Source organism: Enterovibrio coralii (genome assembly GCF_001559595.1).
Taxonomy (GTDB): Bacteria; Pseudomonadota; Gammaproteobacteria; order Enterobacterales; family Vibrionaceae; genus Enterovibrio; species Enterovibrio coralii.
Map to the genome: position 1 here is coordinate 115,343 of NZ_LNTY01000058.1, position 57,671 is coordinate 173,013.

41 protein-coding genes, 2 tRNA genes and 10 pseudogenes (2 of these 53 running past the window's edge) are annotated in these 57,671 nt (G+C 49.7%); 29 read left to right on the forward strand and 24 right to left on the reverse strand.

The features are described 5' to 3' along the window. Positions 1 to 416, forward strand: the 3' portion of a protein-coding gene (gene lpxC, locus ATN88_RS22155) for a UDP-3-O-acyl-N-acetylglucosamine deacetylase (protein ID WP_067419723.1). 502 nt of this gene lie to the left of the window's left edge; 416 of the gene's 918 nt are visible here — the last part of the coding sequence; its start codon lies beyond the left edge, outside the window; it ends in the stop codon at positions 414 to 416. 55 nt (positions 417 to 471) lie between these two features. Here the strand turns inward: lpxC and ATN88_RS22160 are convergent, their stop codons facing one another. Further along, positions 472 to 966 carry a DUF721 domain-containing protein gene (locus ATN88_RS22160; RefSeq protein WP_232313480.1) on the reverse strand — a complete coding sequence of 165 codons (495 nt, stop codon included), beginning with the start codon at positions 964 to 966 and terminating at the stop codon, positions 472 to 474. Between the two features lie 436 nt (positions 967 to 1,402). Here ATN88_RS22160 and secA point away from each other — a divergent pair, with 436 nt between their 5' ends. Both secA and mutT read left to right on the forward strand, forming a co-directional pair. Continuing rightward, a complete protein-coding gene (gene secA / locus ATN88_RS22165; RefSeq protein ID WP_067419724.1) occupies positions 1,403 to 4,123 on the forward strand; it encodes a preprotein translocase subunit SecA in 2,721 nt (906 codons plus the stop codon). 60 nt (positions 4,124 to 4,183) lie between these two features. Then, positions 4,184 to 4,591, forward strand: coding sequence for an 8-oxo-dGTP diphosphatase MutT (gene mutT / locus ATN88_RS22170; RefSeq protein WP_067419725.1), 408 nt, complete (start codon positions 4,184 to 4,186; stop codon positions 4,589 to 4,591). A gap of 52 nt (positions 4,592 to 4,643) precedes the next feature. On the opposite strand, the gene yacG is transcribed toward mutT, so the two are convergent. The 8 genes and pseudogenes from yacG to nadC all read right to left on the reverse strand — a co-directional run bounded on the left by yacG (position 4,644) and on the right by nadC (position 11,908). After that, positions 4,644 to 4,841: a DNA gyrase inhibitor YacG gene (gene yacG, locus ATN88_RS22175; RefSeq protein WP_067419726.1), complete on the reverse strand. Its 198-nt coding sequence runs from the start codon at positions 4,839 to 4,841 to the stop codon at positions 4,644 to 4,646. Positions 4,842 to 4,864: 23 nt separating this feature from the next. Continuing rightward, positions 4,865 to 5,604: pseudogene (gene zapD / locus ATN88_RS22180) on the reverse strand (cell division protein ZapD). 12 nt (positions 5,605 to 5,616) lie between these two features. Next, entirely contained in the window at positions 5,617 to 6,216 is a 600-nt protein-coding gene (gene coaE / locus ATN88_RS22185) for a dephospho-CoA kinase (RefSeq protein ID WP_067419727.1), read from the reverse strand. Further along, complete coding sequence (locus ATN88_RS22190) at positions 6,217 to 7,086, reverse strand: prepilin peptidase (RefSeq protein ID WP_067419728.1); 870 nt, start codon at positions 7,084 to 7,086, stop codon at positions 6,217 to 6,219. A 102-nt stretch (positions 7,087 to 7,188) separates the two neighbouring features. Further along, positions 7,189 to 8,411, reverse strand: a pseudogene (locus tag ATN88_RS22195) (type II secretion system F family protein). 10 nt (positions 8,412 to 8,421) lie between these two features. Beyond that, positions 8,422 to 10,131 carry a type IV-A pilus assembly ATPase PilB gene (gene pilB / locus ATN88_RS22200; protein WP_232313481.1) on the reverse strand — a complete coding sequence of 570 codons (1,710 nt, stop codon included), beginning with the start codon at positions 10,129 to 10,131 and terminating at the stop codon, positions 8,422 to 8,424. A 207-nt stretch (positions 10,132 to 10,338) separates the two neighbouring features. Beyond that, positions 10,339 to 10,791, reverse strand: coding sequence for a pilin (locus ATN88_RS28450; protein ID WP_067419730.1), 453 nt, complete (start codon positions 10,789 to 10,791; stop codon positions 10,339 to 10,341). A 211-nt stretch (positions 10,792 to 11,002) separates the two neighbouring features. Beyond that, positions 11,003 to 11,908, reverse strand: coding sequence for a carboxylating nicotinate-nucleotide diphosphorylase (gene nadC, locus ATN88_RS22210; protein WP_067419731.1), 906 nt, complete (start codon positions 11,906 to 11,908; stop codon positions 11,003 to 11,005). Between the two features lie 175 nt (positions 11,909 to 12,083). Here nadC and ampD point away from each other — a divergent pair, with 175 nt between their 5' ends. From ampD to ATN88_RS22250, 8 genes and pseudogenes are all read left to right on the forward strand, one after another. Then, complete coding sequence (gene ampD / locus ATN88_RS22215; protein WP_067419732.1) at positions 12,084 to 12,641, forward strand: 1,6-anhydro-N-acetylmuramyl-L-alanine amidase AmpD; 558 nt, start codon at positions 12,084 to 12,086, stop codon at positions 12,639 to 12,641. Positions 12,642 to 12,951: 310 nt separating this feature from the next. Continuing rightward, complete coding sequence (pdhR, locus tag ATN88_RS22220; RefSeq protein ID WP_067419733.1) at positions 12,952 to 13,725, forward strand: pyruvate dehydrogenase complex transcriptional repressor PdhR; 774 nt, start codon at positions 12,952 to 12,954, stop codon at positions 13,723 to 13,725. 96 nt (positions 13,726 to 13,821) lie between these two features. Continuing rightward, a pseudogene (aceE, locus tag ATN88_RS22225) lies at positions 13,822 to 16,487 on the forward strand (pyruvate dehydrogenase (acetyl-transferring), homodimeric type). A gap of 13 nt (positions 16,488 to 16,500) precedes the next feature. Then, positions 16,501 to 18,410: pseudogene (aceF, locus tag ATN88_RS22230) on the forward strand (pyruvate dehydrogenase complex dihydrolipoyllysine-residue acetyltransferase). Between the two features lie 219 nt (positions 18,411 to 18,629). After that, complete coding sequence (gene lpdA / locus ATN88_RS22235; RefSeq protein WP_067419734.1) at positions 18,630 to 20,060, forward strand: dihydrolipoyl dehydrogenase; 1,431 nt, start codon at positions 18,630 to 18,632, stop codon at positions 20,058 to 20,060. 242 nt (positions 20,061 to 20,302) lie between these two features. Then, a pseudogene (locus ATN88_RS22240) lies at positions 20,303 to 22,572 on the forward strand (patatin-like phospholipase family protein). A gap of 226 nt (positions 22,573 to 22,798) precedes the next feature. After that, positions 22,799 to 25,396 carry a bifunctional aconitate hydratase 2/2-methylisocitrate dehydratase gene (acnB, locus tag ATN88_RS22245; protein WP_067419735.1) on the forward strand — a complete coding sequence of 866 codons (2,598 nt, stop codon included), beginning with the start codon at positions 22,799 to 22,801 and terminating at the stop codon, positions 25,394 to 25,396. Between the two features lie 142 nt (positions 25,397 to 25,538). Next, positions 25,539 to 26,246 (forward strand): glutathione S-transferase family protein, encoded by a 708-nt coding sequence (locus ATN88_RS22250; protein WP_067419736.1) that lies wholly within the window; start codon positions 25,539 to 25,541, stop codon positions 26,244 to 26,246. Between the two features lie 58 nt (positions 26,247 to 26,304). On the opposite strand, the gene ATN88_RS22255 is transcribed toward ATN88_RS22250, so the two are convergent. From ATN88_RS22255 to ATN88_RS22265, 3 genes and pseudogenes are all read right to left on the reverse strand, one after another. After that, the gene (locus ATN88_RS22255) at positions 26,305 to 27,438 is read right to left on the reverse strand and encodes a glycerate kinase (RefSeq protein WP_067419737.1); all 1,134 of its coding nucleotides are present in this window, start codon (positions 27,436 to 27,438) and stop codon (positions 26,305 to 26,307) included. Between the two features lie 12 nt (positions 27,439 to 27,450). Further along, positions 27,451 to 28,715, reverse strand: a pseudogene (locus ATN88_RS22260) (GntP family permease). A 124-nt stretch (positions 28,716 to 28,839) separates the two neighbouring features. Next, a complete protein-coding gene (locus tag ATN88_RS22265) occupies positions 28,840 to 29,991 on the reverse strand; it encodes a sugar diacid recognition domain-containing protein (protein ID WP_067419738.1) in 1,152 nt (383 codons plus the stop codon). 20 nt (positions 29,992 to 30,011) lie between these two features. Between ATN88_RS22265 and ATN88_RS22270 the strand changes: the two genes are divergently transcribed. The 6 genes from ATN88_RS22270 to ATN88_RS22295 all read left to right on the forward strand — a co-directional run bounded on the left by ATN88_RS22270 (position 30,012) and on the right by ATN88_RS22295 (position 36,215). Next, the gene (locus tag ATN88_RS22270; protein ID WP_232313482.1) at positions 30,012 to 30,449 is read left to right on the forward strand and encodes a YacL family protein; all 438 of its coding nucleotides are present in this window, start codon (positions 30,012 to 30,014) and stop codon (positions 30,447 to 30,449) included. Between the two features lie 278 nt (positions 30,450 to 30,727). Further along, positions 30,728 to 31,066, forward strand: coding sequence for a P-II family nitrogen regulator (glnK, locus tag ATN88_RS22275; RefSeq protein WP_002537421.1), 339 nt, complete (start codon positions 30,728 to 30,730; stop codon positions 31,064 to 31,066). A gap of 20 nt (positions 31,067 to 31,086) precedes the next feature. Beyond that, positions 31,087 to 32,316, forward strand: a complete 1,230-nt coding sequence (locus ATN88_RS22280) for an ammonium transporter (protein WP_067419739.1) — start codon at positions 31,087 to 31,089, stop codon at positions 32,314 to 32,316. 159 nt (positions 32,317 to 32,475) lie between these two features. Continuing rightward, positions 32,476 to 33,492 carry a Fe(3+) ABC transporter substrate-binding protein gene (locus tag ATN88_RS22285; protein ID WP_067419740.1) on the forward strand — a complete coding sequence of 339 codons (1,017 nt, stop codon included), beginning with the start codon at positions 32,476 to 32,478 and terminating at the stop codon, positions 33,490 to 33,492. 66 nt (positions 33,493 to 33,558) lie between these two features. Then, on the forward strand, positions 33,559 to 35,190 hold the full coding sequence (locus ATN88_RS22290; RefSeq protein WP_067419741.1) for an ABC transporter permease: 1,632 nt from the start codon (positions 33,559 to 33,561) through the stop codon (positions 35,188 to 35,190). After that, the gene (locus tag ATN88_RS22295; RefSeq protein WP_067419742.1) at positions 35,187 to 36,215 is read left to right on the forward strand and encodes an ABC transporter ATP-binding protein; all 1,029 of its coding nucleotides are present in this window, start codon (positions 35,187 to 35,189) and stop codon (positions 36,213 to 36,215) included. The genes ATN88_RS22290 and ATN88_RS22295 overlap by 4 nt, the downstream gene beginning before the upstream one ends. Positions 36,216 to 36,267: 52 nt before the next feature. On the opposite strand, the gene ATN88_RS22300 is transcribed toward ATN88_RS22295, so the two are convergent. Next, positions 36,268 to 36,861, reverse strand: coding sequence for a TetR/AcrR family transcriptional regulator (locus tag ATN88_RS22300; RefSeq protein ID WP_067419743.1), 594 nt, complete (start codon positions 36,859 to 36,861; stop codon positions 36,268 to 36,270). A 250-nt stretch (positions 36,862 to 37,111) separates the two neighbouring features. Between ATN88_RS22300 and hpt the strand changes: the two genes are divergently transcribed. Further along, positions 37,112 to 37,645 (forward strand): hypoxanthine phosphoribosyltransferase, encoded by a 534-nt coding sequence (gene hpt, locus ATN88_RS22305; protein ID WP_067419744.1) that lies wholly within the window; start codon positions 37,112 to 37,114, stop codon positions 37,643 to 37,645. A 57-nt stretch (positions 37,646 to 37,702) separates the two neighbouring features. Here the strand turns inward: hpt and can are convergent, their stop codons facing one another. Continuing rightward, complete coding sequence (gene can / locus ATN88_RS22310) at positions 37,703 to 38,353, reverse strand: carbonate dehydratase (protein ID WP_067419745.1); 651 nt, start codon at positions 38,351 to 38,353, stop codon at positions 37,703 to 37,705. Between the two features lie 205 nt (positions 38,354 to 38,558). On the opposite strand from can, the gene ATN88_RS22315 reads away from it, so the two are divergent. From ATN88_RS22315 to ATN88_RS22325, 4 genes and pseudogenes are all read left to right on the forward strand, one after another. Next, positions 38,559 to 40,211, forward strand: coding sequence for a SulP family inorganic anion transporter (locus ATN88_RS22315; RefSeq protein WP_067419746.1), 1,653 nt, complete (start codon positions 38,559 to 38,561; stop codon positions 40,209 to 40,211). A 16-nt stretch (positions 40,212 to 40,227) separates the two neighbouring features. Beyond that, a pseudogene (locus ATN88_RS28675) lies at positions 40,228 to 40,658 on the forward strand (ATP-binding cassette domain-containing protein); the annotation flags it as partial. Further along, complete coding sequence (locus ATN88_RS28680; RefSeq protein WP_332308958.1) at positions 40,659 to 41,150, forward strand: ATP-binding cassette domain-containing protein; 492 nt, start codon at positions 40,659 to 40,661, stop codon at positions 41,148 to 41,150. After that, positions 41,147 to 41,916 (forward strand): annotated as a pseudogene (locus ATN88_RS22325) (ABC transporter permease). The gene ATN88_RS28680 and the pseudogene ATN88_RS22325 overlap by 4 nt, the downstream one beginning before the upstream one ends. Positions 41,917 to 41,967: 51 nt before the next feature. Here the strand turns inward: ATN88_RS22325 and panC are convergent. The 8 genes and pseudogenes from panC to thpR all read right to left on the reverse strand — a co-directional run bounded on the left by panC (position 41,968) and on the right by thpR (position 48,469). After that, positions 41,968 to 42,864, reverse strand: a complete 897-nt coding sequence (panC, locus tag ATN88_RS22330) for a pantoate--beta-alanine ligase (protein WP_067419747.1) — start codon at positions 42,862 to 42,864, stop codon at positions 41,968 to 41,970. 14 nt (positions 42,865 to 42,878) lie between these two features. Then, on the reverse strand, positions 42,879 to 43,673 hold the full coding sequence (panB, locus tag ATN88_RS22335; protein ID WP_067419748.1) for a 3-methyl-2-oxobutanoate hydroxymethyltransferase: 795 nt from the start codon (positions 43,671 to 43,673) through the stop codon (positions 42,879 to 42,881). Between the two features lie 50 nt (positions 43,674 to 43,723). Continuing rightward, positions 43,724 to 44,206 (reverse strand): 2-amino-4-hydroxy-6-hydroxymethyldihydropteridine diphosphokinase, encoded by a 483-nt coding sequence (gene folK / locus ATN88_RS22340; RefSeq protein WP_067419749.1) that lies wholly within the window; start codon positions 44,204 to 44,206, stop codon positions 43,724 to 43,726. Continuing rightward, on the reverse strand, positions 44,203 to 45,597 hold the full coding sequence (gene pcnB, locus ATN88_RS22345; RefSeq protein ID WP_083539559.1) for a polynucleotide adenylyltransferase PcnB: 1,395 nt from the start codon (positions 45,595 to 45,597) through the stop codon (positions 44,203 to 44,205). Before pcnB ends, folK begins: the two co-directional genes overlap by 4 nt. A gap of 68 nt (positions 45,598 to 45,665) precedes the next feature. Continuing rightward, positions 45,666 to 46,537, reverse strand: a pseudogene (gluQRS, locus tag ATN88_RS22350) (tRNA glutamyl-Q(34) synthetase GluQRS). A gap of 77 nt (positions 46,538 to 46,614) precedes the next feature. Then, positions 46,615 to 47,064: an RNA polymerase-binding protein DksA gene (gene dksA, locus ATN88_RS22355; RefSeq protein WP_067419751.1), complete on the reverse strand. Its 450-nt coding sequence runs from the start codon at positions 47,062 to 47,064 to the stop codon at positions 46,615 to 46,617. 131 nt (positions 47,065 to 47,195) lie between these two features. Continuing rightward, positions 47,196 to 47,906, reverse strand: coding sequence for a DNA/RNA nuclease SfsA (gene sfsA / locus ATN88_RS22360; protein ID WP_067419752.1), 711 nt, complete (start codon positions 47,904 to 47,906; stop codon positions 47,196 to 47,198). Between the two features lie 8 nt (positions 47,907 to 47,914). Continuing rightward, positions 47,915 to 48,469: an RNA 2',3'-cyclic phosphodiesterase gene (gene thpR / locus ATN88_RS22365; RefSeq protein ID WP_067419753.1), complete on the reverse strand. Its 555-nt coding sequence runs from the start codon at positions 48,467 to 48,469 to the stop codon at positions 47,915 to 47,917. Positions 48,470 to 48,560: 91 nt separating this feature from the next. Between thpR and hrpB the strand changes: the two genes are divergently transcribed. Both hrpB and mrcB read left to right on the forward strand, forming a co-directional pair. Next, positions 48,561 to 51,020 (forward strand): ATP-dependent helicase HrpB, encoded by a 2,460-nt coding sequence (hrpB, locus tag ATN88_RS22370; RefSeq protein WP_067419786.1) that lies wholly within the window; start codon positions 48,561 to 48,563, stop codon positions 51,018 to 51,020. A gap of 11 nt (positions 51,021 to 51,031) precedes the next feature. Then, positions 51,032 to 53,359, forward strand: coding sequence for a penicillin-binding protein 1B (gene mrcB / locus ATN88_RS22375; protein WP_067419754.1), 2,328 nt, complete (start codon positions 51,032 to 51,034; stop codon positions 53,357 to 53,359). Positions 53,360 to 53,490: 131 nt separating this feature from the next. Here mrcB and ATN88_RS22380 read toward each other — a convergent pair. Continuing rightward, positions 53,491 to 53,566: transfer RNA gene (locus tag ATN88_RS22380), tRNA-Thr, on the reverse strand. Between the two features lie 51 nt (positions 53,567 to 53,617). Then, positions 53,618 to 53,693, reverse strand: a tRNA-Phe gene (locus ATN88_RS22385). A gap of 368 nt (positions 53,694 to 54,061) precedes the next feature. Here ATN88_RS22385 and ATN88_RS22390 point away from each other — a divergent pair. The 5 genes and pseudogenes from ATN88_RS22390 to ATN88_RS22410 all read left to right on the forward strand — a co-directional run. After that, positions 54,062 to 54,340 carry an STAS domain-containing protein gene (locus ATN88_RS22390; RefSeq protein ID WP_067419755.1) on the forward strand — a complete coding sequence of 93 codons (279 nt, stop codon included), beginning with the start codon at positions 54,062 to 54,064 and terminating at the stop codon, positions 54,338 to 54,340. Between the two features lie 30 nt (positions 54,341 to 54,370). Next, the gene (locus ATN88_RS22395) at positions 54,371 to 54,730 is read left to right on the forward strand and encodes a response regulator (protein WP_028023039.1); all 360 of its coding nucleotides are present in this window, start codon (positions 54,371 to 54,373) and stop codon (positions 54,728 to 54,730) included. Between the two features lie 21 nt (positions 54,731 to 54,751). Beyond that, positions 54,752 to 56,826, forward strand: a pseudogene (locus ATN88_RS22400) (chemotaxis protein CheA). 8 nt (positions 56,827 to 56,834) lie between these two features. Continuing rightward, the gene (locus ATN88_RS22405; protein WP_067419756.1) at positions 56,835 to 57,341 is read left to right on the forward strand and encodes a chemotaxis protein CheW; all 507 of its coding nucleotides are present in this window, start codon (positions 56,835 to 56,837) and stop codon (positions 57,339 to 57,341) included. Positions 57,342 to 57,353: 12 nt separating this feature from the next. Further along, a protein-coding gene (locus ATN88_RS22410; protein ID WP_067419787.1) for a chemotaxis protein CheW crosses the window boundary here: on the forward strand, positions 57,354 to 57,671 show its 5' portion. The gene runs 156 nt beyond the window's last position; the window shows 318 of its 474 coding nt (coding positions 1–318); it begins with the start codon at positions 57,354 to 57,356; the stop codon falls past the right edge of the window.

Sequence of the window (57,671 nt, forward strand, 5' to 3'; positions counted from 1 at the left end):
CAGAGCAACAGAATCTGGTGCTAGATTTCTCTTCGAAATCGTTTATCAAAGATATCAGCCGCGCACGTACATTTGGCTTTATGCGTGATATTGAATACCTTCAATCACGCAATCTGTGCCTTGGCGGCAGCTTTGACTGTGCAATTGTTTTGGACGACTACCGTATCCTGAACGAAGAAGGCCTGCGTTACGACAATGAGCTAGTGAAACACAAAGTACTGGACGCGATTGGCGACCTTTACATGTGTGGTCACAACATCATTGGTGAAATGCGCGCATACAAGTCAGGTCACGCGTTGAACAACCAGCTTCTACGAGCAGTGCTTGCTGACCAAGAAGCGTGGGAATGGGCAACATTCGAAAACGAACAAACATTGCCAGTGACGTTTGCACAACCAGGCATGGTTCTCGCCTAAGAGCCTAAAAAGCCTTAGAAAAAACCGGAGTGAAGACTCCGGTTTTTTTATATCTCTATGTTGACCAGCAAGCCCTGTCGGGCTCATTCTTCTTTTTTATCTGCCAGTGCGGCAATGGCCTCAAGCTTTTTACGCACCTTGTCTGGCGCGCCTGCGCAATCGCTTTTAGGTATTCCGCAGCCATTGGGCTGACAGGCGGCTTGTCACTTTTAGGCTCGCTTGCTTTGACGTATTCCATGTCTCGCTTTGCCAGCTCTGGGTTCACTTTGATTTCAATGGTCATTAATGACGGCAGTGTGCCCTGACGAAGAGAGGACATCAGGACATGACGATCGAAGTTCAGGCGGTTTGCCCAAGAAGATGATCCACATTCGAGGATAAGGATCCCGTCTCGAAAGTTGGCCACGCGGCAATGTTTCGCCGATTGTGGCGGCAAAAGGGCTTTAACTTGTTCATTGAGTTGGGACAATGCATAGGCGCGCTGTCTTACCTGACCGGCTAAGCCTTTTTCGAGTAAATCCAATGCTGCTTGGGGACGATGATCTCTCACAATCAAATCTCTTGATGTTTACTCCCTAAAGAGTACCAGCAGGTCGGGTAGGTCTCTAGCTTTCATTGATAAAAGCCCAATGCGTTGATGGGGATAGGCGGTACTTTTTGCACAAAAATGAACATAAAGTGCACTATTTTGGGTCTGGTCAATGAACGGGTTCTAATTTTTCTTAACAAACCAAGCAGAACACGTATTACGAGTGGGATGCATAGGAGATATGGCTTATGATAATCAGCCAAAGCGCAAAATAAGCGTGAAGAATTGATTTTCGAGCCTTGAAATCCATCTCATCAGGCACAAGATCTTCATCCAGAATGAATCGCTAATTCTTCCGAAAAATTTTGGCAGAGGGATATGCTGAATTTCTCTGCCGCGCAGTATCCAGCTTTAGCCCTTTTGCTGAAGCTAAAATTATGAGAGAAACGGCAAAGCCATGTTATCGAAGCTAATTACCAAAGTAATCGGAAGTCGCAACGACCGCACCCTGCGTCGTCTTCGCAAAGTCGTCAACGAAATTAATAATCTTGAACCACAGTTTGAAGCATATTCTGACGACGAACTGAAAGCTAAAACCGCTGAGTACCGCCAGCGTATCGAGCAAGGCGAGTCTTTGGACGTTATCCTGCCGGAAGCGTTTGCAACCGTGCGTGAAGCGTCTAAGCGTGTTTATGGCATGCGCCACTTTGACGTACAGCTGATTGGCGGCATGGTGCTGAACAACGGCCAAATCGCAGAAATGCGTACTGGTGAAGGTAAAACCCTGACCGCGACCCTGCCTGCTTACCTGCATGCACTGACGGGCAAAGGTGTTCACGTTGTTACTGTGAACGACTACTTGGCAAAGCGTGACGCCGAAACCAACCGTCCACTGTTTGAATTCCTTGATATGACTGTTGGCATCAACGTGCCAAACATGCACCCTCAAGACAAAAAAGCCGCTTACCAAGCAGACATTCTTTACGGAACCAATAACGAATTTGGTTTCGACTACCTGCGTGACAACATGGCATTCCGTGCGGAAGACCGTGTTCAACGTGAACGTTATTTCGCGGTGGTGGATGAGGTTGACTCCATCCTTATCGATGAAGCGCGTACCCCTCTGATCATCTCCGGTCCTGCTGAAGACAGCTCTGACATGTACACCCGTATCAATGCGCTGATCCCGCAACTGGTGCGTCAGGACAAAGAAGACAGCGAAGAGTACCGTGGTGACGGTCACTTCACCGTTGATGAGAAATCTAAGCAAGCGCACCTGACAGAAACGGGTCAGGAGTTTGTGGAAGACCTGCTGAAGAAAAACGGCCTGATGGAAGAGCACGATACCTTGTACTCGCCAGCAAACATCACGCTGCTTCACCACATCAATGCGGCACTGCGCGCTCACGTACTGTTTGAGAAAGACGTCGACTACATCGTCAAAGACGGTGAGGTGGTTATCGTTGATGAACACACTGGCCGTACTATGCCAGGTCGTCGTTGGTCTGAAGGCTTGCACCAAGCGGTGGAAGCGAAAGAAGGCGTCAAGATCCAAAACGAAAACCAAACGTTGGCATCGATCACCTTCCAGAACTACTTCCGTCTGTACGATCTGCTGTCAGGCATGACAGGTACCGCAGATACCGAAGCATTTGAATTCCAGTCAATTTACGGTCTTGAAACCGTGGTTATCCCAACCAACAAACCAATGGTTCGTGATGACATGGCGGATCAGGTTTACATGACTGAGCGTGAGAAGTTTGAGGCGATCATCGCTGACATCAAAGCGCGCAGTGAGAAAGGCCAGCCTTCTCTGGTGGGTACCGTGTCTATCGAGAAATCTGAGCTTCTGTCTAACGCACTGAAAAAAGCGGGCGTTAAACACTCAGTACTGAACGCAAAATTCCACGCATCAGAAGCGGACATCGTTGCTGAAGCGGGCGCGCCAGGTGCGGTCACTATCGCAACCAACATGGCAGGTCGTGGTACGGATATCGTGTTGGGTGGTAGCTGGCAAACTGACGTTGCGAAGCTGGAAAACCCAACCGAGCAACAAATTGCGGATATCAAAGCGACATGGCGTGAGCGTCACGACGCGGTAAAAGCCGCGGGTGGTCTTCACATCATCGGTACCGAGCGTCACGAATCACGCCGTATCGATAACCAGCTACGAGGTCGTTCTGGTCGTCAGGGTGACCCAGGTTCAAGCCGTTTCTACCTGTCTATGGAAGACTCACTGATGCGTATCTTCGCGTCTGAACGTGTGTCTAACATGATGAAGAAACTGGGTATGGAAGAAGGCGAAGCGATTGAGCACCCATGGGTGAACAAAGCTATCGAAAACGCACAACGTAAAGTTGAAGGCCGTAACTTCGATATCCGTAAACAGCTTCTTGAATTCGATGACGTGGCAAACGATCAGCGTAAAGTGGTTTACGAACTGCGTGATGAGCTGATGGATACCATAGACATCAGCGAGATGATCGAGCACAACCGCGAAGACGTGGTGAACGCAGTTATCGACCAGTACATTCCGCCTCAATCTCTGGAAGAGATGTGGGATATTGAAGGTCTGGAAGTGCGTCTGAAAGCTGACTTCGATGTTGAGCTGCCGCTGCAAGCGTGGCTGGATGCAGACGACAAGCTGTACGAAGAGCAACTGCGCGAGAAAATCTTGAACCACATCATTGATGTGTACAAGTCGAAAGAAGCGGCGGTAGGTCCAGAAACCCTGCGTAACTTCGAAAAAGCAGTGATGCTGCAAACGCTGGACACGCTGTGGAAAGAACATCTGGCGGCGATGGATCACCTGCGTCAAGGTATCCATCTGCGTGGTTATGCGCAGAAGAACCCGAAACAGGAATACAAGCGTGAGTCTTTCGAACTGTTCGAGGACATGTTGGAAGCACTGAAATCAGACGTTGTGATGACGCTGAGCAAGGTTCGTGTTCAACAGCCTGAAGAAGTGGATCGTATGGAAGAGCAACGTCGTGCGCACGCTGAAGCGGCAGCGCGTCGTCAGCAAACCAACCATGCAGAAGCGGAAAACCAGCTGGATGACAGCCACGAGCACGCATCTGATACGGTTGTTCGTGAAGGTCGTAAAGTGGGCCGTAACGAGCCATGTCCTTGTGGTTCAGGCAAGAAATTCAAGCAATGTCACGGTAAGATCGACTAACCGTAGGCAAGGATACTAAGAGGCCGCACATCGCGGCCTTTTTTATGGATAGTAAGAAAGATGACTGACGTGAAACGCATTCATATTGCGGCTGGGATTATTTTGAATCCCACGAAAGACGAGATTTATATCACGCAGCGTGCTGCGAAGGCGCACAAAGGTGGTTTCTGGGAGTTTGCTGGCGGACAAGTAGAAGCGGGTGAGACTGCAGAAGCTGCCGTCGTACGTGAGTTGGATGAAGAAGTGGGTATTGCTGCCAAAACGGTTGAGCACTTTATCTCGTTTTCTCATGACTACCCAGAAAAGTCGCTAACCTTTGATTTCTTCCTTGTGTCTGCGTTTGAGGGCGAACCCTTTGGCAAGGAAGGGCAGCCGGGGCGTTGGGTGGGGATTGATACGTTAGGCGAGTATGAATTCCCTGAAGCGAATGCGCCCGTGTTGGTAAAGCTTAAAGAAACACTTCTATAAAAAAAGGGCCAAACATTGTGTTTGGCCCTTTTTTCTTCAAGACAGAGACGTATTAGTGATCTTCTGACCAACCGTCGCTGTCCGACATATCTGGTGCGCCCGGAATGCGCTTTTCTTCATCTGCCCATTCACCAAGATCGATCAACTGACACTTCTTGCTACAGAACGGACGATACGGGCTGACTTCTCCCCAAACAACGGGAATACCACATTGTGGGCACTTAACAATAGTTGGACTTTCTTTGCTCACAGAAACCTCTGTATTCGTGTTATCTAGCAGACCGCCAGTCGAAGTGACATGGAATCTGCAATGGCGCGGCTTTCGTCAAATGGTATAAAGCGGACGGCAAAGCGCGATTTATGACCCGACACCAAAGGGTAAGCGTTGTAATCGGGTGATATTTGAATGCGAAGTAAATAGGCACCATCAACGTCTTGCTGATAGAAGCCATTGTTCACAGTGCAAGGATGCATCACAGTGCTGCCTCTGACTAAGTGTAGCCAAAACGTCAGTGCTTCATCGAGTGCTTGCAAAGACGACAGCCACTGTGACGTGTTTGATTGCTGATGGGCAAGAGGCAGACTCAGCCAGTGGTGAAGCACAGGCAAGTCAAAGCTACAGGTGCCACCCGGAATGGAGAAACGCTGACGAATTGAAGACAAGAATTTATCTTCTCTCAGTTTTTGGCCAAGTCGCGGTGCCTGAAGCAGAGATTGCTGAAGCTGACGCTTTCGCCGAGCAGGACTTTTAATTGCTCAACATCCACATGTGGCACGTCGAGCCACGCTTCCAGCTTCGCGCGCTGTTTCTCCAGATCTTTAACCAGATCGCCTTTGACCTGAACCTGTTCGAGGATCTCCATCAGATCAAATAGGCTTTTAAAAAACGGAGCCCATTGTGAAGAGGCTGTGATATCGGCGGCAAGCTTTACCTGATCCAACAAGTACTCAAGTCGCAAATACACACGGACTTGCTCATTCAAAGGGTGCTCGTAAAGGGTATCGGTGCTCATGCTGCTCTCAATTTACTGTGTTGCCAGTTCAAGGTACTGAGCGTGTAATGCGTCGATTTGAGGGATTAATTCCTTGTTACCCCCATCATTGTTCACGATGTCGTCAGCAATTGCTAGTCGCTGTATGCGACTGGCTTGTGCATTGAGTATGTTTTTCACTTGCTCAGTGCTGACACCATCGCGTTTTCCAGTGCGCGCAATTTGAGTTTGTTCTGAAACATCTACGACAAGCACACGCTGGCAAAGTAATTGAAGGCTGTTTTCAACCAGCAAAGGCACCACCAATAAACAGTAAGGTGTCTGGCTTTGTTGGGTTTGTGAAATCATCGTTTCGCGAATTTTTGGATGCAGTAGAGCGTTCAGCCACACTTTATCCTCAGGGTGTGAGAACACATGCTCTCGCAATGCCGCGCGATTTAAGGTGCCTTCAGGCGTTAGCATCTCAGCACCAAACTTTTCTGCGATGGCATTTAGGCCGTCGGTGCCTGGCTCAACAACTTGGCGAGCAATGACATCAGCATCAATCACATCAATGCCTTTTTCGGCAAAAAGATCGGCGACCGTAGTTTTTCCACTGCCGATACCACCTGTCACGCCAATTACAAACGCCATTTAGTAACCCAAATAAGATGTTAAATACCAGTTGATGATCTTATCGCCCCATAGCAAACCGATCCACCCTGCAATGGCGAGATAAGGGCCAAAAGAGAAAGGCGTTTCTTTATCTGAGCCATTGATGCGTATCATGATGATGCCGCCAACAGCACCGATAAAGGAGGCTAACAGGATAACCATTGGCAATGCTTGCCAGCCAAGCCATGCCCCCAAAGCTGCAAGGAGTTTAAAATCACCATACCCCATGCCTTCCTTACCTGTTAAAAGCTTAAAGAGTTGGAACACACTCCACAGTGACAGGTAGCCTGCCATGGCTCCAATGACTGAATCTTGAAGTGAGACTGGAGAGATGCCCATCACTGCAAGCAACATGCCTGCCCACATCAGCGGCAACGTCATTTGGTCGGGAAGCAGCATGGTATCGATGTCGATAAAACACAGCGCAATCAACACAAAGGTTGCGAAAATCACCGCGAGTGACCAGTAAGAGCCCGTCAAGGTAAATGCCGTGACGCCCGTCAACATTGCGGTCAACAGTTCGACTAAAGGGTAGCGTTTGCTTACTGGTGTTTTGCAGTTGCGGCACTTTCCGCCAAGGATAAGCCAGCTCAATACAGGCACATTGTCGATAGCATTTACCTGTTTTTGGCAATTAGGGCAGTGAGAGCGGGGTAGGCTTAGGTTAAAGACTTGCCCATCAGGGGCTGCAATTTCTTCTGGGAAACAGTCGTGACACTCTTGTTGCCACCGTATTTCCATCATTTTTGGCAGTCGGTAAATTACGACATTGAGAAAACTGCCAACAATCAGGCCAAAGACAGAGGCAAACACTACAAAAAGATTCAGAGAGTCAAACAGCCAATTCATCACGGTATTCCATTATTAAGGAGGGCAAAGTAATATGATACCGAGATGTGCCAGTTCACTCTATGTGAATTAAGAACAAAAGACGGAGACACAGTTTAATTTTTATCCCATCACACTGATCAGATTGAACATCGGCAAATACATAGCGACTACCAAAGATCCAATCAGACCACCAAGAATAACGATGATCAGCGGCTCCAGAATTTTACCGAGATTGTCGACGACATTATCCACCTCATCTTCGTACATCCCTGCGACCTTATTGAGCATGTCATCGAGCGAACCTGATTCCTCACCGATCATCACCATTTGCGTCATCATGTCCGGGAACTCGCCCGTTTCTTTGATAGAGCGGTGAAGGGGGCGCCCCCTGATGTTTGCTGGTAAACCGTCTCTATCACATTTTGATAGTGCAGGTTATTGGCCGTTTTCCCGGCAGCTGAAAGACCGTTTAGAAGTGGGATGCCCGCATTAAACGTGGTTGCAAGGGTACGGGTAAAACGTGCAAGCGTCGCCTTTGTCAATACGCCACCGACAATTGGGATGTGAAGGGACAATCGGCTTACTTTAAGTTGGAATGACGGACTGCGTTTGTAGCTTTCTCGCATTAGAAGAACGACTAAAACGGTGACTAACCCAAGGTGTAAGCCATAGTTTTGAACAACTTCAGAAAGGTTCAGAACTTTTTGGGTAAACCAAGGTAAGTCTGCGTTAAAGGAAGCGAACACATCTTTAAATGTTGGGATCACGAAGATCAGCATGCCAATAGTCACCGCCAGTGCCAGAAAGGTCACGATACTTGGGTAAATCATGGCTTTGACTACTTTGGCTCGTGTGGCTTCGTCTTTTTCTCGGTAAACACTGATTCTTGCAAAGATTTGTTCAAGGCGACCTGTCTGCTCACCCGTTGCCACCAAATCGCAGTAAAACTGGTCAAAAAGCGGCGAGCTGTTTTTCATCGCCATGGCCAAAGACGATCCGGCTTCCACATGGCGATAAATATTGCCGATGATAAGTTTCATCTCGGCTTTTTTTGCACCGGTTTTCAGAAGCTGCAGTGTTTCGCCCAAAGGCACCCCCGCTTCCAGCATGGTCGAGATTTGGCGACTGAATAGGGTAATGTCTTTTGGCGTCGCGGCATTTCGGCGTTGGACAAAAGACGAAGGGCTTCTGCGCTTAATTTTTAGAATTTGAACGCGCTGCTCTACCAAGGAAAGACGAGCATCTTGTTCGTTAAACGCCAGCACTTGGCCTTTTACGTTTGACCCTTTGGTTGTTACTCCTCGCCAATGAAAGGCATAAAGCTTGTTTTTTTCTTTCGCCATGACAGCTTCCTTATAAGCTAATGACGCGTTGAAGTTCAGTAAGGCTGACGATGCCTTCGTTTAGTTTTTCGATACCGGACTCTTGCAAGGTCAGCGCACCGCTGGCACTGGAAATGTTCTGTAATCGGCTGGCAGATGCCCCTTGTCCTATCGCTTCAGCCAACTCAGTGGAAATGGGCACAACTTCATAGATCCCGACGCGGCCAATATAGCCGTGGTTGCAGTGATCGCAGCCTTCAGGTGCAGCTTTGTAGATCGACTCAGTGCGCAGCGACGGATAGTGCTTTTGCAAAGCGATAAGCTGGTTGTCGTCAGCGGGGTGTGGCTCTTTGCAATGTTTGCAAAGACGACGCGCCAAGCGCTGAGCAATCACCAGTGAAAGAGAGGCGGCAAGGTTGTAGGGCGCAACGCCCATGTTGGCCAAGCGGGTAATACTTTCCGCCGCTGAGTTAGTGTGCAAGGTGGAAAGTACCAGGTGACCCGTTTGCGCCGCTTTAATGCCAATTTCTGCGGTTTCTAAATCTCGGATCTCACCCACCATCACCACATCAGGATCTTGGCGGAGAAACGCACGAAGGGCTTTGGCGAAATCAAGGCCGATATCGTTGTTGATATTGACCTGATTGATGCCGGGCAGGTTGATTTCGACTGGGTCTTCCGCCGTGGCGATATTGCGCTCTGCGGTATTGAGGTATTTAAGACCCGTGTACAAGGATACGGTTTTGCCGCTCCCTGTCGGCCCTGTTATTAATATCATGCCTTGAGGGCGGTCGAGAGCATGCAAGTAATCGGCTTTCTGCTTTTCGTTATAGCCGAGCGAATCAATATCCAGCGCAACACTGCCGCCATCTAAAATACGAAGTACCACCTTCTCGCCCCAAAGGGTGGGCAGTGTGGAAACACGCATATCTACTGACTTGGAGTCAGAGATGTTGAGCTTGATGCGCCCATCTTGCGGAAGGCGTCGCTCGGCAATATTGAGCTTGGCGAGAATTTTTAGTCGGGTAGAAAGACGACGAGAAACGCCCGCAGGTGGAGAGCTGTGGAGCTGCAAGATTCCATCGAGGCGAAAGCGAATGCGATAGCTTTGCTCAAACGGTTCAAAGTGCACATCGGACGCTTGTTTTCGTACCGCATCCAAAATGACTTGCTGAATGTAGCGACTGACAGGGGCCTCGTCCGTCATCAAGTCATCAGTGCTTTCCGAAATATCAAAATCGGCAAGTTCTTCCAGTTCGGAGTTCGATACCGAAAGCGTATCTTTGCAGCTGGCTTCAATGTTCTTGCCGTAAAGCTTGCGAAGCGCACCTTTGAGCTGGAGATGATCGACAATAATGGGGCGGATCATCAGTCCTGTGGCAAAGCGAAATTCATCCTGCGCATCGAGATCTGTGGGGTCGCTAACTGCAAGGTAAAGCATGGAATCGACAATCTTGAGCGGCAATACGCTGTGGTTAAGGCAAAGTGACCGCTTATCTAACTGCTCGCACGTTGTCATATAAGGGTAGTCAGTGATGTTACCGACAGGCTCTTTAAAATAGTCGCCAAGTGTCCTGGCAAGCGCATCGCTAGACAGCACCTGGTTGGCTATCAATGCATCGGGTGCTGCCCTGCCATCAAGCGTCATCGTATCTAGAACATGCGAGGATTGTTCCTGCGAGATCGCAGAGTTATGCAGAAGAAGATTGATTAAGCCTGAATCTAGAGTTTCTGCAGTCACGAGGCTGTCCTTATACATGGCGTAAGTACGAATTATTGAGTCTTTAGTTATGTGACTGATATGAAACGGTGTCGATAGAAGAGCAATGGAATTTCGACGAATGTCATGCTGACAAGCAGAAGAACCGAACACTTACCAAGTGTGATATTAAAGTCAAAAAAGCGGGAGTTGCGTTCGCCGCTATCCCGCTTTTAAATTCAGATCAGTTTACGGAGTAGTCGTTGCACAGCCTTTAATGCCATCTAGTTGGATGCCTGCAGACATTGCACATGTCCATGCAGCCTCTGAGCGTGTATATGTAATTGTTTGGTTGTTATATGCAGTGTCTGTATTCAAAGCAAGCACAAGAGTGCCGTCCGCAGATTCTGAAGCGGCCGTGCCAGTAATGGTGCCAATACCTTCAACAACAAAACCATTTGCTGAGTCTAACCCACCTACATCAGCACCAGCTGTTATAAAAGTCGCTAAAGTGTTTGTAGAACTTAACTCCAAGAACAGATCCGCTTTGGTCAGCATGTTTTTCAGCGAAGCGATGCCTGCGGTGACATCCGCTTTATTTTTATAGTTTGAGTAAGCTGGCACGGCAATTGCCGTCAGTGCACCAATGATCCCAACAACAATCAACAGCTCAATTAAACTAAAACCTTTTTGCTTTTTCATATTCTTATCTCCAGTCGTTCATGCGCAATTAATTGCGTAAGTGGTTTCAAGATAAGACTGAAATTGAATTTGTGACAGCGTAATAATAGGGTCTTTCGACGGGTGATCTGCCTTTGATGCAACGGGAATGAAGTGAGTGTTACAAAATGTGACCGTTGGACAAAAATGCAGGCATAGTGCCTGCATTATCAGTAAGTTAACGAGTTTTGTGTCACTTAAAACGCATGGAGAGATCCATGGCATTGATGTGTTTGGTGAGTGCGCCCACAGAAATATAATCTACCCCTGTATCTGCATAATCGCGAATCGTGTCGAGTGTCACATTGCCTGAAACTTCCAATGCGATGCGTCCGTTATTCAAAGCGACAGCTTCACGCATCATGTCTGTGGTGAAGTTATCCAACATCACGATATCGGCACCTGCATCAATCGCTTGTTGTAGTTCATCCAGCGATTCGGTTTCCACCTCAACAGGCTTACCTGGGTTCAAGTCTTTGGCTGTTTTCACGGCTTGCTGAATACCACCACATGCCATGATGTGGTTTTCTTTGATGAGGTAGGCGTCATACACACCGATACGGTGGTTGTAACCGCCGCCGCACGCCACGGCATATTTCAGCGCATTGCGAAGACCGGGAATGGTTTTGCGGGTGTCCAGCAAGCGAGTACTCGTGCCAGCTAGCTTTTCGGCATAACGCGCGGTTTCGGTTGCACTGCCAGACAGGGTCTGAATAAAGTTCATTGCGTTGCGCTCACCCGTCAACAGAATGCGTGCAGGACCTTCAAGTTCGCAAAGGACTTGATTTGGTTCGACTTTGTCACCGTCTTCCACCATCCAGCGAATATCGACTTCACCGCCAAGTTGACGAAACACTTCATCGGCAAAGGCTTTTCCGCAGAAAACGCCGTGTTCGCGGGTAATGATGGTTGCAGTCGCATGCGTGCAAGCAGGGATTAAGCTGGCGGTGATATCTTGAGTGGCATCTAAACTACCGCCTAAGTCTTCTTTCAGCGTATCGGCAACACAACGAACGATGTCGTTTTGGAGCATTTCTTTCAGCTTCGCCAGGCGTTTTTGGCTGTCGTGAACGCGTGGTGCGTTCGAGAGATCTGACATGGTGGTTCCATCACGGGTAAAACAAAGATTCAAACAGGGCTGTCCTGCCTACGATGGCTGCCAGTGTACATGTGAGAAGGGCAGATTGCGAGATGAGCAAAGGTGTACTTTTTGTGTGGGTTTTTACCGTAAATACGGTAAACTGTTGTTTTTCTGATGCTCAAAGGCATTGTGCATGTTAACCATTAGTGATCACATTCTGGAATCGGCTGTTTACCTCCCTTCTCCCCATTTTAACGAACGCCCGGATCCTAGCGATGTCTCTTTGCTGGTGGTGCACAATATCAGCCTGCCGCCGAGTGAGTTTGGCGGCCCTTATATTGAGCAGTTTTTTCAGGGAAAACTGACCTCAAAAGACCATCCGTATTTTGATGAAATACGCCATCTCGACGTTTCTGCACATTGCCTCATTAAACGTGACGGTAGTGTGGTGCAGTTTGTGCCGTTTGATAAGCGTGCTTGGCATGCCGGCGTGTCGTGTTTCGAGGGACGTGAACAGTGTAATGACTTCTCGATTGGTATTGAGCTTGAAGGCACAGACGATTTGCCCTACACCGACGAGCAATACCATGTGCTTACGTTGGTGACGCAATCTTTGCTTCATTACTACCCGAAAATGGCGGCATCGCGCATTACGGGCCATGAGCATATTGCGTCAGGCAGAAAGACCGATCCGGGGCTGTCATTTAACTGGCAACGTTATCAACAAGCGTTAGGTGCAGAAGAGAGCTGACGGTTTTTCGCACCTTATCTTGTAAACGTGCGTTTCCAAAATTCGTTGAGAAGTGAAACGGCTTTGAGAATTTGCGCAATATTCCATCGTTTTGAGCAAATAAATTGGTCTTACCATTGGGAGAGGATTGATTAATTTACATTCGACATCTACTTGTAATTTCTATGACTTAAATCAAGTTTAGGGTGGACAGTTACGACACATTCTGGTAACTTTTTATGTGTTTGGTAATTGGTCTTACCAATTTACAAGACCGATAGAGTGGGATAAGACGCGCAGGATTTCCGGCGCCAGAAAATAAAGAAGAACGATGGCAATACAACGGATTCGTCAGCCCAAACTGTCAGATGTTATTGAGAAAGAGCTTGAAAGCCTGATTCTGGAAGGCACATTGTCGCCGGGGCAAAAACTGCCACCGGAGCGCGAGTTAGCGCAGCAATTTGATGTCTCCCGTCCTTCTATTCGCGAAGCAATTCAGCGATTGGAAGCGAAGAAACTCCTCAATCGAAAACAAGGTGGCGGCACCTTCGTGAGTGAACGCTTGTGGCAGCGTTTCTCAGAGCCATTGATTGAGCTGTTAGCAGACCACCCGGAATCTCAACTCGATTTATTAGAATCTCGACATGCGCTCGAAGGCATTTCGGCCTATTTTGCTGCATTACGGGGTACAGAAGAAGATTTAAACCGAGTGTGCCAGTGCCACGACCACATTCGGGAAGCCCAGCAACTTGGCGATGTAAAAGCCGAAGCCGCTGCCGTTATGCAATACCTGATCGCCGTTACTGAGGCATCACATAACGTGGTATTGCTGCACATTGTGCGCAGCCTAGTTCCTTTGCTGGAGCAAAACATATTACAAAACTTTGAGTTACTTAACCGTCGTAAAGACGTGGTGGAAAAAGTAACCAGACACAGAGCCAATATTGTGCAAGCGATTACCGCCGGGGAACCAGAAAAAGCCCGTCAGGCATCGCATGCGCATTTGGCTTTTATAGAGGAAACCCTGCTGGATCTGGGCCGTGAGGAAAGCCGACGTGAGCGCTCGCTTCGCCGGATACAGCAACGCAAGGACGAGTTGGAATAGCGGATCCCGACAGCTTCGAGGAGTTGTCAGGAACCGTTTTTTCAGCTGCGACAACATTAGTTTTGTACGAGTCAATCAACGAAAGGATAGATCGCCATGTCTGAAGTCATGAAAAATGACGTGGACGCACTTGAGACCCAAGAGTGGTTAGAAGCTCTTGCATCAGTCGTTCGTGAAGAAGGTGTAGAACGTGCCCAATTCCTACTAGAACAAGTTATGGAAAAGGCGCGCCTTGACGGTGTTGATATGCCTACTGGCATCACCACCAACTATGTGAATACCATCCTGCGGATAAAGAGCCAGCATACCCAGGTGACGTAAACCTGGAGCGTCGTATTCGTTCTATCATTCGTTGGAACGCGATCATGATCGTGTTGCGCGCATCTAAGAAAGACCTTGATCTGGGTGGCCACATGGCTTCATTCCAGTCTTCTGCTGCTTTCTACGAAACCTGTTTCAACCACTTCTTCCGCGCTCCTAACGAGGTGGACGGTGGTGACTTGGTTTACTACCAAGGTCACATTGCACCAGGTATCTATTCTCGCGCATTCGTTGAAGGTCGTCTGACTGAAGCTCAGTTGGATAACTTCCGTCAAGAAGTAGACGGTAACGGTATTTCTTCATACCCGCACCCTAAACTGATGCCTGAGTTCTGGCAATTCCCGACCGTATCTATGGGTCTGGGTCCAATCTCTGCAATCTATCAAGCTCGCTTCCTGAAGTACCTGAACGGTCGTGGCATGAAAGACACCACTAACCAGCGCGTATACGCGTTCCTGGGTGATGGTGAGATGGATGAGCCAGAGTCACGCGGCGCGATCTCTTTCGCTGCTCGTGAGAAGCTGGACAACCTGTGCTTCCTGATCAACTGTAACCTTCAGCGTCTGGACGGTCCAGTAATGGGTAACGGCAAGATCATCCAAGAACTGGAAGGTCTGTTCAAAGGTGCTGGTTGGAACGTTGTTAAGGTTGTTTGGGGTAGCGGTTGGGACAAACTGCTGGCGAAAGACACCACTGGTAAACTGCTGCAACTGATGAACGAAACCGTTGACGGTGACTACCAGACGTTCAAAGCAAAAGACGGTGCATACGTTCGTAAACACTTCTTCGGTAAGTACCCAGAAACTGCTGCTCTGGTTGCAGACATGACCGACGAAGAGATCTTCGCGCTGAAGCGTGGTGGTCACGAGCCGTCTAAGCTGTTCGCTGCATTCCAGAACGCACAAGAAACTAAAGACCGTCCGACTGTGATCCTGGCTAAGACCGTTAAAGGTTACGGCATGGGTGAAGCGGCGGAAGGCAAGAACATTGCGCACCAGGTTAAGAAGATGGATATGACCCATGTTCTGCACCTGCGTGATCGCCTGGGTCTGCAAGACCTGCTGTCTGACGAAGACGTGAAAGCACTGCCTTACCTGAAACTGGATGAAGGTTCAGCTGAGCACCAGTACCTGCACGCTCGTCGTGAAGCACTTAAAGGCTACACGCCTAAGCGTCTGCCTAAGTTCACTGAAGAACTGGCACTGCCAGAGCTGGATGCGTTCCAACCTCTGTTGGACGAGCAAAAGCGTGAAATCTCTACCACAATGGCTTTCGTACGTGCACTGAACGTGCTGCTGAAAGACAAAGGCGTTGGTAAGAACATCGTTCCAATCATTGCGGACGAAGCGCGTACCTTTGGTATGGAAGGTCTGTTCCGTCAAATCGGTATTTACAACCCGCACGGCCAGAACTACACCCCACAAGACCGCGACATCGTTTCTTACTACAAAGAAGCGACTTCAGGTCAGGTACTGCAAGAAGGTATCAACGAACTGGGTGCGATGTCTTCATGGGTTGCTGCGGCGACATCATATAGCACCAACGATCTGCCAATGATCCCGTTCTACATCTACTACTCAATGTTCGGCTTCCAACGTGTTGGCGACATGGCGTGGATGGCGGGCGACCAACAAGCACGTGGCTTCCTGCTGGGCGCAACTGCGGGTCGTACTACCCTGAATGGTGAAGGCCTTCAGCATGAAGATGGTCACTCACACATCATGGCAGGTACTGTTCCTAACTGTATCTCTTACGACCCAACGTTCGCTTACGAAGTTGCAGTAATCATGCAAGACGGTATGCGTCGCATGTACGGTCCTGAGCAAGAGAACGTGTTCTACTACCTGACGCTGATGAACGAAAACTACGCGCAACCAGCAATGCCAGAAGGCGCTGAAGAAGGTATCCGTAAGGGTATCTACAAGCTGGAAGCATACGCGGGTGACAAAGCGAAAGTTCAGCTGATGGGCTCTGGTACCATCCTGAACGAAGTACGTGCAGCAGCTGACATCCTGAGCAAGGACTACGGCATCGCTTCTGACGTATTCAGCGTGACTTCATTCAACGAACTGGCTCGCGATGGCCAGGCGTGTGACCGTCACAACATGCTGAATCCAATGGCAGACGTACAAGTACCATACATTGCACAAGTAATGGGTACTGAGCCTGCTATCGTTGCGACTGACTACATGAAGAACTATGCGGACCAAGTTCGTGCGTTCATTCCTGCTGAGTCTTACCGCGTGCTGGGTACTGACGGCTTCGGTCGTTCAGACAGCCGTGAGAACCTGCGTCGTCACTTCGAAGTTAACGCAAGCTACGTTGTAGTTGCTGCGCTGACTGAACTGGCGAAGCGTGGCGACATCGAGAAATCAGTTGTTGTTGAAGCAATTGAGAAGTTCGGTATCGACACTCAGAAAGTGAACCCACTGTACGCGTAAGAGGCATATATCAATGGCAATCGAAATTAACGTACCTGACATCGGTGCCGATGAGGTTGAAGTAACTGAGATCCTCGTTAGCGTTGGTGACAAAGTTGAAGAAGATCAGTCGCTGATCACCGTTGAAGGTGACAAGCGTCGATGGAAGTACCTGCATCACAGGCTGGTATCGTAAAAGAAATCAAAATCGCTGAAGGCGACAAGGTTTCTACCGGTTCTCTGATCATGATTTTCGAAGCCGAGGGTGCAGCGCAAGCTGCACCTGCTCCTGCGGCAGAAGCAGCTCCAGCAGCGGCTCCAGCTCCAGCAGCAGCGGCATCTGAACTGAAAGAAGTTCACGTTCCAGATATCGGTGGCGACGAAGTAGAAGTTACTGAAATCATGGTAGCGGTTGGCGACAGCATTGAAGAAGAGCAATCTCTTCTGACTGTTGAAGGCGACAAAGCATCTATGGAAGTACCAGCACCGTTCGCTGGTGTTCTGAAAGAAATCAAAGTAGCAGCAGGCGACAAAGTGTCTACTGGCTCTTTGGTGATGATTTTCGAAGTTGCAGGCTCAGGCGCAGCACCTGTTGCAGCGGCTCCAGCAGCAGAAGCTCCTGCGGCAGCACCAGTCGCTGGCGCATCGATGGCTGCCAGCGTTAAAGAAGTTCACGTTCCAGATATCGGTGGTGACGAAGTCGAAGTGACCGAAATCATGGTAGCAATCGGTGACAGTATCGAAGAAGAGCAGTCACTGATCACTGTTGAAGGTGACAAGGCTTCTATGGAAGTTCCTGCACCATTCGCAGGTGTACTGAAAGAAATCAAAGTAGCAGCAGGCGACAAAGTGTCTACTGGCTCGCTGATCATGGTGTTTGAAGTGGCTGGTGCAGCACCTGCACCAGCGGCGGCAGCGACATCTGCTCCTGCAGCGGCTCCGGCTCCTGCGGCGGCACCTGCAGCAGCTTCTGCGCCAGCAGCAGCTGGTGACTTCCAGGAAAACAATGAGTACGCACACGCGTCTCCAGTTGTTCGTCGTCTGGCTCGTGAGTTTGGCGTTAACCTGGCGAAAGTGAAAGGTACTGGCCGTAAGAGCCGTATCCTGAAAGAAGACGTTCAGAACTACGTGAAAGAAGCACTGAAGCGTCTGGAATCAGGTGCAGCAGCATCTGCTTCTGGTAAAGGCGACGGCGCAGCTCTGGGTCTTCTGCCTTGGCCGAAAGTTGATTTCAGCAAGTTCGGTGAAACTGAGGTTCAACCTCTGTCTCGCATCAAGAAGATTTCTGGCGCGAACCTGCACCGTAACTGGGTAATGATCCCGCACGTGACTCAGTGGGATAACGCTGACATCACTGAGCTGGAAGCATTCCGTAAAGAGCAGAACGCGATCGAAGCGAAACGCGATACTGGCATGAAGATCACTCCACTTGTGTTCATCATGAAAGCTGTTGCTAAAGCACTGGAAGCGTTCCCAACGTTCAACTCTTCTCTGTCTGAAGACGGTGAGAGCCTGATCCTGAAGAAATTCGTTAACGTTGGTATTGCAGTAGATACGCCAAATGGTCTGGTTGTTCCAGTCTTCAAAGACGTGAACAAGAAAGGCATTTACGAGCTGTCAGCTGAGCTGATGGAAGTATCTAAGAAAGCACGTGCAGGTAAGCTGACTGCAGCTGACATGCAAGGCGGCTGTTTCACTATCTCTAGCCTGGGCGGCATCGGCGGTACTGCGTTCACACCAATCGTGAATGCACCTGAAGTTGCAATCCTAGGTGTGTCTAAGTCTGAAATGAAGCCAGTATGGAACGGTAAAGAATTCGCTCCACGTCTGCAGCTTCCTCTGTCACTGTCATACGATCACCGCGTGATCGACGGTGCAGACGGTGCACGCTTCATTACTTACCTGAACGAGTGTCTGTCAGACATTCGCCGTCTGGTACTGTAAGACAACACTCAATCAGCACCTGCCTGCATAAGGCAGGTGCTGATTTGATGTATAGCTCACAGGCTATGGGTTTTTATTTTTCAGCTTGTTAACACGGCTGTAAAATGTTGGACCAAATAAGTGCCTTTCACGAAAAGGCACTTGTCGTGAAACAAAACGCATCCAACATAAAAAGAATCTCTTAGCCTGTCAGGGATATAAGACTACAACGAGGTCAGAATGAGTAAAGAAATCAAAACCCAAGTCGTGGTGCTGGGTTCAGGTCCTGCTGGTTATTCAGCGGCATTCCGTTGTGCGGACCTGGGTCTGGAAACTGTTCTGGTAGAAAAGTACAGCACCCTGGGTGGTGTTTGCCTGAACGTGGGTTGTATTCCATCTAAAGCCCTGCTGCACGTAGCAAAAGTTATTGAAGAAGCCAAAGCGATGGCTGAGCATGGTGTTGTTTTTGGCGAGCCAACAACTGACATCAACAAAATTCGCGTATGGAAAGAAAAAGTTGTTAACCAACTGACTGGCGGTCTTGGCGGTATGGCTAAGATGCGTAAAGTTAATATCGTTAACGGCTACGGTAAATTTACCGGTCCTAACACCATCGTGGTTGAAGGCGCAGACGGTCCAACGACTGTTAACTTCGACAACGCAATCATTGCAGCAGGTTCTCGTCCAATTGAGCTGCCGTTCATCCCGCATGAAGACCCACGTATTTGGGATTCAACGGATGCACTGGAACTGAAAGAAGTTCCAGAGAAAATGCTGGTTATGGGTGGCGGTATCATCGGTCTTGAGATGGGTACTGTTTACCACGCACTGGGTTCACAAATCGACGTTGTTGAAATGTTCGATCAAGTTATCCCAGCAGCAGATAAAGACATCGTTAAAGTCTTCACTAAGCGTATCAGCAAGAAGTTCAACTTGATGCTGGAAACCAAAGTGACTGCGGTTGAAGCGAAAGAAGACGGCATCTACGTAACGATGGAAGGCAAGAAAGCACCTGCAGAGCCAACACGTTATGACGCAGTGCTGGTTGCAATCGGCCGTGTACCTAACGGTAAACTGCTGGATGCAGAGAAAGCAGGTGTTGCTGTTGATGAGCGTGGCTTTATCAACGTTGATAAGCAAATGCACACCAACGTTCCACACATCTACGCGATCGGTGACATCGTAGGTCAGCCAATGCTGGCACACAAAGGTGTTCACGAAGGTCACGTTGCTGCGGAAGTTATCGCTGGTAAGAAGCACTACTTCGACCCGAAAGTGATTCCTTCAATTGCGTACACTGAGCCAGAAGTGGCTTGGGTTGGTCTGACAGAGAAAGAAGCGAAAGCACAAGGCATCAACTACGAAGTTGCTACCTTCCCATGGGCTGCATCTGGCCGTGCAATCGCGTCTGACTGTTCTGACGGTATGACGAAGATGATCTTCGACAAAGACACTCACCGTGTTATCGGTGGTGCGATTGTTGGTACCAACGGTGGCGAACTGCTGGGCGAAATCGGCCTGGCAATCGAGATGGGTTGTGATGCAGAAGACATCGCGCTGACCATCCACGCACACCCAACACTGCACGAGTCAGTAGGTCTGGCGGCTGAAGTGTTCGAAGGTACTATCACTGACCTGCCAAACGCAAAAGCAGTGAAAAAGAAAAAGTAATCTCTGATTCTTAAAAAGAAAAAGCACCTCTTAGGAGGTGCTTTTTTTTACCTAAAATTCGGCGATATCTGTCCGATGCTTCATAGGCAAGGCGTCAAAAAGGCAGAAATCATACAATTTTCAGAGAATAAGAGAGTAAATTCGTGGCTTACTGACTTTTTCCTGAACTTTTCCTTGTTTCATAATGGTATTGTCTTAGCCAATCTCGCTTAGGTCAGTTTTCATCATTAGGACTCTGTTCAATGGACTTGAAGTTATTTAATCGCTCTCTGACAAATACGTTGTTTGCCTTCTTGTGTTGGAGCCTATTCAGTGTGTCAGCCTATGCGCACGAACACTCAGACCGCCCAACCGTGGGTTTGGTGCTGGGCGGTGGCGGCGCGAAAGGTGCCGCGCATGTTGGCGTATTGCGCGCGCTGGAAGAGATGAAAATCCCGGTCGACTACATCGCTGGCACCAGTATGGGGGCGTATGTCGGTGGTCTGTATTCCTTGGGGATGTCGGCCGATGAAATCGAAGTGCTGATGGATCATACCGACTGGAATGCTGGGTATGTCGATAGGGTGTATCGCGGCGACCGCCGTATCCGCGATAAAGAACATGAAGACCGATATAACCTGTCCACCAACCTTGGCTTTGATCTCAAAAGCCTGAAGACGCCGCAAGGGATCGTGCAGGGTCAGAACATGATCCGTATCTTGCGCGAGTCGACCGGAAACCCGCCCGTATTCACTTCTTTCAATGAGCTCGTTATCCCGTTCCGCGCCGTTGCTACAGACATCGAAAAACTGGTGCCTGTGGTGATAGGTGAAGGGCAGCTGACCGAAGCCATGCTGGCAAGTATGGCCGTTCCTGGGGCATTGCCGCCGGTGGAAATTCAAGGCCGTTATTTGGTTGATGGCGGACCAGTCAACAATATGCCGGTGGACGTTGCCAAAGCGCTGGGTGCGGACATCGTCATCGCGGTGGATATCAGCACCGACTATTACCCAGCGGCGGAGCTTGGCTCTTATCTTCAGGTCATGAACCAACTCGTGAACTTCATGGTGCGAAACAGTACCGAAGTGCAAATCGGCAATATGACAAAAGAAGATATCTTGTTAACCCCTGATGTGGGTGACATGGAGACAACAGAATTTGATCGTATGCCTGAAGCCTTCGCCAAGGGCTATCAAATTGCCATTCAAAATAAGAGCAAGCTGCTCAAACTGGCAATGACGTCAGGCGAGTATCAGGAATACGTGGAAGCCAAGCAGCTTAGACGCAGACAAATGCTGCACGGCGATATGCTCAAGATTGACCAGATAGTGCTGAACAATGACACCAGCTTGTCCGACGACGTGCTGACCGAAAGGTTGGATCTGCAACTCGGTCAGATGAACTCCAAAGAGTTAGAAGCCTCAGTGCGAAACCTCTATGCCCTCGACCGTTTTGAAACCGTGCGTTATCACGTCGAGCAAAAGGGTAAAGAGAACGTGTTGGTGGTGGACGTCAAAGAGAAAAGCTGGGGACCTAATTTCGTCGACTTCCGCTTCTCGCTAGAGGACAACTTCGAGTCAGACACCAATTTTTCTGCCGGTTTTAGCGTGAACTCAACGGGGCTGACAGAAAACGGTGCAGAGCTTAGAACCACCTTTGAGATTGGCACCGACAAGCTGGCGCAGGCCGAGCTTTACTTGCCGTTTACCGCCGATCAGCTGTTTTTCGCTGAAGTATTGGGTGGTTTTGAAGTCCGCGAACGTCAGGAGTTTTATCGCTCGCCGGAGCTACCCTCGAAGAAGTGGAATTTACCCTCTCAACCCGATACAGCGAAGTGCGCGGTGACATCGGCATTGGTTGGCAACCAAAGCTCTGGAGTGAGTTTAAGATGGGTTACCGCTACATCAAAGGGGAGGAAGAGTTCTCCGGTGGTTTGCTGGAGCAAGATTACTCGCGCGAAATCCCTTACGTTGAGATGACCTTGGACACGCTGGATAACCGCGTATTCCCGAACCGTGGTGGGTATCTGCATGCATCGCTGGGTTACGCCCGCGACAAGTTGAGAGATGAAGGGGTGTCCACGTCAGAGTCCACCGTGTTTAACGCCGAAGGGGTTTACGCAGAGAGTTGGGGTAAACACACCATCTACGGCAAAGCGAAATACGGCACCATCAATGAGCGTGTTGGCAATGTCTTGATTGAACCTCATGAACTCGGTGGATTCTTGAATCTGTCGGGTATTTCTAAAGATTCTCTGTGGGCAAACAACATTGCATTTGGTGCCATGGTGTATCGCTACCGACTATTGGATAACGATTTTGGGATTTTCACATCACCTGTCTATTGGGGTGCTTCACTGGAGTACGGTGGAGTGTGGAATAACCCAGATTTTTCGCTTAAAGATGTACCGTTTTACACGGCAGGCAGTATATTTGCTGGGGTAGATTCACCATTGGGACCAATGATAGTCGCCTATGGTCGTACAGAAAACGATCTTGATTCGTTCTATTTTATTGTGGGGTCCCAGTTCTAAAGGACTGATTTGAGAGAGCACCTCGGTGCTTTCTCTACAATGAACCGAATGTTTCATTCCATGGCTGGAATTTAATATTTGGTTAAAAAGTGATAACATGCCAGCTTCGTTATGCAGGCGCATTAGATAGATAGTTAGCCCTACGCTTAAACACGCGCCTGCCAACCGAGCTTACTTCCAAGGATGTCTGACCGCCACGGTCAGACCGTAATATGAGGAAAATGTCGTGCTTGAAGCCTACCGTAAACACGTCGAAGAACGTGCCGCTCAGGGCATCGTCCCTAAACCACTAGACGCGGAGCAAACCGCGAGCCTGATCGAACTTATTAAAAATCCACCTGCTGGTGAAGAAGCATTTCTGAGCGATCTTCTTGAAAACCGTATTCCACCAGGTGTTGATGAAGCCGCATATGTGAAGGCGGGTTTCTTGGCGGCAGTTGCAAAAGGTGAAACAAGCTCTCCGCTGGTAAGCAAAGAAAAAGCGGTTGAACTGCTGGGCACAATGCAAGGTGGTTACAACATTGAATCACTGATTGCACTGCTGGATGATGACGCGCTTGCGCCAATCGCCGCCAAAGCACTTTCTCACACCCTGCTGATGTTTGACGCTTTCTACGATGTTGAAGAAAAAGCGAAAGCGGGCAATGCACACGCGAAGCAAGTGATGCAGTCTTGGGCAGATGCAGAATGGTTCCTGTCTAAGCCAAACGTTCCTGAGAAAGTGACGCTGACCGTATTTAAAGTGACCGGTGAAACCAACACCGATGACTTGTCTCCAGCACCAGATGCGTGGTCTCGTCCTGATATTCCACTTCATGCACTGGCGATGCTGAAAAACGAACGTGAAGGCATCAACCCTGATCAAGCAGGTGTTGTTGGTCCAATCAAACAAATCGAAGCTCTGCAGGAAAAAGGTCACCAACTGGTTTATGTGGGTGACGTTGTTGGTACAGGTTCTTCACGTAAATCTGCGACTAACTCTGTGCTGTGGTTCATGGGTGATGACATCCCATTTGTACCAAACAAGCGTGCAGGCGGTTTCTGTTTGGGCGGCAAGATTGCTCCAATCTTCTTCAACACCATGGAAGATGCGGGTGCACTGCCAATCGAGCTAGACGTATCTAAGCTGAACATGGGTGACGTGATTGACGTTTATCCGTTCAAAGGCGAAGTACGTAGTAACGCGACAGACGAAGTACTGTCTACCTTCAAGCTGAAAACTGACGTGCTGTACGACGAAGTGCGTGCAGGTGGCCGTATTCCACTGATCATCGGTCGTGGTCTGACTGACCGTGCACGTGAAGCACTGGGCCTTGATGCATCAGACGTGTTCCGTCGACCACAAGCGGTTGCAGACACTGGCAAAGGCTTCACCCTTGGTCAGAAGATGGTAGGTAAAGCATGTGGCGTGGAAGGTATCCGTCCGGGCACTTACTGTGAGCCTAAGATGACCACTGTAGGCTCTCAGGACACCACAGGCCCAATGACCCGTGATGAACTGAAAGACTTGGCGTGTCTTGGCTTCTCTGCCGATTTGACCATGCAGTCATTCTGTCACACCTCAGCATATCCAAAACCTGTCGATGTGAACACGCACCACACACTGCCAGATTTCATCATGAACCGTGGCGGTGTATCACTGCGTCCGGGTGATGGTGTTATCCACTCATGGCTGAACCGCATGCTGCTGCCTGATACTGTCGGTACAGGTGGTGACTCGCACACCCGTTTCCCTCTGGGTATTTCTTTCCCAGCAGGTTCTGGTCTGGTTGCATTCGCAGCGGCAACAGGCGTGATGCCATTGGATATGCCTGAGTCGATTCTGGTTCGCTTTAAAGGTGAAATGCAGCCAGGCATTACACTGCGTGACTTGGTACATGCGATCCCTTACTACGCCATCAAGCAAGGTCTGCTGACCGTTGAGAAAGCGGGTAAGATCAATGCATTCTCTGGTCGTATTCTGGAAATCGAAGGTGTTGAACACCTGACGGTTGAGCAAGCCTTTGAGCTGTCAGATGCATCGGCAGAGCGTTCAGCGGCAGGTTGTACTGTGAAGTTGTCGCAAGAGTCAGTGTCTGAATACTTGTCTTCTAACATCGTGATGCTGAAGTGGATGATCAGCGAAGGTTATGGCGACCGCCGTACCATCGAGCGTCGTATCGCAGCGATGGAAGCATGGCTGGCAAACCCAGAGCTGATGGAAGCGGATAAAGACGCTGAGTACGCAGAAGTGATCGAAATCGATCTGGCTGAAATCAACGAGCCAATTCTGTGTGCGCCAAACGACCCAGACGATGCACGTCTGCTGTCAGAAGTGGCTGGCGACAAAGTCGATGAAGTCTTCATCGGTTCTTGTATGACCAACATTGGTCACTTCCGTGCAGCAGGTAAACTGCTGGATAAATTCGGAGGTACGCTGGAAACCCGTTTGTGGGTTGCTCCACCAACCAAGATGGACCGTGACCAGCTAACTGAAGAAGGCTACTACGGTATCTTCGGCCGCGCGGGTGTGCGTATTGAAACCCCAGGATGTTCACTGTGTATGGGTAACCAAGCGCGTGTTGCAGAGAAAGCAACCGTACTGTCTACCTCTACCCGTAACTTCCCGAACCGTTTGGGTACTGGTGCTAACGTTTACCTGTCTTCTGCGGAACTGGCGTCTGTCGGTGCAATCTTGGGGCGTATCCCAACGGTTGAAGAGTATCTGGAATACGCGAAGCAAATCGATGCGACAGCAGCCGATACGTATCGCTACCTGAACTTCCACCGCATGGATCAATATACCAAGAAAGCGGATGAAGTGATCATTCAAGCGGCTGTTTAATAGAAATAAATAGCAATAGACAGAAAGCCGACTCTAACGAGTCGGCTTTTTTTTGCTTCTATATTTCGTCTTTTATCGAAATGATGCGTCTTATAGGTAAAGAGCAACAAAATGCTCCCCTAGTCAAAGAGAGAGAAACGTCATGCTTAAAGTTATCAGCTTCACTATCTGCCCGTTTGTTCAACGCATCACTGCGATGTTGGAAGCAAAACAACTGCCGTACGAAGTGGAATACATTAGCCTGAGCGATAAGCCGCAATGGTTCTTGGATATTTCGCCTAACGGCCAAGTGCCGGTATTGGTCACAGAAGACAACACGGCACTGTTTGAGTCCGACGCCATTGCCGAATATCTCGAAGACAAATACGGTGCGATGCAGCCAGAGCTGAGTGTCGAGCAGAAAGCCATTAACCGCGCATGGAGCTACTTGGGTACCAAACATTACTTGGTGCAGTGCGGCGCACAATCCAGTCGCACCATCGAAGACCTCAAAGAGCGTTCGGAAAAGCTGCGCAATGCGTTTGAGAAAGAGGAAGGTCAGCTTGGTAAGCACCGCTACTTTAACAGTGATGAACTGAGCATGGTGGACATGGCGTGGCTGCCGCTGCTTCACCGTGCAGACATTATCCGTCGCGAGAGTGGCTATGACTTTTTGGAGGGCTTCTCCAAGGTCAAAGCATGGCAAGCGGCCATCCTAGACACTGGGTTGGCAGAGCGCAGCGTGTCTGAGGACTTTATGGAGAAGTTTCGCGGTTTCTATCTGTCGGAAGAACGTGTGTTGGGGCGTTGCGATTTCACCGACTGCTGCACACCGAAAACTATCAATGCATGTGAGCCGGCGTGCTGCTAATTGCTCGAAGATAGAAACAAAAACGGCACCTTGGGGTGCCGTTTTTCTTCGGGGCTGATTACTTTTTCAGCATAAGCAGTCGAGCAACGTTGGCTGCGGTGTTTTCAACGTTCACCGCACCTTCGCGTAGGGCTTCTTCTAGCGACACTGAACGTGGCACCACACTGAATACTGCATCGATACCGTGTTCGTGCACCACATCCACATCATTCGACAGACAACCTGCAATACCGATCACTGGTAGGTTGTATTGTTTTGCACAACGCGCCACACCGATTGGTGTTTTACCGTGAACAGTTTGGCTGTCCATGCGGCCTTCACCTGTGATCACCAGATCTGCATCTTTCAGTTGCTCAGACAGGTTCACTGCATCCATAACGATGTTGATGCCCGGGCGAAGATCGGCGTTAAAGATCCCCATCAGTGCCGCACCCATACCGCCAGCAGCACCCGCACCTGCGCTGTTTTTCACGTCACGACCAAGTTGTGACGCCATCAGATCGGCGTAGTGTGACAGGTTCGCGTCGAGCTTCATCACCATGCTTGGCGTTGCACCTTTCTGTGGGCCGAAAATCGCCGATGCACCTTTCTCGCCACACAGTGGGTTGTCCACATCACACGCGACTTCCAGTTTGACGTCTTTCAGGCGCGCATCCATGTCTGAACAATCAATGGTGTGCAAGGTTTCCAGTGCGCCGCCGCCGTGGCCAATGTCTTTGCCGTCTTTATCCAGCAATTTCACACCCAGTGCTTGTGCCATGCCCGCACCGCCGTCATTGGTCGAGCTACCGCCAATGCCGACGATCAGGTGCTTTGCACCGTGCTCAATGGCCGCTTTGATCAGCTCACCTGTACCGAAGCTGGTGGTGATGAGCGGGTTACGCTGTGAAGGTGGCACAAGATGAAGACCAGACGCTGCCGCCATTTCAATCACTGCGGTTTCACTATCACCCATCAGGCCAAAGAAACCTTGTACTGGTGTTCCAAGGGGACCAGTGACCACAACATCGATAATACGACCGCCTGTGGCATCCACCAGAGATTGCACTGTTCCTTCGCCGCCGTCAGCCATTGGCAGCTTCACGATCTCTGCATCAGGCAAAACGCGACGGAAGCCATTTTCGATAGCAACGGCAACGTCCATTGCTGACAAACTTTCTTTATAAGAATCTGGGGCAATAACAATTTTCATCAGCAATGTCCTTTAAACAAACAGACCAAACACACCAAAGATAAGGGTAGAAATCAGCGCAATCACAAAACCAACGGCAGATTCATATGGGATAAGCTTCAAACGCTCTTTCATGTCCATGTGAACCGCGCCGCCTGTTGCATGGAAGAAGCTTCCGTGGGGCATATGGTCAAAGACCGTGGCACCCGCATGAATCATTGCAGCACCTGCCAAAGCTGGTACACCTAATTCAAGAATAGTGTTGGCAAATACGCTACTTGCAACCGCGGTACCTGCGGTAGTCGAGGCAGTTGCCAGAGACATCAGTGCGCCTGAGAACGGTGCCAGCAGGTATGATGGCAAGCCAGATGATGTCAGAAGATCGATTAGACCGTTCTTCAGACCAGAGTTGGCAATGATGCCCGCCAGCGTACCTGTACCTAACAACATCACGGCAACCGGTGCCATGCGGTTCAGGCCAGATACCGCAAAGTGGTTAGTATCGCGACCACGACGCATCGCCAGTGCACCCAAAAGGCCACCCAATGGCAGAGCAATCAGCGGGTCAATGTTAATGCCTGCGATTGGGCGAAGTGCCAGCAAAGAGATAGCAACCATTGGCGCAACAATCGCGGCTCCGAATGATGGCAGGCGGCTCATGTCGACTTTTACCACTTCATGTTCAGCAACCTTGCTACCTTTGTTTACAAGCTTAAGCGCGATGAAATAAGCGGCGACCAGTCCGAACAAACCCGGAATCACACCGGCAGCCATGACAGAAGTCAGGGGAACATTGAATGCGTCAGCCGCAGCAATGGCGTTCGGGTTTGGTGACATCACGTTACCGGCTTTACCGCCGCCCACCATGCAAGCAATATCGCCATTTTTGATAGGTCAGCACGACGAGCAATTGCCAATGCAATCGGTGCCACGGTAATAACGGCAACGTCAACGAATACGCCCACCGCGGTCAGGATCATGGTTGCCACAGCCAGTGCCAGAAGGGCACGGGTTTCACCGACTTTCTTAACAATGGTTTCAGCGATGGTGGTAGCCGCGCCGGATTCAATCAGCACGCCCGCCAGAACACCTGCAGCAAGAATACGAAGAACAGCGGTCACAATGCCTTGTGCGCCACCAATCATCAGGGAGACGGTGTCAGTCAGGGACACGCCACCGACGATACCACCAATAAGCGCACCAATGATCATGCCGTAAGCTGGCGGCACTTTTCTCAAAATCAGGGTAATAGAAACGATTAAGGCGGCGAGGGCGCCTAGGGTGGAAACTTCGGTCATCTCATACATCTCGGCTGAAACGAAAAACTGACGGCACTTTACGCCGTCTTTCTGAGGCGGGCTTTAGGCGTTTGCCTTAATTTGCATGGTCGAGAGATGCACTAATTTGTGCGCTTGCACAAAATCAGTGGTTTCGTTGCCATTTCAAAAAGGAAAGATAGAGGCTGGTTTTATCTTCTAACTTATTGATATCAAAGCTAGTTATCTCATTGATACGTTGAAGGCGATAGCGGAGTGTATTGCGGTGAATATGCAGCTTTTCGCACGTATGAACTAAATCACAGTTTTGATCAAAATATGCAGTCAGTGTCTTAAGAAGCGTTCCTCGGCTGTCTGCCTCTTGCAGACGTAGCATAGGGTCTAGTAATTGCTTGGTGCGCCAATCATCTTCTGGCATCGCACTCAAAAGAACAGGAAGCGTATGATCTTTATAGTAAATGACCGTATCGCTAGGTGTGCTGGCTTCAAGCGTGGCACTGGCGGTTTGGTAGGATCGAGCGAGGCCTTTCAGTGTCGGGAAGTAACCACCATAAGCGATTTGCACGCTGAATGCCTTTTGTTCGGCTATCCGTTTTAGAAGTTTTCGAACCTTCTTTTCTTCCGACGCGCGAGACCACTCGCCGTTTTCTATTGCGATCGGTTTTAACACCACGATTTCATTGCGAGATACCGAGGAGATTCCGACCAGATTGTCACGTTCTGGGTATTCGAGCATGTGCACCATTTTCTGAAGGTGCTCAAGAGAGAGGGTGTCGGCTTTGTTCGGGATGAGTCTAAATAAGGTCGCGACGCGAGGCTGCTCAAGGTCGAGATCCAGACGCTGTGCAATGGAAACCAGTTGTCGCTCGTTAAGTTCAGACTCACGGATGAGTTGCAATACCAACTCTTCACGGTGACGTTTGTCCCATTGCATCTGAGAAATCAGCGCGGCTTGCTCGACAATCAACTCTGCCGTCATTTTAACCAACTCGCCGAAGCTTCTTACTGTGTCGGGTTTTCCTGAAATACCCACTACGCCGATAGCGATGCCATTAAACATCACGGGGAGATTGATACCGGGTCTGACGCCCATCAAAAGGTTGGAGGCGGCTTCATCAATTTCCACCACACGGTTTTTTGTTAGTGCTAAAACCGCACCTTCGTGTTTTTGATGCAAACGACTTGGATCGCCGGATCCTATAATTAGCCCCTGTTCATCCATGACGTTGACGGAATGACCAATGATTTTCATCGTCCTTTCGACGATTTGGCGAGCGATCATGGTATTGAGTTGCATTGGGTCTAAAGATCCTGAAAATGAGCAGACTTTCAAACAGTATCAGCCATAAAGACGCCGATACAAACCGAGGATACTACGTGGATTACGAATTTCGACGCAATACTTTAGACGACAGTTTTCATGCGGAGTTTTCCATGGGGCACGAAGCATTGGGACGTTGGCTGGTGGATGAGTTAGGCACCGACCACAATGCGATTGACGAAGTATTGGATAACTTAAAACATGTGATGGAGCAGGGAGGAGAGTGGAACCGTCCGGGGAAAGTCTTCCACCTTCAGTTGCTTCAAGAAGAAGCCCTTATTCAAGCCAACATCACCATGGAAGGCTCGGACGAAGAAATGCCGGATTTGGATCTTCATGCTTATGACGAAGAGAGCGTGTCTCTTTGTGGACCAGAGGACCTTCTTTTGGTGCTGGAAGCATGGCAAGACTTCATTCGCCGTTACGGACGATAAGTCACTGATTTATATGGCATACGGTAAAGGAGTATCGTGTGTCAAATATTTATACATTTCCTGCCTTAAAACCTTTACGCCACTTCTTGGTGCACTATATTTCTCCTAGCCCAAGCATGCCTTAAAACAGTGATCTTAACGCACCAAAATGGTGCGCGATATTTCAAGATTGTTATCAAAATAAATTAAACCATTGAAATATAATTAAAATAATTTTTGGCACGCGATTTGTTTATTACTACATCAGAACATCTTACATTCGGTTCAAGGAGACGGTGATGAAACTTATCAATGCGATAATTAAGCCATTTAAGCTCGACGACGTGCGCGAAGCACTCGCTGAAGTGGGCGTCGACGGCATGACAGTGTCAGAAGTAAAAGGCTTCGGCCGCCAAAAAGGTCACACAGAACTCTATCGTGGTGCTGAATACCAAGTGGATTTCCTGCCAAAAGTGAAACTGGAAATCGCAGCGCACAGCGAAAACGTCGACGAAATTATCGAAGCAATCAGCAAGGCGGCGCAGACCGGCAAGATTGGTGACGGCAAAATTTTTGTTTATGACCTACAGCAAGCCGTACGTATTCGTACCGGCGAGATGGATGCAGAAGCGATTTAAGGTTTGAGGGAGTAATAGAGATGGAACTATCAACAACAGTTATTGAGTTGCGTTACGCACTGGATACCTTTTTCTTCTTGATGTCGGGTGCGTTGGTTATGTGGATGGCGGCAGGTTTCGCCATGCTGGAAGCAGGTCTGGTGCGCTCTAAGAACACCACTGAGATCCTGACCAAGAACGTTTGTCTGTATGCGATCGCGTGTACCATGTACCTGCTGGTCGGTTACAACATTATGTATGTCGACAACAGTGAAGGTGGCTGGTTGCCATCACTGGGCTTCCTGATTGGTACGCAAGGCGAAGGCGCGGATCACTCTTTAGAATCTGACTTCTTCTTCCAAGTTGTTTTCGTTGCAACTGCAATGTCAGTGGTATCTGGCGCAGTTGCAGAGCGTATGAAACTGTGGGCTTTCCTGATTTTCTCTGTGGTACTGACAGCATTTATCTACCCAGTTGAAGGTTACTGGACGTGGGGCGGTGGCTTCCTGTCTGAAGCGGGCTTTAGCGACTTTGCTGGCTCAGGTATCGTTCACATGGCGGGTGCCGCAGCGGCACTGGCGGGGGTTCTTCTGCTGGGCGCACGTAAAGGCAAATACGGCAAGAACGGTCAAATCTACCCAATCCCGGGTTCAAACCTGCCACTGGCAACGCTGGGTACCTTTATCCTGTGGTTCGGTTGGTTCGGCTTCAACGGTGGTTCGCAGCTGATGATCTCTGACTTTGAGAACGCGACAGCCGTAGGCCAAATCTTCCTGAACACCAATGCGGCAGCGGCAGCGGGTGCCATCATTGCACTGGCAGTGTGTAAAGCGACTTGGGGTAAAGCGGATCTGACCATGATTCTTAACGGCGCGCTGGCAGGTTTGGTAGCGATTACGGCTGACCCACTGTCTCCATCACCGGTTGCAGCAATCACTATCGGTGGTCTGGCAGGTGCGTTGGTAGTGCTGAGCATCGTTGGTCTGGATAAACTGAAAATTGATGACCCAGTGGGTGCTATCTCTGTCCACGGTACTTGTGGTCTGTTCGGTCTGCTGGCAGTACCTTTCACTAACGCAGATGCGACATTTGGCGCGCAGCTGTTCGGTGCAGCGGTTATCTTCGCTTGGGTATTCGGTGCAAGCCTGCTGGTATGGGGCGTGCTGAAAGCAACCATGGGTATCCGTGTTGGCGAAGAAGAAGAACTTGAAGGAATGGACTTCCACGATTGTGGTGTCGATGCCTACCCAGAGTTTGTTAGCGTGAAATAACTCGTTACAAATTCAAGAACGGAAAAGCCCCGCATCAAAGGATGCGGGGCTTTTTTTGTACAGTTTCTAATGAATTGAAGTTGCGCACGTATTGATGATGTGTATACTAATCGAACTGATAAACGTTCTCATTATTATTGTGGTTTGAAGGGCAAGGATATGAAAAAAATGCTGTCAGCTTCAGCGCTGGTGCTAGGAGTTATGGGTGCGGGTGTAGCGAATGCTGCTGAAGAAGTAAATGTTTACTCTTACCGTCAACCATTCCTGATTGAACCAATGCTGAACGAGTTCACCAAGGAAACTGGTATCAAAGTAAACGTAAAGTTTGCTAAGAAAGGCATGGCTGAGAAAGTTGAGCAAGAAGGCGAATACAGCCCAGCTGATGTCCTGCTGACCGTAGACATTTCACGTCTGATGGAACTGGTCAACAAAGACCTGGTTCAATCTGTTGATAGCGAAACCATTGAAGAGAACGTACCTTCACAATACCGTGACAGCGATGACCGTTGGTTTGCACTGACTACCCGTTCACGTGCTGTTTACTCATCTCGCGACCGCGTTGGTAAGCTGGGTGAAGATTTTGACTACATGGATCTGGCTAAGCCTGAATTCAAAGGAAAAATCTGTACTCGCTCTGGTAAACACCCATACAATGTGTCACTGGTTTCAGCAATCATCGCAAACCACGGTGAAGCAGAAGCAAAAGAGTGGCTGGAAGGCGTGAAAGCGAACCTAGCACGTAAACCACAAGGCAATGACCGTGGCCAAGTTAAGGCAATATCGGAAGGTCTGTGTGACGTGTCTCTGGGCAACAGCTACTACTTGGGTAAAATGCTGGCAGACAAAGAGCAGCAAGCTTGGGCTGACAGTGTATACCTGAACTACCCTGGTCAAAATGCTGATGGTACTCACGTAAACATCAGTGGTATGGCGATGGCGAAATACGCGCCAAACAAAGAAAACGCACAAAAACTGATGGAGTTTTTGACGTCAGATAAAGCACAGCAGATGTATGCTGAAGTGAACTTCGAAGAGCCAGTGAAACCAGGCGTAGCACGCTCTGAGCTGGTGGCATCTTGGGGTGAATACACTGCAGATGAACTGCCTCTGGAAACCATTGCAGAGAACCACGCGAAAGCCGTGAAACTTCTAGACGAAGTGAAATTCGACCTGTAATGGTAAAAGAGAAGGGGGATATATATCCCCCTTTTTTGTGATTCTGACGCCATGATGTAGTAGGCAATGTTAGAACAAAACCGTTTTTTAAAAACCAGTAGTTGGGTATTTTCCTTGCTGCTGGTTTTGCCGATTTTGGCGATCTTCTATACCGCACTCGGTGATTCGGATGATGTCTTTGGGCATTTGATGGCCACCGTGATGGGAACGTACACCTTAAATACAGCACTTCTCGTTGTGGGCACCGTCTTTCTAGCCTTGGTTATGGGGATTCCGTCGGCTTGGCTAATGGCGCGATATACCTTGCCGGGTGACCGTTGGCTGCAATGGGCTTTAGTATTGCCGTTAGCTATGCCAGGCTATATTGTTGGTTATATCTATACCGACTGGTTCGATTTTGCTGGCCCTATTCAAATCCTGCTTCGAGACCTCACCGGCTGGACGTCTGCCGCGCAATACTGGTTCCCTGATCTCCGAACCCTGCCAGGTGCTTGCTTTGTCTTGGCACTCGTTCTTTACCCCTACGTTTATCTCCTTGCTCGCGCGTCCTTTATGGAGCAGAGCACAACGCTGACGCAATCTGCCCGTCTGTTGGGCTGCTCTCCAATGCAGGCGTTTTGGCGCGTGTCTTTGCCCCTTGCGCGTCCGGCTATTGCGGTAGGTGCATCGCTGGTGGCGATGGAAGCGTTGGGTGACTTTGGCACGGTGAGTTACTTTGCAGTGAGTACTTTGACCACAGCTGTGTATGACACTTGGCTTGGCTATTCAAACCTCAATGCGGCAGCGAAGATTTCCGCCATCATGTTGATGGTGATATTCCTTTTGATCAGCAGTGAGCGATACAGTCGTCGTAAGCAAAAGCTCTTCAGCCAGAATGCAGCGGCAGACAAAGTCACCAAGCTGGAGCTGCGTGGTAAAGCGAAGTGGCTCGCCGCCATCTGGTGTTGGGGCTTGTTTGTAATTGCCTTTGCGGCACCGCTTGGACAGCTTCTGATTTATGCATGGGGCTATCACTCCGATAGTTCAATTACAGACTTTGCCCAGTACAGCTTTAACAGCTTGTATGTGTCTGCCATTGCCGCTGTGGTAGCCGTGCTTGTGGCGATGCTGGTGAATTTCTACCGTCGAAACATTGGTTCGGCGGCAAGTAATGTACCGCTTCGTATGGCATCGCTTGGCTACGCGGTACCGGGAACTGTACTTGCGATTGGCGTGCTGATTTTCCTGACCAGTGCAGACCATCTGATCAACGATGTCGCCAAAGAAATGGGCTGGGGACGTCCGGGACTTATCTTCTCTGGCACCATGTTCGCGATGCTGACCGCGTTTGTTGTTCGTTTCAGTGCGGTTGCGATTGGCAGTATCGAATCTAGCCTAGCGAAAGTGTCTCCGTCGCTGGATATGGCCGCGCGCACGATGGGGTGCAACGTGAAAGACATGATCAAACGTGTTCAGTTGCCGCTTATCCGCCGTGGTTGTTTGATTGCCATGCTGCTGGTGTTTATCGAGTCGATGAAAGAGCTGAATGCCGCGCTTTTGCTACGCCCATTTAACTTTGAAACGCTGGCGACCTACGTATTTAACTACGCATCGGACGAACACCTTGAGTATGCCGCTATGCCTGCAGTATTGTTGGTGCTGGTTGGATTGATCCCCCTTATCTTGATTAACCGTTCTTTGGAGCAAAGCCACTCATGAGTGATGCGCTAACCGTTAGCAACCTGATTTGTCGTTACAACGGCCAGGCCGTGCTCAATGATCTGACCTTCAACGTTGAGAAAGGCGAAATTGTTTGCCTGCTTGGCGCCAGTGGCTGCGGTAAAACGACCTTGCTTAAAGCGATTGCAGGCTTGCTGCCACTCGATGGTGGAAAGATGACAATCAACGGTCGCACGATCGTTGACGGCAAAATGAATGTGCCGCCAGAGCAACGCAACATCGGGATGATTTTCCAAGATTACGCCTTGTTCCCGCACCTCACCGTAGCCGAGAACGTGTCTTTTGGTCTGAAAGGTAAAGACAAGGCTGCCGTTAGCCAGCGCGTGAAAGATATGTTGGCATTAGTAAAACTTGATGGTTTGGAAGCGCGTTATCCGCACCAACTGTCTGGTGGCCAGCAGCAACGTGTGGCGATCGCACGTGCGCTTGCGGGGGAGCCTGACTTGCTGTTGTTGGACGAGCCGTTTTCGAACATCGATACCCAAGTGCGCCACAGTCTGATCAAAGAAATCCGCAAGATTTTCAAAGAACAGGGCGTGACCGCCATTTTCGTAACCCACAGCCGTGAAGAAGCGTTTGCCTTTGCCGATAAGCTCGCCGTCATGAACCAAGGTGTGATTGAGCAATATGGTGATGCGACAGAGCTTTACTACAAGCCAAGCAGCCGCTTTGTGGCTGACTTCTTAGGGCATGGCTCGTATGTGCCAGCCAAGCTTAATGGCGACAAGCAGATGCATACGCCGCTCGGTGATTGGTCTGTTGAGCATGTATCTGATGGCAGCCCGCTGGAGTGGCTGATCCGCCCACAAAACCTCACTATCTTGCCGGATGAGTCAGGCAATGGCACTGTCTCTGATGTGCAGTTTATGGGGGATAGCTGTCGCTACCTGGTGGATGTGAATGGCCAAAGCTTGATGGTGTATTCAAACCAGCTTCTGGGCATGGGCGATAAAGTGAAGTTAGATATTCGTCCTCACGAACCGATTTTGTTTAAAGCGCAGTGATTGGCGTGAAGGAAAGAAAAAACCGGCGAATTCGCCGGTTTTTTTATGGAAGTTACTTTCCGCAAAGCATGTCGATGTAACCCTTCGCTTGCTCAGACAGAGCATCCTTGTCCGGCTGCTGGTGAGCTTGAAGGTAAAGGATGTAACAGATGCCATCGAACATACGTGCCAATTCAATCGGCGTATGTGCGCCATTTACAACAGAACTTGCTTCGAAAAGGCGTGAAATACGGTTGAGCAATTCGTTGCGTCCACTGACATAGTTTGGCCAGATGTCTTCACGGATGGAGGTACTCCATTCATACCAGACTTTCAGCCATTCTTTGTCATCCAGTGCTGCATCAATCAGTGCATCTGAAATGCGAAGCAGCGATGTGTGAACATCTTTGTCGTCACGGATGTTGTTGAGAATAAGCGATTTGAATGCAGCCTCAGCTTCGCTAAGTACCACATCGACAAGCTCTTCTCTTGTTGGAAAGTAGTTGAAAACCGTTGCCACAGAGACATGTGCCATGTCGGCGATATCTGCGTGACCTGCTCGCCCAATACCGCGCTTGGAAAAGACTTCCATCGCGAATTTGAGCAACTGCTCTTTGCGCTGTTGTGGTGACAGCCTTGTACGTGTGCGTCCACTTGAAGTAGCCATAATTGTTCCTGCCAACTTTTATTTAGAAATACCTATTTGATGCATTTCACAGTTTTTATTTGGTGTAACTCTTTGATATACAACTGCACAGAAAGCGTACAACAGCAACAAGTTGCAGTTCAATGTTTAACCAAGTTTTAAGTGACGAAATTTTGACATCTATCGAGAGTAGGATCGGGCACAGTGCGGTGATAGAATGTGCGACTTCATTTACACAGGTAGTCAGACGGGATATCCGTCGAGGTTTAGAATGAAACATACCGTAGAAGTGATGATTTCAGAGCAGGAAGTCCAAGAGCGTATTAAGACCTTGGGTGCTGAAATCACTGAGCACTATAAAGGCTCCAATGACTTGGTCATGATTGGCTTGCTGCGTGGCTCTTTCGTATTTATGGCCGACTTGGCTCGTGCGATTGAACTGCCGCATTCGGTGGATTTCATGACAGCTTCTAGCTATGGCAATGCCATGGAGAGCAGCCGTGATGTTCGCATCCTGAAAGATCTGGATGATGACATCAAAGGTAAAGACGTATTGCTGGTTGAAGACATCATCGACACTGGCAACACGCTGGCGAAAGTGCGTGAGATCCTGTCTCTGCGTGAGCCAAACTCAATCCGTATTTGTACGCTGCTGGATAAACCTGAGCGTCGTGAAGTTGAAGTGCCAGTTGATTGGTATGGCTTCAAAATCCCGGACGAGTTCGTTGTTGGCGTGGGCATCGACTACGCACAAAAATACCGCCACCTGCCTTACATCGGTAAAGTGGTGCCACTGGAAGGTTAATCTTCTGAGTGAAAAAAAAGCGACCTTGAAGGTCGCTTTTTTTGTGTCTGTCTTCGACTATTCGTGAGGCACCAATTCAGCCATTGCGGCTTCATAGCCTGCTTCCAAAGCCTGCGTACTGTTGGCGGTCATGCCGAGATCTTTTAGTACACCATCGCTGATGTCATAAAACCAACCGTGGATCTTAATATCCTGACCACGCTCCCATGCAGAACGAAGAATGGTTGAGCTACCCAAGTTATAAACCTGTTCAGCGACGTTGATTTCACAAAGACGGTTGCCTTGCTCCTCAAGACTGAGAGAGCTCAAGTAAGGTTTGTGCTTGCGATAGAGGTCGCGAATATGAAGGAGCCAGTTGTTGATAAGACCCAGTTCTGGGTTTTCGATAGCAGCGTGAACGCCACCGCAGCGGTAATGACCACAAATGATGATGTGTTTTACCTGAAGAACATCAACGGCATATTGAACCACGGAGAGGCAATTAAGGTCGGTGTGGATCACCTGATTTGCCACGTTGCGGTGTACGAAGAGCTCGCCTGAAATAAGGCCAGTCAGTCGCTCGGCGGGAACGCGACTATCGGCACAGCCAATCCACAAATACTCGGGATGCTGCGATTTTGCTAGCTCCGCAAAGTAGGCGGGATTGTCTTCCTTAATGGATTTAGACCACTTTTGATTATTCGCGAGTAGCTGTTTAATTTGTGCCATAGCACCTCCCCAAATCTAGCCGCGGGACAATATACACCACAAAAGATCATAATTAGATACAATTTAACACTTTCTACTCAGTATATTAGCTCATCCTACCAGCTATAAGATTGGTATAACTGACCCTTAGTACCTTTCATTCTCGGTATAATGGCGACGAATTCCGGTAAAAATCGGAAAAGGAAGATATAAAAGGGAGTAGTTTGTGCAGTTTGAACGATTCAAACAATGGAGCCTTAAAGGGGATCTTTTTGGCGGTGTGACTACCGCAATCATCTCATTACCTCTCGCGCTCGCCTTTGGCGTGGCATCCGGTGCAGGAGCAGAAGCCGGATTATGGGGTGCCATTCTCGTTGGTTTGTTTGCTGCTTTATTTGGTGGCTCATCAACCCTGATTTCAGAGCCGACAGGCCCAATGACGGTCATCATGACCGCCGTTCTTACCTCCATGATGGCGCGTTACCCGGAAACGGGCATGGCAATGGGCTTCACCGTCGTCATGATGGCAGGTGCATTCCAAATCTTACTTGGTACGTTAAAGCTAGGTAAGTACGTCACCTTGATGCCATACAGTGTTATCTCAGGCTTTATGTCTGGGATAGGTGTCATCCTCATCTTGTTGCAACTAAGCCCGCTTCTGGGTCAACCCGCCCCTCCTGGCGGTGTATTGGGCACCTTACAAGCATTGCCAGAGACACTGGCAAACATCAGCTTTAGAGAGCTGCTGCTTGGTGCGTTGACGCTAGGTATCCTGTTTTACTTCCCAAAAAAATATCGCAAATACGTCCCAGCGCAGTTGGTGGCCTTGGTGCTAGTGACTTTGCTGTCTGTGATTCTTTTCGATACCGAAAGCATTCGACGCATCGGCGAAATCCCAACGGGACTGCCATCGATTGTTTTCCCGACATTTACGCCAGAGCTCTTCTCAACCATGCTTGTCGATGCGCTGGTGCTGGGCACACTGGGTTGTATTGATACCTTGTTGACCGCCGTCATCGCTGACTCCCTTCGTCGTGAAGAGCATAACTCGGACAAAGAGTTACGCGGTCAAGGTATTGCCAACATGATTTCAGGCCTGTTTGGTGCGCTGCCAGGGGCGGGGGCCACCATGGGGACTGTAGTCAACATTCAAGTTGGAGCGCGTTCGCCAGTGGCGGGTATCGTTCGCGCGCTTATCCTTGCAATCGTGGTGCTGGTGGCGGGCTTTTTGACCGAACCTATCCCGATGGCCGTATTGGCGGGTATTGCGCTTTATGTGGGTATCAACATTCTGGACTGGAGTTTCCTTCAGCGCGCCCACAAGGTCAGCCTTCACCAGACCGCCATTATGTATGGTGTGATGACACTGACGGTTTTCGTGGACCTTATTGTTGCCGTCGGCCTTGGGGTGTTCATTTCCAACATTGTTATCATCGAACGTCTCAGCCGCGAACAAGCGAAGCAGGTTAAAGCCATCAGTGATGCCTATGACGATGATGTGCCTTTGACGGAAGAAGAGCGCGAATTACTGGACAGCTCTGAAGGAAAGGTATTGTTTTTCTACCTGTCAGGCCCGATGATCTTCAGCGTATCGAAAGCTATCGCGCGTCAGCACACGCGCATTGGCGACTACCGCGTTATGATTCTCGACTTAAGTGACGTTCCTCTGATTGATATGACAGTGGGACTGGCACTGGAGAACGCCATTGCTGATGCCAGAGATTCAAACTGTACCGTGTTCCTGTTGAGCCCTCATCAACAGACACAAGAGCAGTTGGACCGCCTCCATGTGGGCGATTGGATTAGCGAGGCGCACATGTTTGATTCTCGTCATGACGCACTTTATGCCGCGAAGCGGTTGACGGAAGTGATGCCTTAAAACAACAGCGAGACTTATGAAAGCAATCGAAATTGACAATCTGGTCAAGGTGTATGGCAAAGATGTCAAAGCACTGAAAGGTGTGTCGCTATCGGTTCAGCAGGGCGATTTTTATGCCCTGCTTGGCCCGAATGGTGCCGGTAAATCCACCACCATCGGTATCATCAGCTCTTTGGTCAACAAGACCTCAGGCTCGGTGAAAATCTTTGCTATGACATCGACACCCACTTGGTCGATGCAAAACGCCAACTTGGTTTGGTGCCGCAGGAATTCAACTTCAACCAGTACGAGAAGGTTGAGCAAATCGTGGTAAACCAAGCGGGTTACTACGGTGTTGAACGCGCTGAAGCCAAAGTACGCGCCAAGAAATACCTGACCATGCTTGACCTTTGGGAAAAGCGAGATGAGCCAGCACGCGCGCTCTCAGGCGGTATGAAGCGCCGTTTGATGATTGCCCGCGCACTGATGCACGAGCCTAAGCTACTTATCCTCGATGAGCCAACGGCAGGTGTGGATATCGAGCTTCGCCGCTCAATGTGGTCTTTCCTTCGCGAAATCAATCAGCAAGGGATCACCATTATTCTGACCACACACTACCTTGAAGAAGCGGAAATGCTGTGCCGTAACATCGGTATCATCAACCGTGGTGAGCTTATCGAGAACACCTCGATGAAAGCTTTGCTGCAAAAGCTCGATGTGGAAACCTTTGTCCTTGACTTGGCCCCTAACAGCAAAGTCAGTGCGCTGGATGGAGTGACGTGGCAGCAAGTGGATGACCACACACTAGAGGTGGAAGTGCATAAATCAGTAGGGCTTAACACGGTATTCAGCCAGCTGTCTGAGCAAAACATTCAGGTGTTGTCGATGCGTAACAAAGCCAACCGTCTTGAAGAGCTGTTCGTGACCTTGGTGCGTGAAAACGCGGAGGTGGTTGTATGAACAAACTCTATTGGGTCGCTTTTAAAAGCCTGCTGATCAAAGAGATCTCGCGCTTTGCTCGTATTTGGGTGCAAACCTTGGTGCCGCCAGCTATCACCATGACCTTGTATTTCATCATCTTCGGTAACCTGATAGGCAGCCGAATCGGTGAGATGGGCGGTTTCAGTTACATGGCCTACATCGTGCCGGGTCTTATCATGATGTCGGTGATCACCAATTCCTACTCGAATGTGGCGTCGTCCTTTTTCAGTGCCAAGATGCAGCGCAACATTGAAGAGCTGATGGTGGCACCTGTGCCGAATTACATCATCATTGCGGGCTATATTGGTGGTGGCGTGAGCGTGGTTTGGCAGTCGGTACGCTGGTTACGGGTGTGTCTTTGTTCTTCGTCGACCTGCACATTGCCCACTTGGGCGTGATTGTGGCGACCGTGTTCTTAACCTCGGTTTTGTTTTCGCTGGGTGGCCTCATCAATGCCGTGTATGCGCGCACGTTTGATGACATCAGCATCATTCCAACCTTCGTGCTAACGCCGTTAACCTATCTTGGTGGCGTGTTTTACTCACTCTCACTGCTGCCAGAGTTTTGGCAGGGCGTGTCTAAACTGAACCCGATTGTGTATATGGTGAATGCCTTCCGTTACGGCTTCCTTGGCGTGTCTGACGTAAGCATTGTGACATCCTTTTGTGTGCTGATTGCGTTTATCGCCGCGCTGTACACTGTGGCTTGGTACCTCATCTCTCGCGGGATTGGATTGCGCAGCTAATCGGTTAAGACAAAATAGAGCGATAAAAAAAACCGCCTTTCGGCGGTTTTTTTATTCTTCCTCTTCTTCCTCTTCCTCACTGGATGAGGGAGTAGGTGGTGTGATATCCACCGTGAGGTTGTCAATCAAACGCACCTGCCCAAGGAAGGCAGCGGCGAGCACAACGGCTTTCGTTGTTTGCTCTGTGATTGGCTGAAGCGTCAGTGCATCGCGGATAAAGATTTCATCCGGCTCAAGGCCTGCAGCACGCAGTTGGTCGTTACCGTCCAGTACCAGTTCGCTGTAGTCAGTACGACCACCGCGCATTTGACTGCTGATCCAACGCAGTGTTTTAGACAGCACTGGCGCGCGTTGACGCTCGTCGACCGTCAAGCGGGTATTGCGGCTGCTCATGGCGAGGCCATCCATTTCACGAACGGTTGCCACAGGCATGATGTCAATCGGCAGACAAAGGTCTGCAACCAGCTTGTTGATCACCGCCAGTTGTTGGAAGTCTTTTTCGCCAAAGCACGCGACATCAGGCTGAACCATGTTGAACAGCTTACTGACCACGGTCGCGACACCTTTGAAGTGACCCGGACGTGAGCTGCCTTCAAGGATGGTAGACAAGCCAGGTACGTCCACAAATGTGTGCTGGTCCATACCGTTTGGATACATCACTTCAACGCTTGGCGTGAAGACAATCTCAACGCCTTCTGCGTTAAGTTTGCTTAGATCTTCATCCATCGTGCGTGGATAAGAAGCGAGATCGTCCGCTTTTTCAAACTGCATTGGGTTCACGAAAATGCTCACGACAACCACATCAGCGGCTTCACGAGCTTTGCGAACCAAGGTCAAATGACCATCGTGTAAGTGTCCCATGGTAGGGACAAAAGCAATACGCTGCCCTTCTCGACGCCATTGAAGGATCTGTTCACGGAGTGGGGCAATATCAGCGATCACTTGCATATCTTCAGCATTCCTTAATTAAACGTCTGCTCTGGGCCAGGAAACTCGCCAGTTGCAACTTCGTCGATATAGCGAGAAACAGCCAGGCGCATGTCGCCGGTTTCTGCCAGGTAGTTCTTTGAAAAGCGTGGAATGTAGTTGGCGGAAATCCCGAACATGTCGTGCATGACCAGAATTTGCCCGTCAGTGGCATTACCCGCACCAATACCAATAACAGGTACGCGTACTGCGTCTGTAATTCTGGCTGCCAGTGCTTTAGGAACACATTCTAACAAGATGATTTGCGCGCCAGCTTTTTCTAATGCAAGCGCATCTTGCACCATCTGCTCGGCTTTTTCTTCTTCGCGGCCCTGAATTTTGAATCCACCGAAAATATTTATCGACTGGGGTGTCAGGCCCAAATGCGCACACACAGGTACTGCACGTTGAGTCAGCTTGGTCACTGTCTCGGCGAGCCATGCTCCACCTTCAAGTTTGACCATATTGGCACCCGCTTTCATCAAGATTGCGGCGTTCTCACAGGCTTGTTCAGGGGTAGCGAACGACATGAATGGCATGTCTGCCATCAGCAGACAGTTTGGACTGCCCGCACGTACGCTGCGCGTGTGGTAGGCGATTTCTTCAACCGAGACAGAGAGCGTGTCGCTCTTGCCTTGAAGCACCATACCGAGGGAATCACCGACCAAAAGAAGCGGCATTTCCTGTTCTTCGAAGAGTTGGGCAAAACTGGCATCATAAGCAGTTGCCGAGGCAAATTTACGTCCTTCTTGCTTCCATGCCATTAAGGTATTAATCGTAATTTTTTTCATCTTGTCTCCCAAACCCTGCTTGCTTCGTAGTTCTAACCTTGGCTGTTGCACTAGGCGATCGCGGTTAAACCGTTTTTATCCGTTACGGCAACCAGTTCAGCCACAGTGCTGCCATCAGGCAAGTGCAAGTCAGGGGCGATTTCGGCGAGAGGGTAAAGCACGAATTCACGTACTTTCATCCCGTAGTGCGGAACGGTTAACCGTTCGCTTTCCAGTTGGAAATCTCCAAAGAGGAGAATATCCAAATCCAGGGTTCTTGGGCCCCAGCGCTCATCTTTGCGCTCCCGTCCAAACTCAAGCTCGATACGCTGAGTTTGGTCTAGAAGATCTAACGGATTCAACGCAGTGTCAATGGCGGCAACCGCATTGACATAGTCTGGTTGGTCCGCAGGGCCCATCGGCTTACTGCTGTATAACGACGAGCAACTGATAAAGGTGGAGTCCGGTAGGCGTTTTAATGCGTCGATGGCATTGGTCGCTTTTTCTACCGGATTCCCCAAGTTACTGCCGATTGCAATGTAAGCGCGGATCATGATTCTTGTTTCGGCTGCGGCTTCTTGCGGCGAGGTTTGCTCTTGCGGCGGCGCACTTTCTTGTTGTTGCTGGCCTTGTTCAGAACCTGCACCATATTGTGTCGTGCATCGCGCTCGGCTTTTTGGAAGGAATCCCACCACTTCGCCAGTTCTTTCAACTGACCACCTTCAACCTGACCACGCATTTCTAGGAAATCGAACGCGGCGCGGAATTTAGGCTGCTCCAGCAGTTTGTATGCGCGGTTACCCGAACGACGGCTCAGACGCAGTTGCAGTTGCCAAATATCGCGGATCATTGCGGTGAAGCGACGCGGGATAGCGATCGATTTCACTTGCTCGTCCAGAATATCGTTAGCCGCTACCATGAAGGCATCGTAGTAGCTCAGACCACTTTCAAACGCGATTTCTTCAGCGCGTGTTTCCAGTGGGTACCACAGCATTGCTGCATACATAAAGGCTGGGTTGATGCGTTGGTCGTTGGCAACACGCTCATCGGTGGAGCGCAGAACCAGCTCAAGCATCTGCTCACACTTGCTGTTGCGATCTTCAGTGAAGTGTTCTTCGAGGATCGGGAACAGCGGTGCAAACAGGTTGTAGTCTCGCAGCATCTGGTAGGTCGCCAGACCATCACCAGATTGCAGCAGTTTCAGGCTTTCTTCAAAAAGACGTGCTGCCGGAATATCACGAAGCAAGTGTGCCAAGCCCGGAATCGGGGCAGCGGTTGCTTCATTGATTCTCATGTCGAGTTTCGCGGCAAAGCGAACGGCGCGCAGCATACGCACTGGGTCTTCACGGTAACGGGTTTCAGGATCGCCAATCAGACGGATCACGCCGTTTTCCAGATCCTCCATGCCGCCAGCATAGTCACGTACAGAGAAGTCATCGATGTTGTAGTAAAGCGCGTTAACGGTGAAGTCACGACGCTCAGCATCTTCATCAATGGTGCCGTATACATTGTCGCGCAGCAGCATGCCGTCATTTGACTGACTGGCAAACTTCGCGCCTTTCTCACCACCGTGGTGACCACGGAAGGTCGCAACTTCAATCACGTCACGGCCGAATAGGATGTGTGCCAGACGGAAACGGCGGCCAACCAGGCGGCAGTTTCTAAACAATTTACGCACATCTTCCGGCGTCGCATTGGTTGCGATATCGAAATCTTTTGGCTGTTTATTAAGCAGCAAATCACGCACACCACCACCAACGAGGTATGCTTCGTAGCCAGCCTTATTCAGGCGATAGAGCACTTTCAGCGCATTTTCGCTGATATCTTTTCTTGATATACCGTGCTCTTGGCGAGGGATAACTTCTAGCTTCAGGTCATTGATGTCGCGTGTTTTATTGTCGCGATTCAATACCTTACGGCAAAAGCTGGTAACTCGATTAAAGATAACTCACCTCGTATCTGACAGGTCGGGCCATAAAAAAGACGGCATATGATATATCACGCAGCGTCCTTTTAGAAAGCGGTTATAACTTCCGTCTCTGAGGGCAGCTTGCTGCATTGCCAGTTTTCAACGCCCCAAGCGAGCAATGTTTCTACTGGCGCGCCCTGCATTTCTTTCGGCACTGGGTGGCCTAAAAACGCCAGTGCAGCCTCCAAAGCGGGGCCCGGATTATTGTTATCAATGGCGGGCGCATGGTTTTGCTTAGAAAGCTTATTACCGTCAGCGTTGAGCGCAAGTGGCAAATGCAAATAACTCACCGGTGCCTGACCCAGCTTCTCGTACAAAGAAACCTGTCTGCCGGTGGGTTCAATCAAATCTGCACCACGAACAACCTGAGTAACACCCTGATAGATATCATCTAACACGACCGCAAGGTTGTAGCGAACAGGCCATCCCTGCGTTTAATGATGAAGTCTTCACTGGCCATTGGTAGGTCTAATTTTATCAGGCCGTGTTTAATATCGGTAAATTCTACGATCGGATTGTCAATTTTGACACGTACGGCGGAGCCTTCGCTGTCGAGTTGACGATGACGACAGGTGCCAGGGTAAAAGCCACCAGCGTCTTTAATTTGGCGGCGCGTGCACTGGCAATAGTAAGCTTCACCTTGCTCTAGCCAAGCTTCTATTTGCGCTTGATAGGCATCGTGACGCGTATGTTGATAGAGGACACCACCATCCCAATGCAGGCTGTAAGCCTCAAGCGTGCGTAGAATTGCATCGGCGGATCCTGCCACTTCACGCGGTGGATCGATGTCTTCGATACGTACCAACCATGTCCCTTTGTTTGCCCGTGCTTGCAGATAGCTACCAAGCGCAGCAACCAAAGACCCGAAATGCAATGGGCCCGAAGGGGAAGGGGCAAAACGTCCGACGTATTGCATGTATTTCTTGCCTGTTTAAAAAGGAAAAAGGGAGCGTATGCTCCCTTTTTGCCATGAATCTCGATAAAGCGGAAGGCTTAGCCAGCCATTTGCTTCTCTTTGATTTCTGCAAGCGTTTTACAGTCGATGCACAGATCAGCTGTTGGGCGCGCTTCCAGACGGCGAACACCGATTTCAACGCCACAAGAGTCACAAAAACCAAAATCGTCTTCTTCTAAACGTTGGAGGGTTTTTGCGATCTTCTTGATCAGTTTGCGCTCGCGATCGCGGTTACGAAGTTCTAGGCTGAACTCTTCTTCTTGCGCCGCGCGATCAACTGGATCTGGGAAGTTTGCAGCTTCGTCCTGCATGTGGTGAACCGTACGATCAACTTCTTCTCTTAGCTGATCACGCCACGCTTGAAGGATTTTACGGAAATGATCAATTTGCTGATCATTCATGTATTCCTCGCCAGCTTTTTCCTGATAAGGTTCTAACCCGGCCATAGCCAGGATGCCCAGCGATTTTTTTACTTTGCTTTCTGGCATTAAGCGTTCTCCTAAATACACCCTGACCCGCTTGGTCAAAAGAGGGCGGTACATATAACAGAAACCCTATATCGAGGCAACGATTGTTTCTGCCTTACGTCATCCCAGTGTGAACATGTCTACATTTTTTCTCACAGGTGGGAAAACGGGACCCGATTTTTTATGCTCACACATGATGGTGATAGGTCCGCTTTGTAGCACAAAACTTCCACGCCGAGTGACTCAGCTTCAATAAGTAATTGATTATAGACCGCATCTATATGTTTTGCTGCGGAAACTATTTCAATACCAGAGTGAAGTACGGCAAATAACAGTACGGCACGTTTACCTTGTTGGGCCAATGTCCCTAATTCACGAAGGTGTTTTTGTCCTCGTGTTGTCACTGCATCGGGAAAGAATCCTTGTCCGTTTTCTCCGAGCAACGTGACGCTTTTCACTTCGATATAGCAATCGGCTTTATCGGGTGACTGCAGCAAGATATCAATGCGGCTTTTCTCTTCACCATAAGGCACTTCAGCACGAAGTGAAGCGTAATCGGCTAATTCTGCAATCACGCCCTCATTGATAGCTTCGATAACAAGACGGTTGGCCTGTACTGTGTTGACACAGATAAAATGACCGGCTTGTGTTTGCGTCAATTCCCAACTGTGTGGGTATTTTCGTTTGGCATTGTCTGATGTTGAAAACCACACCGTATCGCCTGGGGTAGCGCAGCCCGTCATTGCACCTGTATTGGCGCAGTGAATAGTTCGCTCTTCGCTATCGTTGCATTGAATGTCCGCAAGAAAGCGTTTGTAGCGTTTGATGAGACGAGCAGATTGTAGTGGCGGTGAAAAATCCATGGTTTTCCTTAAAGCGTGTTTGGGAATCTGTCAGCCCTGCAATGTCCAATGATTAAGGCAGGTATAGCGCACACCAGAACCTTCTTCTCGAGGCTCTGAGCATAAAGGCCAAAGCGCGAAACGTGCAATTGAACGGACAGCATCTGTTCTTGCGCCGAAGGCAGGGCTTTTCTCAGCAGTGAAATATGGGGTAAGTACTGATGTTCATCAGGCAATCCCAGCACGTCGCGGCGAATGGTTTGCACTTGGCGAGCCAATGTTAATAGTGAGGATGAGGGAGCGATGCCTAGCCAGCGTATCTCTGGTTTGTTGAAGTATCCCGTTTGGGTGGTTTGCAATTGAAACGATCGCGCTCGGATCGCATCCGCCGCATCACAACATTGACGATATTGCTCGGCACTCACATTCCCCAAAAACGCCAGCGTAAGGTGAAGATTATCATCAGGGATTGCGCGTCCCTCATGGCTTAGTGATGCTTTCAGCGCAATGATCTTCTCTCTACTTTTCGCGTTTACTGCGTCCTTCAAATCTACGGCGAAGAACAAACGCTGCGTTGCTGACATCAAATCCCTCTCCCTTATTGGCTGAGTCCTGCATTTTCAAATGGCTTGGGTATATACTTTGGCGGTTAATTCTGACACAAAGGTTTTTGATTTGTCACAGCTTCCCATCGACAGCGTCTTAGACAACGTTCTCTCCGCACTTCGTCACAATGCTCAAGTCATTTTAAAAGCACCGCCGGGCGCAGGTAAGTCAACCCGCCTTCCTTTGGTGTTGTTACAGAGAAACGTGTTCGAAGGACGCATCGTCTTGTTGGAGCCTCGCCGACTGGCTGCAAGAAACATTGCCAGATTTCTTGCGCAGCAGTTGGGGGAACCAGTGGGACACACTGTGGGCTTGCGTGTACGCGGTGAAACCCGTGTCAGTGATCGAACGCGAATTGAGATTGTCACCGAAGGCGTACTAACGCGCATGATCCAAACCGATCCTGAATTATCAGGGGTGGACTTAGTGATCTTCGATGAATTCCACGAGCGTAGCCTGCATGCCGATTTGGCTTTAGCACTCTCACTTGATGTACAAGCTGGTCTTAGAGACGATCTGACCCTGCTCATCATGTCTGCAACGCTGGATGATGGCGCACTGTCCGCGCTGTTGCCCGATGCGGAGGTCGTGACATCTGAAGGGCGAAGCTTCCCTGTTGAGGTTCGGTATCAGCCCATTGCCCGTCAATACGGCTATGAGTCTTTGGTGGCATCAGCGATTGCACAGTTGCTTGAAAAAGAACAAGGCTCAGCCCTTGTTTTCTTGCCTGGCGTGAGAGAAATACAGCGCACCGCCGAAGCCCTCGCTGACAAGGTATCGTCTGATGTGCTGATTTGCCCTTTGTATGGGCAGCTTTCTTCCAAAGAGCAACAAGAGGCGATATCGCCTGCGCCATCAGGTAAACGCAAAGTCGTGCTGGCCACAAACATCGCGGAAACCAGTTTGACCATCGAGGGGATTCGCTTGGTGGTGGACGCGGGCCTTGAACGTGTGGCGCGCTTTAATCGAAAAACCGGCATTACCAAATTGGACACCCTGCAGATTGCCAAATCCTCTGCCATCCAGCGCATGGGACGAGCAGGGCGTTTATCGGAAGGCGTTTGTTTGCGCCTTTACAGTGAAGAAACCTTCCAACGCATGCCTGCCGTGCCTGATCCTGAAATTCTCACCAGTGACTTGATGCAACTGGTGTTGGAGGTCATTCAATGGGGATGTGCACCCGAAGATTTGCAATGGCTTGACCAGCCGCCGACCCAGCATTGGCAACAAGCCTTGGCGGTTTTGCAACAATTGGGGTTGATTGATGATAAGGGGTCACTGACAGCATCAGGCAAACAGCTCAATCACCTCGGTGTAGAGGCGCGCCTTGGTGCCATGTTGCTGACTGCCAAGCAACTAGATGGCAACGCCTTGTCGACAGCCTGTTGGCTTGCCGCGTGGGCGGAAGAGCCGCTTCGCGGTAAAGTAGACAGCGACCTGAGGCTGCAACTGATGCAGTTAACGTCTCGCAAGGGAACTCATGCTCAGCGCGCTCAGCAGCTAGCAGAACGCGTAAAAGGGAAATTATCGTCTGAGATAGAGGCAGAGCTCTTGCCTGTGCTCGCTGCTGCAGCATGGCCCGATCGCATTGCTAAATCTCGCGGTGGTAATGGTCGCTTTTTATTGAGTAACGGACACGGAGCCCAGCTTGATACCGAACATCCTCTTTCTGCCGAAGACGCATTGATTGCGGTTGATTTAATGAGTATGGCGCAAGGGGATAGCCGTATCTTTACCGCGTGCCCTGCGGATCTTTCTGTCCTTCAAACCCAATTGCCTTCACTGTTTTCCGAGCAAGAATGGGTAGACTGGGATGAGCAAAAAGGGCGTTTGGTGGCAGAGACGCAAGTGCGCTGTGGCGAGATTGTGGTTTCTAGAAAACCCATCACTCAAATCAGTGACCAGATGCGGACACAAGCAGTCCTGCAACAGATAAAGCGCAAGGGCTTGGTGAGTTTACCATTGAACGCAAAAGCCGAAAGCCTGCTGACGCGTGCGCAATGTGCCATTGCGTGGGACTTGCCGTTAACCTTGCCGTTATTGGATGAAGAAGCCATGTTGGCAACGTTAGAGGAATGGCTTCTGCCATTTCTTGGTGGTGTTACATCAACAGCAGCGTTGAAAAAGGTGGATGTCTACAGTGCACTTGAGGCGTGGTTTGGGTGGGACACCACCAAAGAGCTTAATAGGCTCTTGCCCGAAACCTTTGAAGTGCCCACGGGGTCGAATTACAAAATCCGTTATCAGCCAGATGCCAAGCCTGCGCTGGCCGTAAAAATGCAGGAAATGTACGGTCAGGCGCAATCACCTGCTATTGCAGATGGCAAAGTGACGCTGGTGGTGGAGTTATTAAGCCCAGCTCAGCGGCCACTGCAAATCACTCAGGACTTGGCCGGCTTTTGGCAAGGTGCCTACAAAGAGGTGCAAAAAGAAATGAAGGGCCGTTATCCGAAGCATGTTTGGCCGGACGATCCTGCCAATCATCAGCCAACAAAATTAACAAAACGCCACTTTAAACCGGACGTTTAACAGCAAGATTCATGACAAAACAAACACCTAAAAAACGCCCTGCGGCCAAAAAGAAAAGCACCAAAGCCAAGAAGACGACATCACGTGGTTGGGGAAAAACGCTTTTCTCTCTGGGACTGAAACTCGCTCTGGTTGGGCTTGCGGCCCTCTTCATCCTAGGTATCTATCTGGATGGCAAAATCCGCGACCGCTTTGATGGTCAAATATGGCAGCTTCCCGCTGTCGTTTATGGCCGTATTCTGCACCTTGCGCCGGGTGAAGACGTCACCATCAGCGAGCTCAAGCGAGAACTGGACCTCCTTAATTACAACAAGGTTAGAACGCCGAGCCGTCCGGGAGAGTATTCCGCATCGTCCACCCGCGTCGAGCTTATCCGCCGCCCGTTTGAGTTTGAAGACGGCCCGCAGCCTTCCAAGCATGTCATGGTGACATTTAGCAGTGATGGCGTTGAGAGCATCAAGCAGCTTGATGATGGCAAGCAACGCGGTTATCTGCGTATCGAGCCTAAACTGCTGGGGATGATGGAATCCAACACCGACGAGCAGCGTCTGTTCTTGCCGCGAGAACGTTTCCCCGAGTTTTTGGTTGATGCCTTGCTGACCACCGAAGACCGCGATTTTTATCATCACGATGGCGTTTCTCCACTGGCGATAGCGCGTGCGTTGGTGGTGAACATCAAAGCGGGCAGAACCGTGCAAGGCGGCTCGACGCTGACGCAGCAGTTGGCGAAGAACCTCTTTCTGACCCGAGACCGTACCTTGTGGCGCAAAGTGCAAGAAGCCTATATCGCCATTATCTTGGATTACCGCTACAGCAAAGACCGTATTCTCGAAGCCTATCTAAATGAAGTGTATTTGGGGCAGGCGAAAGGGCAGGGGGTACATGGCTTCCCGCTTGGGGCGCGCTTGTACTTCGGCAGACCGATTGAAGAGCTTCGCATTGACCAGCTAGCCATGCTGGTGGGCATGGTGAAAGGACCGTCCTATTACAATCCTTGGCGCTATCCGGAACGTGCGCAGACGCGCCGTGACTTGGTGCTAAGAATGATGATGGAAAATGGCATCATCACGTCCAGCCAATATGCGCAAGCTGCGGCACGCGATCTGGATGTACAGAAATCACCGAGTCTAAACAGCCGCCAACCAGCGTATTTTGAGCAGTTAACAATGGAAATCCGTGAACGGGTTGGCAATCAGTTCGACCCAGAAAGCGGCCTTCGTGTGTTCACTACGCTAGATCCACTTTCTCAATCCCTGATTGAGAAGACTGTGGTAAAGAAAGTGGGTGAGCTGAAAAAGGTCGCAGGTAAAGAATTGGAAGCGGCGGCGGTTATTGCCGATCGTCAAAGCGGGGAAATTCGCGCCATGGTTGGCGGTAGTCGGCCAGGATATGCCGGGTTTAACCGTGCGCTGAACGGTCGACGTCAAATCGGCTCGTTGGCTAAACCGGCCGTTTACCTTGCTGCTTTGAGTGAGCCAAACAAATACAACCTCGGATCGCCACTGGAAGACAAACCTGTCGTGCTAAAAGGCGACAAGGGCAGTGAATGGCGTCCTCGCAACTACGACCGAAAATTCCGTGGTGAAGTGCCGCTGCTTCGCGCATTGGCAAACTCCTATAACATTCCAACTGTGAATCTGGGTTTGGCCCTGGGGTTAGACAAAGTCATTGATACCTTTGAAGAGCTTGGTGTCGACCCAGACCAAATCACGCGAGTACCGTCGTTGCTTCTTGGCGCGTTCACCTTAACGCCAATGGAAGTCACGCAAATGTACCAAACGCTGGGTAGTGGCGGTCGACAAGCGGAGCTGACGGCGTTGAGAGCCGTGGTGACCCGTGAGGGGCAAGTGCTTTACCGAAACTGGCCGAAGTCGAACCAGACCGTCCCTGAGCAGGCCAGTTGGTTAACCTTGTATGCAATGAAGCAAGCGGTAAAAGATGGCACGGCAAGATACCTGAATCCATCATTCGCATGGGCATCGATGGCAGGTAAGACGGGCACCACAGATAACAATCGCGATAGTTGGTACGTCGGTATCGATGGCAGGGAAGTGGTGACCATTTGGTTGGGACGTGATGATAACAAATCGACCAAACTGACAGGCTCTTCGGGTGCGCTTCGCGTTTACGCGGACTACATCAAAGCAAGACAACCTGAGCGTCTTATCTTAAGTTGGCCTTCGCAGTTAACCAGCGTGCCATATCGCGTTCACGACGGTCAGTTTGTCACAGATTGCGTTAGCGAAACGAAAATTCCGATGTGGGACCCAAGTGGCAGTTGGCGCAAGCGGTGTGAGAAATCTGATCCGATTGGTTGGTTCAGCGGCTTGTTTAACTGATAACGAGATAAAGAATGAAAAGAGAGGGCTTGATAGCGAAAGTTATCAGGCTCTTTTTTGTTGGTGAGTATGGGGATTTCAGATACGACAGATACGAAAAAGCCTCGTCAATGACGAGGCCTTCGTAGAGATGGTGCCGGCTACCGGAGTCGAACTGGTGACCTACTGATTACAAGTCAGTTGCTCTACCAACTGAGCTAAGCCGGCACACAAACCTTAGAAATGTCGCTTTTTCGTGTAAGCACCATTTCTCTAATATGGTGCCTCGAGGCGGAATCGAACCACCGACACGGGGATTTTCAATCCCCTGCTCTACCAACTGAGCTATCGAGGCGACGAGGTGCATTAAATAGCAGAACCGAGTTTCTGTCAAAATTAATTTGAGTCATTTTGGTTCGTTTGCTGCTTTTTTGTCTAGTTTGCTGTGAATGTAATCGGAATGGTGTTCTATTAATCAATTTCACAATTATGTGATTCTTGCCGCATTAGCAAAATCTTCAATTTCTTGTCTTCTCTAGATTAAAAAACCATCACCTAATATCTTTGTGGTTATTACTGCTTTCTAAAAGTGTTGGATCTGGGCGTATTTTTTCAATTCAAAAGCATTTGACTAAAAAACTGCCATTTTTCTCATTATTGCTACACTTACAGGTACATATATTCCTTTGGCGTAAGTCAATAGATATTGGAGCGAATTCTGCGATGGGATTCTCATTGGGAGAACAATTGGATATTACGCAGGTGATGGACATCAAGGATCGCCTGCAGGCCGAATTGGAGCAATCCGACAGCCTTCTAATCGATGGCAGTGAAGTCTCGCGAGTAGACGCGCCAGGATTGCAGTTATTACTCACTGCGAAAAACGTTTGTCAGAGCCAGTCCGTGACTTGGAAATGGCAGGGGGCTTCGAGTGATTTGGTAGCAGCAGCAAAAACGCTTGGGTTGGTTGAGCCTTTGGGCTTGAAAGATTTTGCTGATTAGTTTTTCACGTAGTTCAATCAAGGTGACAGTATGCGAAAAATACTAGCTGCAGATGATTCCGTTTCTATCCGTCAGATGGTGAGCCACACCCTGAAAGAAGCGGGTTATCAGGTTGAAACGGCGAATGATGGTGCAGAGGCATTGTCGAAAGCCAAAACGGGGCAGTACGACGTTATCATCTCAGATGTGAACATGCCGAACATGGATGGACTTGAGTTCGTTCGTCAGGTGCGTGCCGTTCCACAGTATAAATTCACGCCTATCCTGATGCTCACCACGGAAACCTCCGCGGAGAAAAAGAGCATGGGTAAATCAGCAGGCGCAACAGGTTGGATAGTCAAGCCGTTTAATCCAGATACGCTTCTCAAAACCCTGCAACGTGTTATTTAACGTTCAAGCAAGGAGATCACTATGGCTTTGGACATGGATCAACTGCGCAGGATTTTCTACGAGGAATGCCGTGAGAATTTAGAGATCCTAGAACGCGAACTGCTTGCCCTTGACCCTAATGGCGAGGCGGACCTTGATATCATCAACACGATATTTCGTGCCGCTCACTCTATCAAAGGCGGTGGCGCGACGTTTAACCTCAATGAAATCAGCCAGTTTACACATGTCATGGAGACACTGCTGGACGAAGCTAGGGAAGGCCAGCGACGTCTTGATGCTGAAACCATTGATCTTCTGCTTAAGGGCGGCGACTGCATCAATAGCATGTTAGTTGCTTACGAAACGGGTAGCGATTTTGATCATGGCCTTAGAGACGCGCTCACTGAAAAGCTGAACCAATTGCTCGATGGCGGTGAATCTGACAGTGCGACTTCGGGCACTGCTGATGATTCACCTGAAGACAACGTATCTGAGAGTAACGGGGATTGGTTAATCCATTTTATTCCTCATCGAGACATGTTCTTCTCGGGCAACGATCCTGTCCGCATTTTGAGGGAAGTCTTTGAGCTTGGTGTTCATTGCAACATCGAGTGCATTACTGATGCGCTTCCCTCAATGAGCGAGTTTGAGCCTGAGATGTGTTACCTCAGTTGGCGCATCACCATCGACGGTCAGGCTGACAAGGCGTCAATAGAAGAAATCTTTGAGTGGGTGGAAGACGAGTGTGACCTCCATATCTCTAAGACGGAATCGGAGAAACCTGAAGAGCCTGCCGCGCAAGCAACTGCTGAACCGGCCCCTGCGCCTGCTGCGTCAGCCGCAAACAGTCAGCCTAAGCCTTCTGGGGCAACGCCACGATCTCCCTCGAAGCAGACGCCGTCAAAAGCCGATGCAGTGTCATCTATTCGGGTTGAGATAGACAAAGTCGATAACCTCATCAACTTGGTGGGTGAGTTGGTTATCACGCAATCCATGCTGACAGAGCTCAGCCAGAACTTTTCCGAGAGTAAGCTGGAAAGCTTCAAGCCGGCCTTGATCAGTTGCTGCAAAACACCAAAGAGCTGCAAGAAAGCGTGCTGAACATTCGCATGCTACCGATCAGCTTCGCCTTCAACCGTTTCCCTCGATTGATTCGAGATTTGTCTTCTCAGCTTGGTAAAGCGGTCGAGTTGGTGATTGAAGGGGAGCACACGGAACTCGATAAAACCGTGTTAGAGAGAATCACAGACCCTCTTGTCCACTTGGTACGAAATGCTGTCGACCACGGCCTAGAATCGCCGGATGTTCGTGCGGAGAAAGGGAAGTCAGAAACTGGCCGCGTATCACTGACAGCCTATCACCAAGGCGGCTCTATTGTGATTGAGGTGCGCGATGATGGTGCGGGCCTCAACAAAGAAAGGGTATGGAAGAAAGCCCTTGAGAAAGGACTGCTCCACCACGAGACCGCGCTGGACGATCTCTCGGATCACCAAGTGTACAACCTGATCTTTGCACCTGGTTTTTCGACCGCAGAACAAGTGTCTGATGTCTCCGGTCGAGGCGTTGGCATGGATGTGGTGAAACGTAACATCGAAGATCTGGGTGGTCACATCGAGGTCGATTCCGAACCCAAAGTGGGTAGCGTATTTAGAATCAGCCTGCCACTGACACTCGCCATACTCGACGGACAGCTCGTGAAGCTGGCAGACCAAGTCTTCGTTGTACCGCTTATTTCAATCATTGAATCGATTCAAATCGAATCCGAGCGCGTCATTGTCGCCACTGGCGGTGTCGAGCTTTACAGATTACGAGACGAAAACATTCCAATCCTGAGGCTCAAAGAAGAATTTGGGCTAGGCGAAACTGGGGCGTTGGATAAACAACTGCTTTGTCTGGTGGAAGCGGGCGGCAACCGAATTGGTTTGTTGTTGGATGAAATGCTGGGCCAACAACAGGTTGTTATTAAAAGCCTCGAATCAAACTACACGCGCGTTAACGGTATTTCCGGCGCGACAATCCTTGGTGATGGCTCAGTGTCACTGATCCTCGACGTGCAAGGGCTGATGACAGGTTTCTTAAGCCGCGTAGGTGAAACCAACAATCATATAGCTGCGTAGGGGGAGCCATGACAGATCAAGCCATCGCGACTGCCGACATGAGTGACAGCATGGATGCGGGAGAAGAGCGCCTCAAAGGCTCTGATTTCTTAAGCTTCGATCTCGCTCATGAACTCTATGGCGTTGATATCAAAGCGGTAGAAGAGATACGCGTATGGGAAACGCCCACCGCCATTCCTCGTGCGCCAGAGTTCATCCTCGGTGTGATCAATTTGCGCGGCATGATAGTGCCGATCATGGATCTTCGCGTGCGTTTCAACATAGGAAAGATTGAATACCTTCCCACAACGGTCGTGCTCATTTTGAAATCGAGTGATCACGTAGGCGGAAGGATGATGGGGGTTGTTGTGGATGCGGTGTCGGACGTTATCGACATGGGTGACAACAGCTTAATGCCACCGATTGGGGATTCCGAAGTGATGCCTTTCGTGAGTGGCCTGCTCAATGTGGATGCACAGGTGATGAGCCTTTTGGATGTTGATTCATTACTCAACATTGAAGCCTTGGTGCACTAGGGGGCGATGATGATGGCAGATGAAGTAAAAGAATTCCTGAGTTTCCTGATTGATGACGAAGAGTACGGCGTCAACATTTTGGATGTGAAAGAGGTGAGAGGTTGGTCTGACGTGCGCAAGCTACCCAACAGCGAGAGCTACTTGCTCGGCGTGTTAGAGCTTCGTGGTGAATACATCCCGATCGTGGACCTCAGACAGCGCTTCAATATGGAAGCGGCCACCTTGAGCAAAACCACTGTAGTGGTAATTGTTAGGAATACCAGCGGCCAGTCGCTCGGGATCATTGTGGATGCCGTTGCTGAGGTTTATCAGCTGTCGACGAGCCAAATT

What these genes read in the sequence shown, in the direction of transcription:
- hpt (WP_067419744.1), top strand. Translation starts at nt 37,112, where the DNA reads ATGAAACATACCGTAGAAGTGATGATTTCAGAGCAGGAAGTCCAAGAG.
- folK (WP_067419749.1), bottom strand. Translation starts at nt 44,206, where the DNA reads ATGATCCGCGCTTACATTGCAATCGGCAGTAACTTGGGGAATCCGGTA.
- ATN88_RS22250 (WP_067419736.1), top strand. Translation starts at nt 25,539, where the DNA reads ATGCTTAAAGTTATCAGCTTCACTATCTGCCCGTTTGTTCAACGCATC.
- ampD (WP_067419732.1), top strand. Translation starts at nt 12,084, where the DNA reads ATGTTAACCATTAGTGATCACATTCTGGAATCGGCTGTTTACCTCCCT.
- ATN88_RS28450 (WP_067419730.1), bottom strand. Translation starts at nt 10,791, where the DNA reads ATGAAAAAGCAAAAAGGTTTTAGTTTAATTGAGCTGTTGATTGTTGTT.
- nadC (WP_067419731.1), bottom strand. Translation starts at nt 11,908, where the DNA reads ATGTCAGATCTCTCGAACGCACCACGCGTTCACGACAGCCAAAAACGC.
- panB (WP_067419748.1), bottom strand. Translation starts at nt 43,673, where the DNA reads ATGAAAAAAATTACGATTAATACCTTAATGGCATGGAAGCAAGAAGGA.
- glnK (WP_002537421.1), top strand. Translation starts at nt 30,728, where the DNA reads ATGAAACTTATCAATGCGATAATTAAGCCATTTAAGCTCGACGACGTG.
- ATN88_RS22285 (WP_067419740.1), top strand. Translation starts at nt 32,476, where the DNA reads ATGAAAAAAATGCTGTCAGCTTCAGCGCTGGTGCTAGGAGTTATGGGT.
- can (WP_067419745.1), bottom strand. Translation starts at nt 38,353, where the DNA reads ATGGCACAAATTAAACAGCTACTCGCGAATAATCAAAAGTGGTCTAAA.
- ATN88_RS22265 (WP_067419738.1), bottom strand. Translation starts at nt 29,991, where the DNA reads ATGCAACTCAATACCATGATCGCTCGCCAAATCGTCGAAAGGACGATG.
- pdhR (WP_067419733.1), top strand. Translation starts at nt 12,952, where the DNA reads ATGGCAATACAACGGATTCGTCAGCCCAAACTGTCAGATGTTATTGAG.
- sfsA (WP_067419752.1), bottom strand. Translation starts at nt 47,906, where the DNA reads ATGGATTTTTCACCGCCACTACAATCTGCTCGTCTCATCAAACGCTAC.
- thpR (WP_067419753.1), bottom strand. Translation starts at nt 48,469, where the DNA reads ATGTCAGCAACGCAGCGTTTGTTCTTCGCCGTAGATTTGAAGGACGCA.
- coaE (WP_067419727.1), bottom strand. Translation starts at nt 6,216, where the DNA reads ATGGCGTTTGTAATTGGCGTGACAGGTGGTATCGGCAGTGGAAAAACT.
- ATN88_RS22395 (WP_028023039.1), top strand. Translation starts at nt 54,371, where the DNA reads ATGCGAAAAATACTAGCTGCAGATGATTCCGTTTCTATCCGTCAGATG.
- ATN88_RS22270 (WP_232313482.1), top strand. Translation starts at nt 30,012, where the DNA reads ATGAGCAGACTTTCAAACAGTATCAGCCATAAAGACGCCGATACAAAC.
- secA (WP_067419724.1), top strand. Translation starts at nt 1,403, where the DNA reads ATGTTATCGAAGCTAATTACCAAAGTAATCGGAAGTCGCAACGACCGC.
- ATN88_RS22190 (WP_067419728.1), bottom strand. Translation starts at nt 7,086, where the DNA reads ATGAATTGGCTGTTTGACTCTCTGAATCTTTTTGTAGTGTTTGCCTCT.
- ATN88_RS22290 (WP_067419741.1), top strand. Translation starts at nt 33,559, where the DNA reads ATGTTAGAACAAAACCGTTTTTTAAAAACCAGTAGTTGGGTATTTTCC.
- dksA (WP_067419751.1), bottom strand. Translation starts at nt 47,064, where the DNA reads ATGCCAGAAAGCAAAGTAAAAAAATCGCTGGGCATCCTGGCTATGGCC.
- ATN88_RS22300 (WP_067419743.1), bottom strand. Translation starts at nt 36,861, where the DNA reads ATGGCTACTTCAAGTGGACGCACACGTACAAGGCTGTCACCACAACAG.
- mrcB (WP_067419754.1), top strand. Translation starts at nt 51,032, where the DNA reads ATGACAAAACAAACACCTAAAAAACGCCCTGCGGCCAAAAAGAAAAGC.
- ATN88_RS22390 (WP_067419755.1), top strand. Translation starts at nt 54,062, where the DNA reads ATGGGATTCTCATTGGGAGAACAATTGGATATTACGCAGGTGATGGAC.
- panC (WP_067419747.1), bottom strand. Translation starts at nt 42,864, where the DNA reads ATGCAAGTGATCGCTGATATTGCCCCACTCCGTGAACAGATCCTTCAA.
- ATN88_RS22255 (WP_067419737.1), bottom strand. Translation starts at nt 27,438, where the DNA reads ATGAAAATTGTTATTGCCCCAGATTCTTATAAAGAAAGTTTGTCAGCA.
- ATN88_RS22280 (WP_067419739.1), top strand. Translation starts at nt 31,087, where the DNA reads ATGGAACTATCAACAACAGTTATTGAGTTGCGTTACGCACTGGATACC.
- ATN88_RS28680 (WP_332308958.1), top strand. Translation starts at nt 40,659, where the DNA reads ATGATTGCCCGCGCACTGATGCACGAGCCTAAGCTACTTATCCTCGAT.
- mutT (WP_067419725.1), top strand. Translation starts at nt 4,184, where the DNA reads ATGACTGACGTGAAACGCATTCATATTGCGGCTGGGATTATTTTGAAT.
- lpdA (WP_067419734.1), top strand. Translation starts at nt 18,630, where the DNA reads ATGAGTAAAGAAATCAAAACCCAAGTCGTGGTGCTGGGTTCAGGTCCT.
- ATN88_RS22295 (WP_067419742.1), top strand. Translation starts at nt 35,187, where the DNA reads ATGAGTGATGCGCTAACCGTTAGCAACCTGATTTGTCGTTACAACGGC.
- ATN88_RS22405 (WP_067419756.1), top strand. Translation starts at nt 56,835, where the DNA reads ATGACAGATCAAGCCATCGCGACTGCCGACATGAGTGACAGCATGGAT.